This window comes from Streptomyces sp. NPDC036984, from assembly GCF_055607665.1.
Genome location: NZ_JBVJRL010000002.1, coordinates 562,669 through 618,283, shown reverse-complemented (window position 1 = coordinate 618,283; position 55,615 = coordinate 562,669). Strand labels below are relative to the sequence as shown.

At 72.2% G+C, this 55,615-nt stretch carries 53 protein-coding genes (2 of these 53 running past the window's edge); 24 read left to right on the top strand and 29 right to left on the bottom strand.

Annotation, left to right across the window (positions count from 1 at the left end):
• Window positions 1-726, top strand: the 3' portion of a protein-coding gene (locus ACZ7DL_RS06810; protein ID WP_470771937.1) for a coenzyme F420-0:L-glutamate ligase. 591 nt of this gene lie to the left of the window's left edge; 726 of the gene's 1,317 nt are visible here — the last part of the coding sequence; its start codon lies beyond the left edge, outside the window; it ends in the stop codon at window positions 724-726.
• Between the two features lie 62 nt (window positions 727-788).
• A complete protein-coding gene (locus ACZ7DL_RS06805; protein ID WP_470771936.1) occupies window positions 789-1,811 on the top strand; it encodes a DNA-3-methyladenine glycosylase family protein in 1,023 nt (340 codons plus the stop codon).
• 199 nt (window positions 1,812-2,010) lie between these two features.
• Here ACZ7DL_RS06805 and manB read toward each other — a convergent pair whose 3' ends face one another.
• Together manB and ACZ7DL_RS06795 are read right to left on the bottom strand one after the other, a co-directional pair.
• Entirely contained in the window at window positions 2,011-3,093 is a 1,083-nt protein-coding gene (gene manB / locus ACZ7DL_RS06800) for a mannose-1-phosphate guanylyltransferase (protein ID WP_470771935.1), read from the bottom strand.
• A 224-nt stretch (window positions 3,094-3,317) separates the two neighbouring features.
• A complete protein-coding gene (locus ACZ7DL_RS06795) occupies window positions 3,318-5,012 on the bottom strand; it encodes a peptidoglycan recognition protein family protein (protein ID WP_470771934.1) in 1,695 nt (564 codons plus the stop codon).
• Window positions 5,013-5,141: 129 nt separating this feature from the next.
• Between ACZ7DL_RS06795 and ACZ7DL_RS06790 the strand changes: the two genes are divergently transcribed.
• From ACZ7DL_RS06790 to ACZ7DL_RS06775, 4 genes are all read left to right on the top strand, one after another.
• Window positions 5,142-5,897 (top strand): TIGR03089 family protein, encoded by a 756-nt coding sequence (locus tag ACZ7DL_RS06790; RefSeq protein WP_470771933.1) that lies wholly within the window; start codon window positions 5,142-5,144, stop codon window positions 5,895-5,897.
• A gap of 172 nt (window positions 5,898-6,069) precedes the next feature.
• Complete coding sequence (locus tag ACZ7DL_RS06785; protein WP_470771932.1) at window positions 6,070-7,251, top strand: LCP family protein; 1,182 nt, start codon at window positions 6,070-6,072, stop codon at window positions 7,249-7,251.
• 231 nt (window positions 7,252-7,482) lie between these two features.
• The gene (locus ACZ7DL_RS06780) at window positions 7,483-9,240 is read left to right on the top strand and encodes an LCP family protein (protein WP_470771930.1); all 1,758 of its coding nucleotides are present in this window, start codon (window positions 7,483-7,485) and stop codon (window positions 9,238-9,240) included.
• A gap of 128 nt (window positions 9,241-9,368) precedes the next feature.
• Window positions 9,369-10,973 carry an LCP family protein gene (locus ACZ7DL_RS06775; protein ID WP_470772005.1) on the top strand — a complete coding sequence of 535 codons (1,605 nt, stop codon included), beginning with the start codon at window positions 9,369-9,371 and terminating at the stop codon, window positions 10,971-10,973.
• Window positions 10,974-11,032: 59 nt separating this feature from the next.
• Here ACZ7DL_RS06775 and ACZ7DL_RS06770 read toward each other — a convergent pair whose 3' ends face one another.
• The gene (locus ACZ7DL_RS06770) at window positions 11,033-12,061 is read right to left on the bottom strand and encodes a glycosyltransferase family 2 protein (RefSeq protein WP_470771928.1); all 1,029 of its coding nucleotides are present in this window, start codon (window positions 12,059-12,061) and stop codon (window positions 11,033-11,035) included.
• A 128-nt stretch (window positions 12,062-12,189) separates the two neighbouring features.
• Between ACZ7DL_RS06770 and ACZ7DL_RS06765 the strand changes: the two genes are divergently transcribed.
• Entirely contained in the window at window positions 12,190-13,698 is a 1,509-nt protein-coding gene (locus ACZ7DL_RS06765) for an LCP family protein (RefSeq protein WP_470771926.1), read from the top strand.
• Between the two features lie 177 nt (window positions 13,699-13,875).
• Here ACZ7DL_RS06765 and ACZ7DL_RS06760 read toward each other — a convergent pair whose 3' ends face one another.
• Window positions 13,876-14,451 (bottom strand): acyl-CoA thioesterase, encoded by a 576-nt coding sequence (locus ACZ7DL_RS06760; protein WP_470771924.1) that lies wholly within the window; start codon window positions 14,449-14,451, stop codon window positions 13,876-13,878.
• A gap of 93 nt (window positions 14,452-14,544) precedes the next feature.
• Here ACZ7DL_RS06760 and ACZ7DL_RS06755 point away from each other — a divergent pair, with 93 nt between their 5' ends.
• A complete protein-coding gene (locus tag ACZ7DL_RS06755; protein ID WP_470771923.1) occupies window positions 14,545-15,861 on the top strand; it encodes an LCP family protein in 1,317 nt (438 codons plus the stop codon).
• Between the two features lie 67 nt (window positions 15,862-15,928).
• Here the strand turns inward: ACZ7DL_RS06755 and ACZ7DL_RS06750 are convergent, their stop codons facing one another.
• Window positions 15,929-16,291 (bottom strand): four-helix bundle copper-binding protein, encoded by a 363-nt coding sequence (locus ACZ7DL_RS06750; RefSeq protein ID WP_470771922.1) that lies wholly within the window; start codon window positions 16,289-16,291, stop codon window positions 15,929-15,931.
• A gap of 158 nt (window positions 16,292-16,449) precedes the next feature.
• Complete coding sequence (locus tag ACZ7DL_RS06745) at window positions 16,450-17,607, bottom strand: acyl-CoA dehydrogenase (protein WP_470771920.1); 1,158 nt, start codon at window positions 17,605-17,607, stop codon at window positions 16,450-16,452.
• A gap of 192 nt (window positions 17,608-17,799) precedes the next feature.
• Between ACZ7DL_RS06745 and ACZ7DL_RS06740 the strand changes: the two genes are divergently transcribed.
• The gene (locus tag ACZ7DL_RS06740) at window positions 17,800-19,143 is read left to right on the top strand and encodes a UDP-glucose dehydrogenase family protein (protein WP_470771918.1); all 1,344 of its coding nucleotides are present in this window, start codon (window positions 17,800-17,802) and stop codon (window positions 19,141-19,143) included.
• A gap of 181 nt (window positions 19,144-19,324) precedes the next feature.
• Here the strand turns inward: ACZ7DL_RS06740 and ACZ7DL_RS06735 are convergent, their stop codons facing one another.
• A complete protein-coding gene (locus tag ACZ7DL_RS06735; protein ID WP_470771917.1) occupies window positions 19,325-19,831 on the bottom strand; it encodes a CGNR zinc finger domain-containing protein in 507 nt (168 codons plus the stop codon).
• A gap of 83 nt (window positions 19,832-19,914) precedes the next feature.
• Here ACZ7DL_RS06735 and ACZ7DL_RS06730 point away from each other — a divergent pair, with 83 nt between their 5' ends.
• Window positions 19,915-20,280: a VOC family protein gene (locus tag ACZ7DL_RS06730; RefSeq protein ID WP_470771916.1), complete on the top strand. Its 366-nt coding sequence runs from the start codon at window positions 19,915-19,917 to the stop codon at window positions 20,278-20,280.
• A 47-nt stretch (window positions 20,281-20,327) separates the two neighbouring features.
• Complete coding sequence (locus ACZ7DL_RS06725; RefSeq protein WP_470771915.1) at window positions 20,328-20,720, top strand: VOC family protein; 393 nt, start codon at window positions 20,328-20,330, stop codon at window positions 20,718-20,720.
• A gap of 12 nt (window positions 20,721-20,732) precedes the next feature.
• Here the strand turns inward: ACZ7DL_RS06725 and ACZ7DL_RS06720 are convergent, their stop codons facing one another.
• The 4 genes from ACZ7DL_RS06720 to ACZ7DL_RS06705 all read right to left on the bottom strand — a co-directional run bounded on the left by ACZ7DL_RS06720 (window position 20,733) and on the right by ACZ7DL_RS06705 (window position 24,876).
• Entirely contained in the window at window positions 20,733-21,869 is a 1,137-nt protein-coding gene (locus ACZ7DL_RS06720) for a dipeptidase (protein ID WP_470771914.1), read from the bottom strand.
• A gap of 156 nt (window positions 21,870-22,025) precedes the next feature.
• Window positions 22,026-23,213, bottom strand: a complete 1,188-nt coding sequence (locus ACZ7DL_RS06715) for a dipeptidase (protein WP_470772002.1) — start codon at window positions 23,211-23,213, stop codon at window positions 22,026-22,028.
• Window positions 23,214-23,218: 5 nt separating this feature from the next.
• The gene (purE, locus tag ACZ7DL_RS06710) at window positions 23,219-23,740 is read right to left on the bottom strand and encodes a 5-(carboxyamino)imidazole ribonucleotide mutase (RefSeq protein WP_470771913.1); all 522 of its coding nucleotides are present in this window, start codon (window positions 23,738-23,740) and stop codon (window positions 23,219-23,221) included.
• Window positions 23,737-24,876, bottom strand: a complete 1,140-nt coding sequence (locus ACZ7DL_RS06705) for a 5-(carboxyamino)imidazole ribonucleotide synthase (RefSeq protein ID WP_470771911.1) — start codon at window positions 24,874-24,876, stop codon at window positions 23,737-23,739. Before ACZ7DL_RS06705 ends, purE begins: the two co-directional genes overlap by 4 nt.
• Window positions 24,877-25,058: 182 nt before the next feature.
• On the opposite strand from ACZ7DL_RS06705, the gene ACZ7DL_RS06700 reads away from it, so the two are divergent.
• The gene (locus ACZ7DL_RS06700; RefSeq protein WP_470771910.1) at window positions 25,059-25,562 is read left to right on the top strand and encodes a GtrA family protein; all 504 of its coding nucleotides are present in this window, start codon (window positions 25,059-25,061) and stop codon (window positions 25,560-25,562) included.
• Window positions 25,563-25,584: 22 nt separating this feature from the next.
• Here ACZ7DL_RS06700 and ACZ7DL_RS06695 read toward each other — a convergent pair whose 3' ends face one another.
• Together ACZ7DL_RS06695 and ACZ7DL_RS06690 are read right to left on the bottom strand one after the other, a co-directional pair.
• Window positions 25,585-26,856, bottom strand: coding sequence for an ATP-binding protein (locus ACZ7DL_RS06695; RefSeq protein WP_470771909.1), 1,272 nt, complete (start codon window positions 26,854-26,856; stop codon window positions 25,585-25,587).
• Window positions 26,857-26,889: 33 nt separating this feature from the next.
• Window positions 26,890-27,567 carry a response regulator transcription factor gene (locus ACZ7DL_RS06690; protein WP_030653180.1) on the bottom strand — a complete coding sequence of 226 codons (678 nt, stop codon included), beginning with the start codon at window positions 27,565-27,567 and terminating at the stop codon, window positions 26,890-26,892.
• 525 nt (window positions 27,568-28,092) lie between these two features.
• Between ACZ7DL_RS06690 and ACZ7DL_RS06685 the strand changes: the two genes are divergently transcribed.
• A complete protein-coding gene (locus tag ACZ7DL_RS06685; RefSeq protein WP_470771907.1) occupies window positions 28,093-29,598 on the top strand; it encodes a peptide MFS transporter in 1,506 nt (501 codons plus the stop codon).
• Window positions 29,599-29,702: 104 nt separating this feature from the next.
• Here the strand turns inward: ACZ7DL_RS06685 and ACZ7DL_RS06680 are convergent, their stop codons facing one another.
• The 6 genes from ACZ7DL_RS06680 to ACZ7DL_RS06655 all read right to left on the bottom strand — a co-directional run bounded on the left by ACZ7DL_RS06680 (window position 29,703) and on the right by ACZ7DL_RS06655 (window position 35,555).
• Window positions 29,703-31,004, bottom strand: coding sequence for a hypothetical protein (locus tag ACZ7DL_RS06680; RefSeq protein WP_470771906.1), 1,302 nt, complete (start codon window positions 31,002-31,004; stop codon window positions 29,703-29,705).
• Between the two features lie 2 nt (window positions 31,005-31,006).
• Window positions 31,007-32,107: a hypothetical protein gene (locus ACZ7DL_RS06675; RefSeq protein WP_470771904.1), complete on the bottom strand. Its 1,101-nt coding sequence runs from the start codon at window positions 32,105-32,107 to the stop codon at window positions 31,007-31,009.
• Window positions 32,104-33,168: a COG1470 family protein gene (locus ACZ7DL_RS06670; protein WP_470771902.1), complete on the bottom strand. Its 1,065-nt coding sequence runs from the start codon at window positions 33,166-33,168 to the stop codon at window positions 32,104-32,106. The genes ACZ7DL_RS06675 and ACZ7DL_RS06670 overlap by 4 nt, the downstream gene beginning before the upstream one ends.
• Window positions 33,169-33,301: 133 nt before the next feature.
• Window positions 33,302-34,021, bottom strand: coding sequence for an LPXTG cell wall anchor domain-containing protein (locus ACZ7DL_RS06665; RefSeq protein ID WP_470771900.1), 720 nt, complete (start codon window positions 34,019-34,021; stop codon window positions 33,302-33,304).
• A 191-nt stretch (window positions 34,022-34,212) separates the two neighbouring features.
• Window positions 34,213-34,782: an ATP-binding protein gene (locus tag ACZ7DL_RS06660; RefSeq protein ID WP_470771898.1), complete on the bottom strand. Its 570-nt coding sequence runs from the start codon at window positions 34,780-34,782 to the stop codon at window positions 34,213-34,215.
• Between the two features lie 395 nt (window positions 34,783-35,177).
• Window positions 35,178-35,555: an STAS domain-containing protein gene (locus ACZ7DL_RS06655; protein ID WP_059251093.1), complete on the bottom strand. Its 378-nt coding sequence runs from the start codon at window positions 35,553-35,555 to the stop codon at window positions 35,178-35,180.
• 248 nt (window positions 35,556-35,803) lie between these two features.
• Between ACZ7DL_RS06655 and ACZ7DL_RS06650 the strand changes: the two genes are divergently transcribed.
• Complete coding sequence (locus ACZ7DL_RS06650) at window positions 35,804-36,700, top strand: RNA polymerase sigma factor SigF (RefSeq protein ID WP_470771897.1); 897 nt, start codon at window positions 35,804-35,806, stop codon at window positions 36,698-36,700.
• Between the two features lie 195 nt (window positions 36,701-36,895).
• Here ACZ7DL_RS06650 and hutI read toward each other — a convergent pair whose 3' ends face one another.
• Genes hutI through hutU form a run of 4 tightly spaced genes read right to left on the bottom strand, consistent with a single transcriptional unit; the run spans window position 36,896 to window position 42,352 of the window.
• Window positions 36,896-38,071 carry an imidazolonepropionase gene (gene hutI, locus ACZ7DL_RS06645; protein ID WP_470771896.1) on the bottom strand — a complete coding sequence of 392 codons (1,176 nt, stop codon included), beginning with the start codon at window positions 38,069-38,071 and terminating at the stop codon, window positions 36,896-36,898.
• A gap of 29 nt (window positions 38,072-38,100) precedes the next feature.
• Complete coding sequence (locus tag ACZ7DL_RS06640; RefSeq protein ID WP_470772000.1) at window positions 38,101-39,483, bottom strand: formimidoylglutamate deiminase; 1,383 nt, start codon at window positions 39,481-39,483, stop codon at window positions 38,101-38,103.
• Complete coding sequence (locus ACZ7DL_RS06635; protein WP_470771999.1) at window positions 39,474-40,676, bottom strand: allantoate amidohydrolase; 1,203 nt, start codon at window positions 40,674-40,676, stop codon at window positions 39,474-39,476. The genes ACZ7DL_RS06640 and ACZ7DL_RS06635 overlap by 10 nt, the downstream gene beginning before the upstream one ends.
• A gap of 11 nt (window positions 40,677-40,687) precedes the next feature.
• On the bottom strand, window positions 40,688-42,352 hold the full coding sequence (hutU, locus tag ACZ7DL_RS06630) for a urocanate hydratase (RefSeq protein WP_470771895.1): 1,665 nt from the start codon (window positions 42,350-42,352) through the stop codon (window positions 40,688-40,690).
• Between the two features lie 139 nt (window positions 42,353-42,491).
• Between hutU and ACZ7DL_RS06625 the strand changes: the two genes are divergently transcribed.
• The 5 genes from ACZ7DL_RS06625 to ACZ7DL_RS06605 all read left to right on the top strand — a co-directional run bounded on the left by ACZ7DL_RS06625 (window position 42,492) and on the right by ACZ7DL_RS06605 (window position 46,169).
• Complete coding sequence (locus tag ACZ7DL_RS06625; protein ID WP_470771894.1) at window positions 42,492-43,865, top strand: type III PLP-dependent enzyme domain-containing protein; 1,374 nt, start codon at window positions 42,492-42,494, stop codon at window positions 43,863-43,865.
• Between the two features lie 179 nt (window positions 43,866-44,044).
• Window positions 44,045-44,428 carry a hypothetical protein gene (locus ACZ7DL_RS06620; RefSeq protein ID WP_470771893.1) on the top strand — a complete coding sequence of 128 codons (384 nt, stop codon included), beginning with the start codon at window positions 44,045-44,047 and terminating at the stop codon, window positions 44,426-44,428.
• A complete protein-coding gene (locus tag ACZ7DL_RS06615; protein WP_470771891.1) occupies window positions 44,425-45,249 on the top strand; it encodes a transcriptional regulator in 825 nt (274 codons plus the stop codon). Before ACZ7DL_RS06620 ends, ACZ7DL_RS06615 begins: the two co-directional genes overlap by 4 nt.
• 31 nt (window positions 45,250-45,280) lie before the next feature.
• Window positions 45,281-45,784 carry a roadblock/LC7 domain-containing protein gene (locus ACZ7DL_RS06610; protein WP_470771890.1) on the top strand — a complete coding sequence of 168 codons (504 nt, stop codon included), beginning with the start codon at window positions 45,281-45,283 and terminating at the stop codon, window positions 45,782-45,784.
• 10 nt (window positions 45,785-45,794) lie between these two features.
• Window positions 45,795-46,169, top strand: a complete 375-nt coding sequence (locus tag ACZ7DL_RS06605) for a roadblock/LC7 domain-containing protein (protein ID WP_030341435.1) — start codon at window positions 45,795-45,797, stop codon at window positions 46,167-46,169.
• A gap of 7 nt (window positions 46,170-46,176) precedes the next feature.
• Here ACZ7DL_RS06605 and ACZ7DL_RS06600 read toward each other — a convergent pair whose 3' ends face one another.
• Both ACZ7DL_RS06600 and ACZ7DL_RS06595 read right to left on the bottom strand, forming a co-directional pair.
• Entirely contained in the window at window positions 46,177-46,761 is a 585-nt protein-coding gene (locus tag ACZ7DL_RS06600; protein ID WP_470771889.1) for a hypothetical protein, read from the bottom strand.
• Between the two features lie 96 nt (window positions 46,762-46,857).
• Complete coding sequence (locus tag ACZ7DL_RS06595) at window positions 46,858-47,700, bottom strand: MurR/RpiR family transcriptional regulator (protein ID WP_470771888.1); 843 nt, start codon at window positions 47,698-47,700, stop codon at window positions 46,858-46,860.
• 203 nt (window positions 47,701-47,903) lie between these two features.
• Between ACZ7DL_RS06595 and ACZ7DL_RS06590 the strand changes: the two genes are divergently transcribed.
• The gene (locus ACZ7DL_RS06590) at window positions 47,904-48,335 is read left to right on the top strand and encodes a hypothetical protein (RefSeq protein ID WP_470771887.1); all 432 of its coding nucleotides are present in this window, start codon (window positions 47,904-47,906) and stop codon (window positions 48,333-48,335) included.
• A gap of 415 nt (window positions 48,336-48,750) precedes the next feature.
• On the opposite strand, the gene ACZ7DL_RS06585 is transcribed toward ACZ7DL_RS06590, so the two are convergent.
• On the bottom strand, window positions 48,751-50,142 hold the full coding sequence (locus ACZ7DL_RS06585; protein WP_470771886.1) for a cystathionine beta-synthase: 1,392 nt from the start codon (window positions 50,140-50,142) through the stop codon (window positions 48,751-48,753).
• Window positions 50,143-50,301: 159 nt separating this feature from the next.
• On the opposite strand from ACZ7DL_RS06585, the gene ACZ7DL_RS06580 reads away from it, so the two are divergent.
• The 3 genes from ACZ7DL_RS06580 (at window position 50,302) to ACZ7DL_RS06570 (ending at window position 53,801) form a co-directional block, all read left to right on the top strand.
• Complete coding sequence (locus ACZ7DL_RS06580; protein WP_470771885.1) at window positions 50,302-51,321, top strand: SGNH/GDSL hydrolase family protein; 1,020 nt, start codon at window positions 50,302-50,304, stop codon at window positions 51,319-51,321.
• A 154-nt stretch (window positions 51,322-51,475) separates the two neighbouring features.
• Window positions 51,476-52,696 carry an acetyl-CoA C-acetyltransferase gene (locus ACZ7DL_RS06575; RefSeq protein WP_470771884.1) on the top strand — a complete coding sequence of 407 codons (1,221 nt, stop codon included), beginning with the start codon at window positions 51,476-51,478 and terminating at the stop codon, window positions 52,694-52,696.
• 292 nt (window positions 52,697-52,988) lie between these two features.
• Entirely contained in the window at window positions 52,989-53,801 is an 813-nt protein-coding gene (locus tag ACZ7DL_RS06570) for a LapA family protein (protein ID WP_470771998.1), read from the top strand.
• Between the two features lie 6 nt (window positions 53,802-53,807).
• On the opposite strand, the gene ACZ7DL_RS06565 is transcribed toward ACZ7DL_RS06570, so the two are convergent.
• Window positions 53,808-54,119, bottom strand: coding sequence for a hypothetical protein (locus tag ACZ7DL_RS06565; RefSeq protein WP_470771883.1), 312 nt, complete (start codon window positions 54,117-54,119; stop codon window positions 53,808-53,810).
• 99 nt (window positions 54,120-54,218) lie between these two features.
• Between ACZ7DL_RS06565 and ACZ7DL_RS06560 the strand changes: the two genes are divergently transcribed.
• On the top strand, window positions 54,219-54,449 hold the full coding sequence (locus ACZ7DL_RS06560; RefSeq protein ID WP_470771881.1) for a DUF4287 domain-containing protein: 231 nt from the start codon (window positions 54,219-54,221) through the stop codon (window positions 54,447-54,449).
• Window positions 54,450-54,506: 57 nt separating this feature from the next.
• Here the strand turns inward: ACZ7DL_RS06560 and ACZ7DL_RS06555 are convergent, their stop codons facing one another.
• Together ACZ7DL_RS06555 and ACZ7DL_RS06550 are read right to left on the bottom strand one after the other, a co-directional pair.
• Window positions 54,507-55,367, bottom strand: a complete 861-nt coding sequence (locus ACZ7DL_RS06555) for a Bax inhibitor-1/YccA family protein (protein WP_470771880.1) — start codon at window positions 55,365-55,367, stop codon at window positions 54,507-54,509.
• Window positions 55,368-55,508: 141 nt separating this feature from the next.
• Window positions 55,509-55,615 carry the 3' portion of a 4-hydroxybenzoate 3-monooxygenase gene (locus ACZ7DL_RS06550; protein WP_470771879.1) on the bottom strand. The gene runs 1,093 nt beyond the window's last position, so only the last 107 of its 1,200 coding nucleotides appear in the window; its start codon lies off the right edge, out of view; its stop codon occupies window positions 55,509-55,511.

Here is a 55,615-nt window from a genome sequence, read left to right as displayed (position 1 = left end):
GCGGGCCGGCCGGTCGCCGTCGTACGGGGACTCCCGCACGTGGTGGAGGCCGATGCCGGCGCGGACGGCGAGGGCGCGCGGGCGCTGGTGCGCATCGGGCAGGACGACATGTTCCGGCTCGGCACCTCCGAGGCGGTCCGGGAGGCGATGACCCAGCGCCGCACCGTGCGGGCCTTCACCGACGAACCCGTGGACCCCGGCGCGGTCCGCCGCGCGGTGGCGGCGGCTCTCACCGCACCCGCCCCGCACCACACCACGCCCTGGCGGTTCGTGCTGCTGGAGTCGGCGGAGTCGCGGGTACGGCTGCTGGATGCCATGCGGGACGCCTGGATCGCCGACCTGCGCCGGGACGGCAGGAGCGAGGAGTCCGTCGCGAAGCGGATCCGGCGCGGTGACGTCCTGCGCAACGCGCCCTATCTGGTCGTACCGTGCCTGGTCATGGACGGCTCGCACACCTACGGGGACGCCCGGCGCGACGGTGCCGAGCGGGAGATGTTCGTGGTCGCGATGGGCGCGGGTGTGCAGAACCTGCTGGTCGCGCTGGCCGGAGAGCGGCTGGGCTCGGCGTGGGTGTCGTCCACGATGTTCTGCCGGGACGTGGTGCGCGAGGTGCTGGAGCTGCCGGCCGACTGGGATCCGATGGGCGCGGTGGCGGTCGGCCGCCCGGCGGAGGACCCGGGACCGCGGCCGGAGCGGGACGCGGGGGCGTTCGTGGAGGTGCGGTGAGTCCCTCAACGCCTAGGCTCGTAGGACGGCACCCGCACCCCTGACATCCCCGGGACCCATTCGTGGCAGGACGTTTCCCCCAGCGGCCCACGCGTACGACCGTGCGCGGCGGGCATGTCGCCGTACCCGCGGGGGCCGCGGCCGGGATACCGCGGCAGGCGACCGCTCCCGCGCGGGTACGGCGATGGGTACCGGAGGGGCCGCTGGACCTGGGGCTGACGCTCGGGCCGCTCCGGCGCGGGCCCGCCGACCCGACGTTCCGGGCCACGGCGGACGGGTCCGTGTGGCGGACCAGCCGTACTCCTGCCGGGCCGGGCACGCTGCGGGTGCGCGCGTACGGCGGTGAGGTGCTCGGCGAGGCGTGGGGGCCCGGCGCGGAGTGGCTGCTGGACCGGCTGCCCGAGCTGCTCGGCGCGGCCGACGATCCGGACGCGTTCGTGCCCCGGCACCGGGTGGTGGCGCTGGCGCGGCACCGGCGGCCGGGGCTCAGGCTGACCCGGACCGGGCTGGTGCTGGAGTCGCTGATCCCGTCCGTGCTGGAACAGAAGGTCACCACCGACGAGGCGTACCGGGCGTGGCGGCTGCTCGTACAGAGGTTCGGGGAGCCGGCGCCGGGCCCCGCCGGGGTGGGCGAACGGCCGATGTGGGTGGTGCCGGCGCCGCGGAGCTGGGCGCTGATTCCCTCCTGGGAGTGGCACCGGGCCGGGGTCGACGACAAGCGGGCCTCGACGATTCTGCGGGCCGTGCGGGTCGCTGCGCGGCTGGAGCAGGCGGTGGGGATGCCGGCCGTGGAGGCTCGGGCGCGGTTGGAAGTGGTGCCGGGGATCGGGCCGTGGACGTCGGCGGAAGTGGTGCAGCGCAGTCATGGGGCGGCGGATGCGGTGACCGTGGGGGATCTGCATCTGCCGGGGATCGTGGGGTGGGCGTTGGCGGGGGAGCGGGACGCCGATGACGCGGAGATGCTGCGCTTGCTGGAGCCGTATGCCGGGCAGCGGCATCGGGCGGCTCGGTTGATTCTGCTGAGCGGGTGCGTGCCGGCGCGGCGGGTGCCGAAGATGCCTCGGGTGGATATCGGGTTGTTGTGAGGGGGGCGTCCACCTGCCGGCGCCGGCGGGTGCGAGGCGCTGCCGCCGGACCGCGCCGGGGACACTCACCGGCGCCGGCCGGGTGCCGCTGCGCCCACCCGTGCCGCCCCAAGCGGCACGACTGCCCGCAGCTAGGACAGGGCGGGCCGAACGCGCAGCGGTGGGGCTGGCCGTCGTGCCAGGGCGGGACGGCCGTCGGCTACTGGTCCGAGGAGAAGCGGACCGCGCCTGCCGGGATGCGGGCGTCGCACCATACGCGGGCTCCCTCGCGGAGCTCGTTGTCGGGGCCCACGATGGCGCCGTCGCCGACGACCGTGCCGGTGAGGACGGAGCGTTCGCCGACGCGGGCCCGGGTGCCGATGAGGGAGTCGGTGATGACGGCTCCGGGTTCGATGACGGCGCCGGGGAGGATGGCCGAGCCGAAGACCTGCGCGCCCTCGGCGACGAACGCGCCCTCGCCGACCACCGTGCCGCCGGTCACCTTGGCGTCCGGCGCCACCCTGGCCGTGGGAAGGACGAGCCGGTCGCCGCAGCGGCCGGGAACCGCAGGAGAGGGCGCGCGGCCGAGGACCAGGTCGGCCGAGCCGCGCACGAAGGCGGCCGGGGTGCCGAGGTCCAGCCAGTACGTGGAGTCGACCATGCCCTGGAGATGGGCGCCGGCGGCCAGGAGGCCGGGGAAGGTCTCCCGTTCGACCGACACCGGGCGGCCCCCCGGGATCGTGTCGATGACCGAGCGGCGGAAGACGTACGCCCCCGCGTTGATCTGGTCGGTGACGATCTCCTCCGGCGTCTGCGGCTTCTCCAGGAAGGCCAGGACGCGGCCGGTCTCGTCGGTCGGCACGAGACCGTAGGCGCGCGGGTCCGTCACCTTCGTCAGGTGGAGCGAGACGTCCGCGCCGGTCGACTCGTGGGTGTCGACCAGGGCCCTGATGTCCAGGCCCGTCAGGATGTCGCCGTTGAAGATCAGCACCGGGTCGTCCGGGCCGGAGTGCAGGCGGGAGGCGACGTTGCGGATGGCGCCACCCGTGCCCAGGGGCTCCTCCTCGGTCACGTACTCGAGGTGCAGGCCCAGCGCGGAGCCGTCGCCGAAGTACGGCTCGAAGACCTCGGCCAGATAGCTGGTGGCCAGGACGATGTGCTCCACGCCCGCCGCTCGCGCCCGGGCCAGCTGATGGGTGAGGAACGGCACCCCGGCGGCCGGGACCATGGGCTTGGGCGTGTGCACCGTGAGCGGGCGCAGCCGGGTGCCTTTGCCGCCGACCAGAAGGATCGCTTCTGTCACCTGTCGTCTCTGCTTCCTGCCGGGACCGGCCGAACGTACTCGTCACACTCGTTTCGGCCGGTCAGTGTATGCAGACCGGGCGACGGCGCCCTCGCTGGCCGCACGGTGTCCCGCGAGATCGGCGTGCGGTTTCCCCCGACTGCCTCGGGCCGGCCCCCGTACGGCCCCGCCCGGCCCCCGCCGCCCCACCCGTCCCCCGACGGGGGTGAACGCGGGCCCCGGCCTCAGCGCCCTTGGTAGCGCGCCGCGTTGGAGCGGGCCGTGCCGAGCTTGGCGTAGAGCCGCTTGCCGGGGCACTCGGTGGCGAAACCGTCCCGATGGCCGGAGATCACGTTCAGTCGTACGTTCCTCCCCTTGGGGTAGAGATTGCCACCACCCGACGTGAGATATGTCTTTCCGCGCGGATCGGCCCCGAAGAGCCCGAGCTTCCACGCGGTCAGCTTGGCGATGGCCGTCACCGCCGCGCCCGACGGCTTGCTCGCGCTGTACGTGCCGATCACGGCGATGCCCATGCTGTTGGTGTTGAACCCGAGGGTGTGCGCGCCCTGCACCGCCTTGGCCACGCCCCCGGCCCGGCCCTCGTAAAGGGTTCCGCACTTGTCGACGAGGAAGTTGTAGCCGATGTCCCGCCAGCCCATGCTCTTGACGTGGTAGCGGTAGATACTGCGGATGACGGACGGGGCCTGGGCGCAGGTGTACGTGTTGCCCGAGGCCGTGTGGTGCACGAAGGCCGCCTTGACCTTCTTCGTGTAGACGAAGCCGTGTTCGCGCAGTGACTCGTCCGCGCCCCAGCCCCGGCGCGTGACGATCCGGGGGCGCGGTCCGATGTACGGCTTCGCCCGCGGTGTGCCGAGGAGGCGGTTCAGCTCCTCTTCGGTGGCCCACCGGTCCAGTGCCGGGATCGCGGTGGCGCCGTAGTCGGTGATGTCGGCGTTGGCGGCCGACGCGGCCATCGCGGCCTCCGTGTCCAGTTCGGTGTGGGGCTCGTCGGCCGGCAGGTGCTCGGGGAGTGCCTCCCCGGGCGCCGCAGCCCCTCCGGCCTCCCGGGCTTCGCCGGCCGATCCGGCCGTCCCCTCCTTCCCCTCCTCCCCCGCCCCTCCCGCGCCCTCCGTGTCCTCCCCGGGGTCCACCAGCTCCAGGCGCAGCCCGGAGGGCAACGGCGCCCGCACCCCACTTGCACGCCTGCCCCCGCCACCAGCGCTCCCCGCGGCACCCGCACTGTCCGCCCGCTCCGCACCCCCCGCTCCCCCGGCGCCCTTCGTGCCGTCCGCGCCATCCGCCCGCTCCGCCCGCACCCGCACGTCCACGCCGTCCGAGTCGCCCACCCACAGCGGCGCGGTCGCCCCGCGCACCTGCCGCGAGGAGCCTTCCGCCGCGCCCGGGTCGGCGCCGTGGTCGGCGTTGTGCGTCTCGATGTCCTGCCACCCGGACCACTCCCCCGTCACGGCGGACCGGGTGCGCACCTGCACCCGGCCGTGCAGCTCGGTGCCCGGGTCGTCCCAGACGACGCCGACCAGCGCGAACCGGTCGAGGTCGGCGCGATACAGCCCTTGCTCCGGGGCCGCGCCGAGAACGCGCTCGCGGGAGAGGGGGACGAGCGGCAGTGACCGGGTACTGCCCGGGACCCCGGCCTCACCCGACCGCCCGACACCCGGACGCGCGGCCGCACCCAGCCAACCTGGCCGCTGTGCCCCGCCCTTGCCCACCCGGCCGTCCCCCTGAGCCCCGGCGGACCGTTCCGTCGCCCCCGGTGCAACCGCCGCCGCCGTCGCGGTGGTCGCTGCGGCCGCCGCGTTCACCGCCGTCGCCGCCGTCGCGGGCAGAACCGGTGTGAGGGCGACGACCGTGGCGCAGGTGATGCCGATCGAGCGGGCGGCGAGCGGGGTGATACCGGAAGAGGAAGTGAGGAATCCACGCATGTGCATGATCTTGGACATAGCCATACAAATCTGTCCATAGGACAACTGACGGACCGTCGGGAAGCGTTCCGCCGAACCGGTGGCTCCGCCGCCCCGTGCGCGCGCTCGCCCGCGCGTACCCTGTCCCGGGTGAACGCCACCGATCGCACCCTCGCCGACCTGCTCACTTCCGCGCTCGCCGCGGACCCCGGCCGTCCGCTGGTGACCTTCTACGACGACGCCACGGGTGAACGCGTCGAACTCTCCGTGGCCACCTTCGCCAATTGGGTGGCCAAGACCGCCAACCTCCTCCAGGGCGACCTCTCCGCCGGCCCCGGCGACCGGGTCGCCCTGCTGCTGCCCGCGCACTGGCAGACGGCGGTGTGGCTGCTGGCCTGTTCCGCGGTGGGCGCGGTCGCGGACGTCGCCGGGGATCCGGCGGCCGCCGACGTCGTCGTCAGCGGGCCGGACTCGCTGGAGGCCGCGCGCGCCTGCACCGGTGAGCGGGTGGCTCTGGCGCTGCGGCCGCTCGGCGGACGCTTCCCGCAGCCACCGGCCGGGTTCCTCGACTACGCGGTGGAGGTGCCGGGCCAGGGCGACCGGTTCGCCCCGTTCGCTCCGGTGGATCCGGAGGAGCCGGCGCTCATCGTCGCCGGCCGGGAGTTCAGCGGAGCGGAGGTGGTGGAGCGGGCCGTCGCGGAGGCGCCGTCGCTGGAGCTGACCGGACCCGGGTCCCGCATGCTGTCCGCGCTGCCGTACGACACCTGGGAAGGGCTGTGCGCCGGGTTGCTCTCGCCGCTGGCCGTCGGCGGGTCCGTGGTGCTGTGCCGGCATCTGGAGGAGCTGGCCGAGGAGGGTCTCGCCAAGCGGATCGAGAGCGAGCGGGTGACGGCCGTTCGGCGGTAGGGCCGTACCGGCCTGCCCGTCGCGGCCGAGCCGCGTGCCGGCCCGGCCCCGCGCCCGTGGGCCGGCGCCGTTCCCCCGATCGGAGTAGCAAAGGGCGCTGTCGCTCCCCCGCCCCGCCATCGTCGTAAGAGCAGGACGTGACGCTCGTACGCCATGGAGGGGTGGACCTGACGTGAGCGACGCCGCAGGCAACTCCCTCGGTCCCGGTGCCGGCTCCTCGGCCACCGGGGAAGGGCTCGTACGGCGGCGGCGTCGGCGGTGGGTCACAGGTACGGCGCTCTCGGTGGCCGTACTCCTCGTGGCGGCCGGCGGTACCGGCTGGGCCGTCTACGCCAAGCTCAGCGCCAACATCACCGCCGACGACGCGGCCGCCGCCGAACTCGCCCGGTACGAGAGGGAGCGGCCCACCGCGCTGGTGCGGGGCGCGCAGAACATCCTGCTGATCGGGTCCGACACACGGGCCGGGGACGGCAACGGCAAGTACGGCAAGGACCTGGGCAGCGAGCGGTCGGACACGACGATCCTGCTGCACCTGGACGCCGGGCGGGACAGCGCCACCGCCGTCTCGCTGCCCCGGGACCTGATGGTGGACATCCCCGGCTGCCGGCAGGAGGACGGCCGGCGCAGCGACCCGGTGTTCACGATGTTCAACCACGCCTTCCAGGTGGGCGGTTCGGCGTGCACGATCCGGACCGTGGAGAAGCTGACCGGCATCCGGATCGATCACCACGTGGTCGTGGACTTCAGCGGCTTCAAGGAGATCGTGGACGCCGTCGACGGGGTCGAGGTGTGCCTGAAGGAACCCGTCGACGACAAGGCGGCGAAGCTGCGGCTGCCCGCGGGGAAGGTCACCCTCGACGGGGAGCAGGCGCTCGGCTACGTGCGTGCCCGCAAGTCGCTCGGGAACGGCAGCGACACCGCACGGATGGAACGGCAGCAGCGGTTCCTCGGCGCGCTCGTCACCAAGGTGCAGAGCAACGACGTCCTGCTGAACCCGGTGAAGCTGTATCCGGTGCTGGACGCGGCGACCTCCGCGCTGACCACCGATCCGGAACTGGCAAGTCTGAGGGGCTTGTACCAGTTGGTGCGGGGGCTGCGCGACATCCCCACCGAACGTGTGCAGTTCCTGACCGTGCCACGGGAGTCGTACGTCTACGACGCCAACCGTGACCAACTCGTGGAGCCGGCGGCCGAGAGGCTCTTCGGGCGGCTGCGGGCCGACCAGCCGGTGGCGGTGACCCGGGAGAATGCACAGGATGCCCCCGGCGAGGACACAGAACCGGACGGTGCGGACGACCCCTCGGCCGCCCCGACGTTCCGCGGGAACACGGCCGCCGAACAGGTCTGCGCGTAAGGGGACGGCAAGAACGACGAACTTCCGTTCAGAAAATGAGGGGGATTGCCCGGTTGTAGGAAGGTCGAATTTGTCACCGGCGTCGCTCGACGCTGAACTGGGCGGATAGTGTGAGCGATCCGGTGCACCTGGCCGCGAGGTCCGTCCTGGGGTCGTGCACTGATTCACCGAGACCCGAGCGCCTTGGAGGGGGAAGGCGCCGCGTGGCCCCGACGGAGGATTCGGACAACCGTGGACGCGCAAGGCCGTGGGCGGGCGGAGAACATCGACCCCGCAGACCAGTGGGTACTCAATCCGAACACCGGCGAATACGAACTGCGACTGAGCCCTTCCACAGCGCAGTCGCCGGTGCCCGGACCGCGCAGACCGTCCTCCCGGGACGGCGGTGGCGCGGCGGGCGGCCGTGCGCGGCAGCCGGCGGGACAGACCCGGCAGACGCCCCGGGCGCGAGGCACCGTGCCGCCGCCGCGCTCGGCCCGGCGCCGGGGCGGCGAACCGGAGGCTCCGCCGCCGGGACGGCGCGCGTCCCGGCGGCCGGTGAAGAAGAAGTCGACGGCGAAGAAGATACTGCTGTGGACCGGCGGGTCCATGGCCTTCGTGCTGGTCGCCGTGGCGGCCGCCGGCTACCTCTACATCAAGCACCTGAACGACAACATCACGTCCGTGTCCGACGACGGCGCCGGCACCGGCGGCTTCCGCAAGGACGAGGCGATCAACATCCTGCTGATCGGCACCGACAAGCGCACCGGCAAGGGCAACGAGGGCTACGGCGACTCGGGCAGCGTCGGCCACGCCGACACCACGATCCTGCTGCACGTCTCCAAGGACCGCTCCAACGCCACCGCGCTGAGCATCCCGCGTGACCTGATCGTGGACATCCCGGACTGCCCGACGCAGCAGGAGGACGGCAGCCAGAAGGTCATCGCGGGCTCCGACAAGGCGCGTTTCAACACGAGCCTCGGGCAGGACGACCGTACGCCCAGCTGCACCATGCGGACGGTGACCGGGCTGACCGGGATCAAGCCGGACGACTTCATGGTCGCCGACTTCAACGCGGTCAAGACGCTGACCGAGGCGGTCGGCGGGGTCGAGGTCTGCCTGGCCAAGAACATCGACGACCCGGACTCGCATCTGAAGCTGTCCGAGGGCACGCACAACATCTCCGGTGAGCAGGCGCTGGCGTTCGTCCGCACCCGGCACTCCGTGGGCTTCGGCGGCGACCTGAGCCGGATCGGGCTCCAGCAGCAGTTCCTGAGCGCGCTGATGCGCAAGCTGAAGGGCAACTCCACGCTGAGCAGCCCGACGAAGATGGTGAAGCTGGCGGAGGCCGGCACCAAGGCGCTGACCGTGGACGACAAGCTCGACAGCATCGGCAAGCTCAAGGACCTGGGGCTGGAGCTGGGCAAGCTCAACCCGAAGAACCTGACCTTCACGACGGTGCCGGTCAAGGACAACCCGGCGGAGAAGGTCAAGGCCACCGTGGTGCTGGACGAGGCCAAGGCGCCCGCGGTCTTCGACGCCATCCGGAACGACGTCTCCTTCACCGAGGTGAAGAAGAAGCAGAAGGCGGCGAAGGACGCCCAGGCCGCCCGGCTCAAGGGCGCCAAGGCGCCCGCCTCCGAAGTGCGGGTGCGCATCCTCAACGGCGGGGCCGCGGCCGGCAGCGCCCAGGCGGAGCTGAACTGGCTCCAGAACAACCAGGGCGTGACCAAGTCGGAGAACGCCGGCAACGCGCCCGCCGCGTTGAGCAAGACGACGCTGGAGTACGCGCCCGACCAGGCGGCCCAGGCGCGCCGGCTGGCCGCGATCATGGGCCTGTCCGGATCGGCGCTGAAACCCGGCAAGAGCGTGACCAACTCCCAGGGGCTGCCGGCGATGACGCTGACCCTGGGCAAGGACTTCGAGGGAGCGGGGGTCTCCCTCACGACGCCGTCGAAGGCGCCGGACGTCGACAAGTCCACGGCAGACAAGGTGAAGTGCGCCTCGTAGGTAACCCAAGGGGCCCGTCGTGCGTCTAACCCGACGCGGGACGGGCCCGTTGCTTGGCGCAAGGGTGGGAGGGCAGGGAGTTGGCGCAGAGCGAGGTACACGGGGAGGCTCCGGCGGTCGAGGACACGATGTCGCTCACGCCGCAGACCTCGAACGCGCCGGCGCGTTCCGGCCGCCGCGGCGGCGGGCGGCGGGCAGGCGGTCCGAAGACCGACCGGCGACGGCGCAGACGGCGCACGTTGCGCTGGTCCGCGACCGTCCTGGCGGTGGTGATACTCGGCACCGCGGGCGCCGGGTATCTGTACTACCAGCATCTCAACGGCAACATCCAGAAGGGCGCACGCGCCAACGGCGACGATTCCAAGGCGCACCGGACCGAGCCGAACGCGGCCGGCCAGACCCCGCTGAACATCCTGCTCATCGGCTCCGACAGCCGGAACTCCAAGGAGAACCTGAAACTCGGCGGCAGCAGGGACCACGTCGGCGACCCCCCGCTCGCGGACGTGCAGATGCTCATCCACCTCTCGGCGGACCGCAAGAGCGCCGCCATGGTCAGCATCCCGCGGGACACCCGGGTGGACATCCCCAAGTGCACGGACCCCGAGACCGGCAAGGTCTACCCGGCGACCAACGACATCATCAACGTCACCCTGGCCCGCGGCGGGGCCGGCTGCACGCTGCTCACCTGGGAGAACCTCACCGGGGTCTACATCGACCACTGGATGACGATCGACTTCGCGGGCGTGGTGAACATGGCGGACGCCATCGGCGGTGTCGAGGTCTGCGTGAACCAGAACGTCTGGGACCGCTCGACGGCCCGTCAGCGCGGCGGTTCCGGGCTGAAGCTGAAGGCCGGACGGCAGAAGGTCTACGGCGAGGATGCCCTGAAGTGGCTGCGCACCCGGCACGCCTGGGGCAGTGACCTGATGCGGGCCCGCGCCCAGCACATGTACCTGAACTCGATGATCCGCACGCTGAAGCGGCAGAACGTGTTCACCGACACCGGCCGGCTGATGGATCTGGCCGAGGCGGCCACCAAGTCCCTGAAGGTCTCGGAGGAGATCGCCTCGGTCAAGAAGCTGTACGGGCTGGGCATGGAGATGAAGTCGGTGCCGACGGACCGCGTCACGAGCGTCACGATGCCCAACGTCCCCGACCCGAGCGACCCGGACAACCACGTGGTACCGGACAAGTCCAAGGCCACCAAGATGTGGCAGATGCTCCAGGACGACGTGCCGTTCGACAAGAACGGCGAGAAGACGGACGCCAAGCAGGGCGCGGACAAGGACGAGGCGACCAAGAAGCCCTCGGTCGACGCGAGCGGGCTCGGGGTGCTGGTGCAGAACGCCACCCGGACCTCCACCGAGGCCGCGGTGCGGCAGCGGGCGTCCGCGATCAGCCAGGAGCTGGTGGGCAAGGGCTACGCCCGGGCGACGGCCGACACCTCGGGGAGCCTCGCCGAGGACAAGACGGTCGTGCGGTATCCGAGCGCCGACCTGGAGGGCGACGCCCAGGCCGTGGCCAAGGCGCTGGGCATCCCGATGAGCCAGGTGCGGAAGTCGACCGATGTGTCGGGGGTCACGCTCGTGGTGGGCGCCGACTGGCGCACGGGCACCGCCTATCCCAAGCAGTCCGCCCCGAAGGCCGGAGACCTGCCCGAGGGCGCCGACGCCGTCAACGGCTCGGACAAGTCGAAGTGCATGGACGTGTACAAGCCCTACCAGTGGCACTGACGGCCCGGCGGACGTGAAAGGGGCCCCTCCTGCGGCAGGAGGGGCCCCTCGCGTGTCCGTCAGACGGCGTCGAGGACCGCAGGCCGGCGGGAGGCGATGACCTTCTTCGCCAGGGACCTGGGGCTGGTCAAAAAGCCCCAGCCCCACGACATGTGCATGGTGGCCAGGGCCACCGGGATCCGGAGCCGGGCCTTGAGGGGCAGTCCCCGGCCGGCCGGGAGGGAGCCCGCGACGATCGCGGCGAGGTAGCCGCCGGGAATCACGAAGGCCCACGGGGTCAGCGCCGCGCCGGCGACGAGGCCCGCCGCGATGGCGCACACCGCGGTCGGCGGGGCGAGGTAGCGCAGGTTGATGGAGCCGGAGTGGTAGCGGGCGACGACGTGCCGCCAGCGGCCGTAGTCCTTGTACTGCTTGGCGAGGGCCCGCACCGAAGGACGCGGCCGGTACGACACCTTCAGCTCGGGCGAGAACCAGATCAGCCCGCCCGCCTCGCGGATACGGAAGTTCAGCTCCCAGTCCTGGGCGCGGATGAACTCCTCGTTGTAGCCGCCCTGCTGTTCGAGGGCCTCGCGGCGGAAGACGCCGAGGTAGACCGTCTCTGCGGGGCCGGCCTGGCCGCCGGTGTGGAAGGCCGCGTTGCCGACACCGATCTTGGAGGTCATGGCGGCGGCGACCGCGTGCTCCCAGTCGTTCTCGCCCTCGGCGTGCATGATGCCGCCGACGTTCTGCGCGCCGGTCTCCTCCAGGAGCCGGACGGCGGTCGCTATGTAGTTCGGCGAGAGCATGCCGTGGCCGTCGACGCGGACCACGATCGGGTGCCGGGACGCCTTGATCGCCGCGTTCAGCGCGGCCGGGGTGCGGCCGGTCGGGTTGGGCACGGTGTGCACGCGCGGGTCTTCACGGACCAGCTCGGCGGCGATCTCGTCCGTGCGGTCCGTGGACGGACCGAGGGCGATCACGACCTCCATCTCGCCGGCGTACTCCTGCGCGAGGATCGCTTGGACGGCCCCGCGCAGATGCCGCTCCTCGTTGAGGACGGGCATGATCACGGACACAGCGGGGAGCCGCACGTCGGGCTTGGCGTTCATAGGGGCCTCACGTTACCGCGAACGGGGGACACGGGTGCGCGCCGCCGGGCGTGCGGCGCGGGCTGGAGATCGTATCGGCCTACTGTGCTCACGGATTCCACGCACGGCCTCGTCCGGAGGTGTCCTCCTTGCCCAGCCCGCCTCGGTCCCCCGCGCGTCCGCAGCGCCGCCCGCAGCCGCCTCGCCGCCTGCCGCGCCCGCCCGAGCGGCCCGTACGGTCCGTCCGGCCGCCCAGGCGGCCCCGCTGGGCCATGCGGGCGGTGAGCACGCTGTCGGTCGTGGTGCTCGCCTCCGCGGGGATCGGGCACGCGGTCGTCAGCAGCCTGGACGCGGGCATCGCCAGGATCGACGCCTTCAAGGACATGAAGAACCGACCCCAGGCCGGCCACGGCATGAACGTCCTGCTGGTCGGCACCGACGGCCGCGACAAGGTCAGCGAACGGGACCGGCGGACGTTCCGGCTGGGCGGGCGGCCCTGCCACTGCACCGACACGATGATGATCGTGCACATCTCGGAGGACCGGGAGCGGGCCACCGTGGTGAGCCTGCCGCGCGACTCCTACGCCGAGATGCCCGCGCACGTCGACCAGAACTCCGGGCGGCGGCACGGCCCGCACCCGGTCAAGCTCAACGCGGCCTACGCCGAGGGCGGCCCCCAGCTGACCATCCGCACGGTCGAGAACATGACCCATGTGAAGATCGACCACTATCTGGAGGTCGACTTCACCAGCTTCATGAAGACGGTGGACGTGCTCGGCGGGGTGAAGGTCTGCACGCCGACGCCGCTGAAGGACAGGTACACCGGGCTCGACCTGGCGCCGGGCACGCACACCCTGCTGGGCGGACAGGCGCTCCAGTACGTGCGGGCCCGGCACCTCGACGGGGCCAGCGACCTGGGCCGGATGAAGCGGCAGCAGCGGTTCCTGGCTGCGCTGCTCGAGAAGGCGACCTCGTCCGGGGTGCTGCTGAACCCGATGCGGTTCCGGGACGTGACCCGGGCGGTGCTCGGCTCGGTCCGCGCCGACGAGGGCTTCGGCACCGACGAGCTGCTCGACCTCGGCCGCGCGATGCGCAGCTTCTCGCCGTCCTCGTCCGAGTTCACCACCGTCCCCATCGGACAGCTGAACTTCCAGGTCAAGGGCATCGGCTCGACCCTGAAGTGGGACCAGGTCAAGGCCGGCCGGCTGTTCAGCTCGCTGCGCGACGACAAGCCGCTCACCACGGACCGCCCGCGCCGTGCCCCGGCACAGGCTCCGGTGCCGGTGCCGGTGGAGGTGGCCCCGGACCGGATCCGGGTCCAGGTGGCGAACGGCACCGGCACGATCGGGCTGGGCAAGCGGGTCGACGCGGCGCTCGCGGCGACCGGCTTCGCCACCACCCGCCGGCCGGTGACCGCCCCCGCCCATGTACCGCGCACGGTGATCCTTCACGACCCCCGCTGGGACCTCTCCGCCCGCTCCCTGGCCGCCGCCCTGCCGGGCAGCGAGCTGCGCGCGGTACCGGGTCAGGGACCGCTGCTGAAGGTGACGGTCGGCGCCGATTTCAAGAGCGTGCACAAGGTGCGCTTCGAGGACCCGGGACAGCCGGAGCAGACCGTGCTGCGGGGCGACGAGGCGGTGTGCCCCGAGAACGCCTAGGGGCCTCCTGGGCCTAGGGGGTTTCGTTTGGATCAGGTCGGATCACGCCGCGGCGCATGGTGCGGTGCATCGCAAGGCGGAGGATCACCCGCGTACTGGGCGTACTCGGGTGGTCCGACAACGCGGCGAGGTGCCGTGCCGGGCGTCGCGGACCCGGGCTGATCCAAACGAAGCCCCCTAGTCCTGGAACCCCTCCGCCGCCCGCTGCTCGCGCAGTTCGCGGATGGCCCGGCGGCGGGCCAGGCGGTGGGTTCGGCGGATCTGGGCCTCCTGGTAGCGGCGGCGGTCGCGGTCGGTCTCCGGGAGCACCGGCGGCACCCGGCGCGGCTTGCCGTCGGCGTCCACGCCCGCGAAGACCAGGTAGGCCGAGCCGACCTGGGTGGGCGGGGCGGACTCGTTCCAGCGCTCGGCGAGGACCCGGACGCCGATCTCCATGGAGGTCCGGCCGGTCCAGTTCACCTGTGCCTTCACATGGACCAGGTCACCGACGCGGACCGGCTCCAGGAACGCCATCTCGTCCATGGAGGCGGTGACGGCGGGACCGCCGGAGTGCCGGCCGGCCACCGCGCCCGCCGCGTCGTCGACCAGCTTCATGATCACTCCGCCGTGCACCGTCCCCAGGAGGTTGGTGTCGTTGTGGGTCATGATGTGGCTGAGGGTGGTGCGCGAGGCGGACGTGGGCTTGCCCGGGATGTCCGGTTCCCTGTCCGTGGCCTGGTCTGTCATGGCCTCCACCTTATGCCGAGGCCGCATTCGCGGACTTTTGTGTCGGCTTCGCAACAGCGCCGCCCTGATTTTCCGACAGCCCTTGTGAAGGACACGGCGCCGCCCTGCACACTGGGGCCCATGAATGACTGGCCCGAGGGATGGTCCGACGACAACCGCGGCTCGCGCTACGGACGCGGCAGTGCCGGCGCGCAGCCGGAGGGGGCCCGCGTGATGCGTCAGGTGCGGCGCGGCCCGGCGGTACCGCCCGGACCGCGCTCGGCGTACGACGACGGCGGCGCCGCGGCGCCGCCGTACGCGGCCGGTGTGCCGCAGCAGCCGTCGTACGTCGACGGCCAGGGGCACGAGGACGGCGCCGACTACGACAGCGGCTACAACACGGGCCAGGTCTACGGCGCCCCGGGCGGCCGCGGGCCGGGCGGTCCGGCGGGTGCGCCCACCCGCGCCCCGCGGCCCGCGCCGAACTGGCGGCGCCGGATCAAGTGGACCGCGCTCACGCTGGCGACTGTGGTGCTCGTCACGTCGGTGGCGACCTACTTCTGGGCCGATTCCAAGCTGCGCCGCGAGGTCGACCTGTCGACGGTCATCGACCGGCCGGAGACGGGCGAGGGCACGAACTACCTGATCGTCGGCTCGGACAGCCGTGAGGGCATGTCCAAGGAGGACAAGAAGAACCTGCACACCGGCGGCGCACCTGGCAAACGCACCGACTCGATGATGATCCTGCACGTCGGCGACAACGGCGACACGCTGATCTCGCTGCCGCGCGACTCGGACGTGGTGGTCCCGTCGTACAAGGGCTCGACGTCCGGGAAGCTCTACCCGGCGCAGGGCCGGCACGCGAAGCTGAACGCCACCTACGCCGAAGACGGGCCGACGCTGCTGGTCCGCGCGATCGAGGCCAACACCGGGCTGCACATCGACCACTACGTGGAGATCGGCTTCCAGGGCTTCGCCAGCATCGTGGACGCGGTGGGCGGCGTCGAGATCGACATCGACAAGGGCTTCAAGGACAAGTGGTCCGGCGCCGACTTCGAGGCCGGCAAGCAGACCCTGAACGGCCAGCAGGCGCTCGCCTTCGTCCGCACCCGGCACGCGTTCGCCGCGTCGGACCTGCAGCGCACCAAGAACCAGCAGAAGTTCCTGGCCGCCCTGGCCCACCAGGTGGCCACCCCGTCGACGATTCTCAACCCGTTCAAGTTCTACCCGACCATGGGCGCGGGCCTGGACTCCCTGATCGTCGACAAGGACATGTCCCTGTGGGACCTGGCCTCGATGTTCTGGGCGATGAAGGGCGTCAGCGGCGGCGACGGCACGTCGATGAACATGCCGATCTCCGGCTCCTCCGGCGGCAACCTCGTCTGGGACAAGGCGAAGGTGAAGACGCTGGTGGACGAGTTGAACAACGACGAGAAGGTCACGGTCTCCGGCAACTAGCCGGCCGCCGCGGCAGGACCGAGGGCACCCGCGCGGGTGCCCTCGACCGCTGTCGGCCGGGAAAAGCTCACATGCCGGCGCCCGCCGACGCCCGGCAGGTGTCCGCGCAGCGGCGACACGCCTCGGCGCAGCGCATCATCTGCTGGTCGTCCGGCATGGACATACACGCCTCGGCGCACATGTCGCACACCTTGGCGCAGAGCGTGCACAGATCGGGGGACATGGGCGAGCGCCGCATCATCATGTCGGCGCACATGCGGGTCATCTCGGAGCAGTCCATCAGCGCGCGCATGATCTGCATCTGCTGCTGGCCGCCCTTCTGCATGCAGGAGGTCATGGTCTCCTCGCACATGCTGTGGCAGCTCATGCAGGCCTCGATGCAGTCCTGCATCTGCTGGGTGAGGGCGGGCATCATCTGCGACTGGGTCATGGCTCCTCCTCGGAGGCGGGGGACCCGGGGCGGGCCCCGTGTGCTTCCGTCCTACGTCCCCGTGGTCCGCCGCGCATGTGACCGACCGGTCGGGAGGTCCCCCCACACAGCACAAAGGCGCCCCGGAGGGCGCCTTTCCCGAACCGTCCGGGTGCTTCTTACGGCAGGTTGCGGGCCATCACGATGCGCTGGACCTGGTTGGTGCCTTCGTAGATCTGGGTGATCTTGGCGTCGCGCATCATGCGCTCCACCGGGTAGTCGCGGGTGTAGCCGTAGCCACCGAGGAGCTGGACGGCGTCGGTGGTGACCTCCATGGCGACGTCCGAGGCGAAGCACTTGGCGGCGGCGCCCAGGTAGGTGAGGTCGGCGTCACCGCGCTCGGAGGCGGCGGCGGCCTGGTAGGTGAGGGCACGGGCCGCCGAGATCTTCATGGACATGTCGGCGAGCATGAACTGGATGCCCTGGAAGTCGGCGATCGGCTTGCCGAACTGCTTGCGCTCCTGGACATAGCCCTTGGCGTAGTCGAGGGCGCCCTGGGCGACACCGAGGGCCTGGGCGGCGATGGTGATGCGGGTGTGGTCCAGGGTCTTCATGGCCGTCATGAAGCCGGTGCCCTCCTCGCCGATCATGCGGTCGGCGGGGATGCGGACGTTGTCGAAGTAGACCTCGCGGGTCGGGGAGCCCTTGATGCCCAGCTTCTTCTCCGGGGCGCCGAAGGAGACGCCCTCGTCGGACTTCTCGACGACGAAGGCGGAGATGCCCTTGGAGCGCTTCGCGGGGTCGGTGACCGCCATGACCGTGTAGTACTCGGAGACGCCCGCGTTGGTGATCCAGCGCTTCACGCCGTTGAGGATCCAGTGGTCGCCGTCGCGGACGGCCTTGGTCTTCATGCCGGCCGCGTCCGAGCCCGCCTCCGGCTCGGAGAGGCAGTACGAGAACATCGCGTCGCCCTTGGCCAGGGGCGAGAGGTACTTCTTCTTCAGGTCCTCGGAGCCGGAGATGATCACGGGGAGGGAGCCGAGCTTGTTCACGGCCGGGATGAGGGAGGAGGAGACACAGGCGCGGGCCACCTCCTCGATCACGATGACCGTGGCGAGCGCGTCGGCGCCGGCGCCGCCGTACTCCTCGGGGACGTGCACGGCGTGCAGGTCGTTGGCTACGAGGGCGTCGAGGGCCTCCTGCGGGAAGCGGGCCTCCTCGTCCACCGCCGCGGCGTACGGCGCGATCTTCGCCTCGACCAGGGAACGGACGGCGTCCCGGAGCATGTCGTGCTCCTCGGACGGGCGGTACAGGTCGAAGTCAGCCGATCCGGCCACGGTCTCTCACGCTCCAAAGACGCAGTGATAATGACGCTAATTACCGTTAAGTAACTGAAATTTTAGAGGGCTTGTTCTCGGACGCCTACGTGAGCTTGGCGACAGCTGGAAAGTTGCCCGGTGAAGGGCCCGACTATGCTCGGGCACCGCATGACCTGGCAGCACCGACGGACCCGAGCTGGAGCGCACCCCATGAGCCTGAAGATCACCGTGATCGGCACCGGCTATCTCGGCGCCACGCACGCCGCGGCCATGGCCGAGCTGGGCTTCGAGGTGCTCGGCCTGGATGTCGTCCCCGAGAAGATCGCCATGCTGGAGCGCGGCGAGACCCCGATGTACGAGCCGGGTCTGGAAGAGCTGCTGCGCAAGCACGTGGCCGGGATCGAGGGGTCCACCGGGCGGCTGCGGTTCACCACGGACTGGGCCGACATCGGCGCGTTCGGCGATGTGCACTTCGTGTGCGTGAACACTCCGCAGAAGCACGGCGAGTACGCCTGCGACATGTCGTACGTCGACGCCGCCATCGCCTCCCTCGCCCCGCATCTGCACGGTCCGGCCCTGGTCGTCGGCAAGTCGACCGTGCCGGTGGGCTCCGCCGACCGGCTGGCCGCCTATCTCGCCGAGCACGCCCCGGCGGGCGGCGACGCCGAGCTGGCCTGGAACCCGGAGTTCCTGCGCGAGGGCTTCGCCGTCCAGGACACCCTGCACCCGGACCGGATCGTGGCCGGGGTGCGCAGCGAGCGCGCCGAGAAGCTGCTGCGCGAGGTGTACGCCGGCCCGATCGGCGAGGGCACGCCGTTCGTGGTCACCGACTTCCCGACCGCGGAGCTGGTGAAGACGGCCGCCAACTCCTTCCTCGCCACCAAGATCTCCTTCATCAACGCGATGGCGGAGGTGTGCGAGGCCGGCGGCGGTGACGTGGCGAAGCTCGCGGAGGCCATCGGGCACGACGACCGGATCGGCCGCAAGTTCCTGCGCGCCGGGATCGGCTTCGGCGGCGGCTGTCTGCCCAAGGACATCCGGGCGTTCATGGCCCGCGCGGGCGAGCTGGGCGCCGACCAGGCGCTGACCTTCCTGCGCGAGATCGACTCCATCAACATGCGCCGGCGCGGCGCGATGGTCGAGATGACCCGGGAGGCGCTCGGCGGTGGCTCCTTCCTGGGCAAGCGGGTCGCGGTGCTCGGCGCCACCTTCAAGCCGGACTCGGACGACGTCCGCGACTCGCCCGCGCTGAACGTGGCCGGCCAGATCCACCTCCAGGGCGGCCAGGTGACCGTGTACGACCCGAAGGGCATGGAGAACGCCCGGAAGGTCTTCCCGACCCTGGGCTACGCCGACTCCGCGCCGGCGGCCGTCCGGGGCGCGGATGTCGTGCTGCATCTGACCGAGTGGCGGGAGTTCCGCGAGCTGGACCCGGCGGCGCTGGGCGAGGTGGCCGCGGCCCGGGTGATCCTGGACGGCCGCAACGCCCTCGACCCGGAGCTGTGGCGGCGGGCCGGGTGGACGTACCGCGCGATGGGCCGGCCGACGGCGTAGCCGGCCGCACGCGGACGGACACGCGCGGACGGACACGCGCGGAAGAGCGGACGGACACGCGCGGAAGAGAAGACACGCGCGGAAAGAGAAGACCGCGCGGAAAGACAGGTGACGCCGGTTCGGCCGAGGCTCAGTCGGCCGAACCGGCGTCTGTCCGCATTCTGCACCACACCGCCGCGGATCACGGCTCCTTCGCCCGGTAACGGCGCATCTTGGCGCGGGCCCCGCACACCTGCATCGAACACCAGCGCCCGCGGCCGGCCGGGCTGCGGTCGTAGTACGCCCAGTGGCAGGTCGCGGCCTCGCACGCCTTCAGCCGGGTCCAGGTGCCCGCGATCAGTGCCTCGGCGACGCCGGCGGCCACCCGGGAGAGCAGCGGGGCCGCGTCGGCCGGGGCGAGGCGGGCCGAGCCGTCGTGGTCGTCGACGGCGACGTAGAGCGGGGCTCGCGCCAGCAGGGTGCCGAGGGGGGTCACCGCGCGGTGCGGCGGATGGCCGGCGTGGGCGAGCAGCGCGGCCCGCAGCGCCTCGCGCAGTTCCCGGGCGTCGGCCAGACCGGCCTCGGTGATCCCGAAACGGCCGCGGCCCTCCGCCGTGTCCAGCGAGTCGGCGCCCGTCTCGATGTCCAGGGTGTTCACCAGGGACTCGACCAGGGCCAGGCCGCCGGGGGCGGCCGATCTCTCGCTCATGCTTGCGACGTTACCTCTTCTGCGGGAGCATGCAGTAACCGTTACCGGTTACCCGGATCTATGGGTAACCCAAGGAGGTAGTCATGGCTCTTGCCAAGCTCGGTGTCGTGGTCCTGGACTGTCCCGACCCCCGTGCGCTGGCCGGTTTCTACGCCGGTGTGCTGGGCGGCACGGTGGAGGGGGACCCCGAGGACAGCTCGTGGGTCGACCTGAAGGTGCCCGGCGGGCCGGCGCTGGCCTTCCAGCAGGCGCCCGGATTCGTGCCGCCCGAGTGGCCCGCGCCGGACCACTCGCAGCAGTTCCACCTGGACCTGCTCGTGGAGGACCTGGACACGGCCGAGAAGGGGGTGCTGGAGCTGGGCGCGAAGCCGCTGGACACCGACCGCTCGCGCACGTTCCGTGTCTACGCGGACCCCGCGGGGCACCCGTTCTGTCTGTGCGCCTGCTGAACCGGGGCGCGCGCTGAACCGCCTGCCGAACCGAAGGAGGACACACCATGGCGTCGGTGGCCCGTCTCCGTAACGTCGTGCTCGACTGTCCCGATCCGCACGCGCTGGCCGCCTTCTACGCGGCGGTGGCCGGAGGCACCCCGCGGCCGGAGGACGACGACTGGGTCGTCCTCCAGGTCCCTGACGGGCCCCGGCTGGCCTTCCAGCGGGCCGAGGGGCACACCCCGCCGGAGTGGCCGCGCGCCGACCACAACGGCCAGCAGTGCCACCTGGACTTCGACGCGGGCCCGACCTGGGCGGACGTCGACGCGGCGCACGAGCGGGTGCTCGCGCTCGGCGCCCGCCCGCTGGACCTGGAGGACCGGGAGAAGAAGGACTTCCAGGTGTACGCCGACCCGGCCGGGCATCCGTTCTGCCTGTGCCGGATCGAGCAGCCGTGAGGGCCGGGCGCCCTAGGGGCTGTCCAGGTCGGTGATCCGCGCCGTCGAGGCCTCCCGGCGCTGCTGCGCGGCCCGGGCCATGGAGTCCGCGCTGCGCAGCACCCGCTGCACGTTTCCCCAGGTCAGCAGGGCCAGCTCGGCCTCGGACCAGCCGCGTCTGAGCAGCTCGGCGACCAGGTGGGGATAACGGGAGGCGTCGGCGAGGCCGCGGGGGTGGACGGCCCCGGAGTCGTAGGTGCCGGACAGGCCGACGCACTCGGGGCCGGCCACGTCGCGGACGTGGTCGAGGTGGTCCGCGACGTCCGGGACGGTCGGGCCGGTCTGCTCGGCGGTCAGCGGCACCATACACAGGCCCTTGGCCGCGCCCAGGGCGGCGAGCAGGTCGTCCGGCAGGTTGGCAGGGTGCGGGCGCAGGGCGCGGGCGGCCGAGCGGCTGCACAGCACCGGCGTCCTGGACAGGGCGACGGTCCGCTCGGCGGTGGCCTGTGAGGCGCCGGAGACGTCGGCGAGCACCCCGAGCCGGTTCATCTCGCGAACGACCTCCTCGCCGAACCGGGTCAGCCCCGACTCGCCCGCCCAGGCGGTTCCCGCGAGGGTGAGCACGCGCAGCCCGAGGCCGTGCAGGATGCGCAGGATGCCGAGGGAGTCGTCCAGCGCGGCGCCGTGCGCGGGGCCCAGCACCACGGCGACCCGGCCGCAGTTGTGGGCGTCGATGATCTGCCCGGCGGTGCGCACCAGCCGCAGCCCCTCCGGGTGGGCCTCGATGACGGTGCGGACCTGGTCCAGCTGCTCCAGGGTGGCCGCGGCGGCTCGCTCGCCGACCGGCCCCTCGGGCAGGTGCAGCGACCAGAACAGCGCGCCGACATGCCCCTCGCGCATCCGGGGCACGTCCGTGTCGATGGCCGCCTCGCCCAGCTCCAGGTCGTACCAGGGCAGATGGCGCAGGGCCCAGGGCAGACCGCTGTAGCCGTCGGCCACGGGGTGGACGGCGAGCAGGGCGTGCGCCCGCGCCAGCAGCTCGCCCGCGGGCTGATCGGGACGGGGGCAGCCCGGGCCGAGCGAAGCCGGGACGGCGGGAGGGCCGTCTCGCAGGCCGTCGTCCTCGCCCACCTCGGTCGTGGTGGGCATGTCGTCCTGGAGGTCGGCCATGACGGGCTCCGTACGTCGTCTGGGCTACGTCGGTCGTGAGCTACGGCGTGCTGTGGCTGGCGTACCGACACGGTCGCACGGAGCGGAGGGGAGCTTCCTGGTGAGTGGGGCGTTCGGGGTATTCCGGCCCCGCCTTGGCCGGAACACCCCGAACGGTCAGCCGTTCGTGCCGTCCAGCGACTCGATGGTGGCGAGGGACGGGGCGCGCGTGGCCTGGAGGTCCCGGGCCACGTCCTCCGCCGCGCCCAGCACCCGGACCGCGTTCTGCCAGGTCAGCTTGGCCAGGTCGGCCTTGGACCAGCCGCGGTCCAGCAGCTCGGCGAGCAGGTTCGGGTAGCCGGAGACGTCGTTCAGGCCGTCCGGGGTGAACGCGGTGCCGTCGTAGTCGCCGCCGATGCCCAGGTGGTCGATGCCGGCCACCTCGCGCATGTGGTCCAGGTGGTCCGCGACCGTCGAGACCGTGGCGACCGGGCGCGGGGTGCGCTCCTCGAAGGCCCGGTGGATCCTCATCGCCTCCGGGCTGGTGTCCAGGTGGTGCAGGCCGTGGGCGCGCATGTTCTCGTCCGCCGCGGCCGTCCACTCCACCGCCGCCTGGAGCACGAACTTCGGCACGAACGTCACCATCGCCACACCGCCGTTCGCGGGCAGGCGCTCCAGGACGTCGTCGGGGATGTTGCGGGGGTGGTCGCACACCGCCCGCGCGGAGGAGTGGGAGAAGATCACCGGCGCGGAGGTGGCGTCCAGCGCGTCGCGCATGGTCGTGGCCGCTACGTGCGAGAGGTCGACGAGCATGCCGAGGCGGTTCATCTCCGCCACGACCTCGCGGCCGAAGGCGGACAGGCCGCCCACGTTCGGCTCGTCGGTCGCGGAGTCCGCCCAGTCCACGTTGTCGTTGTGGGTGAGGGTCATGTAGCGCACGCCGAGCCCGTACAGGCCGCGCAGCGTGCCGAGGGAGTTGGCTATGGAGTGGCCGCCCTCGGCGCCCATCAGGGAGGCGATACGGCCGTCCCGGCGCGCCGCCTCCATGTCCGCGGCGGTCAGCGCGGGCGCCAGCTCGGCCGGGTAGCGGGCCAGCAGCTGCCGGACGCAGTCGATCTGCTCCAGCGTCGCCGCGACCGGCTCCGGCTGCTCGCAGGGCACGTACACCGACCAGTACTGGGCGCCGACCCCGCCCTCGCGCAGCCGCGGCAGGTCGGTGTGCAGGTGCTCGTGCTGGTCGCCGGCGATGTCCAGGGCGTCCAGGTCGTAGCCGGCCTGCTTGCGCAGCGCCCAGGGCAGGTCGTTGTGCCCGTCGACCACCGGGAACTCGCGCAGCAGCGCGCGTGCTTCGTCGAGGGCGGCCACGGCGGTCACTTCCCGAAGCCGAAGCCGCTCGCGCCCTCGACCTTGGCGCGCAGCCGCTTGCCCTTCTCGGTGGCCTGGTCGTTGAGGTCCTGCTGGAAGTCGCGCATCTTGTGCAGCAGCTCCTCGTCGTGCGCGGCGAGCATGCGGACCGCGAGCAGACCGGCGTTGCGGGCGCCGGCGACGGAGACCGTGGCGACCGGGACACCGGCCGGCATCTGCACGATGGACATCAGGGAGTCCATGCCGTCCAGGTACTTCAGCGGCACCGGCACGCCGATGACCGGCAGCGGGGTGACGGAGGCGAGCATGCCGGGCAGGTGGGCGGCGCCGCCCGCACCGGCGATGATCGCCTTCAGGCCGCGGTCGGCGGCCTGCTCGCCGTACGCGATCATCTCGCGGGGCATGCGGTGCGCGGAGACGACGTCGACCTCGTAGGCGATCTCGAACTCGTCCAGGGCCTTGGCGGCGGCCTCCATGACGGGCCAGTCGCTGTCCGACCCCATGACGATGCCAACAACGGGGCTCATTCGGTGATGGTGCCTCTCAGGTAGCCGGCTGCGTGACGGGCGCGCTCCAGCACGTCGTCCAGGTCGTCGCCGTAGGTGTTGACGTGTCCGACCTTGCGGCCGGGCTTCACGTCCTTGCCATACATATGGATCTTGAGCTTGGGGTCACGGGCCATGCAGTGCAAGTACGCGGAGTACATGTCCGGGTAGTCACCACCCAGGACGTTGACCATGACCGTCCACGTGGCACGCGGGCGCGGGTCGCCGAGCGGCAGGTCCAGGACCGCGCGGACGTGGTTGGCGAACTGCGAGGTGATCGCGCCGTCCTGGGTCCAGTGGCCGGAGTTGTGCGGGCGCATCGCCAGCTCGTTGACGAGGACGCGGCCGTCGCGGGTCTGGAACAGCTCGACGGCGAGATGCCCGACGACGCCCAGTTCCTTGGCGATGGTCAGCGCCATCCGCTCGGCGTGCAGGGCCAGGTCCTCGGGCAGGTCCGGGGCCGGGGCTATCACGGTGTCGCAGACGCCGTTGACCTGCCGGGACTCGACCACTGGGTAGGCGACGGCCTGGCCGTGCGGAGAGCGGACGACGTTGGCCGCGAGCTCACGGACGTAGTCGACCTTCTCCTCGGCGAGGACCGGCACGCCCGCCTTGAACGGCTCGGCGGCCTCCTCGACGGAGTCGACGACCCACACGCCCTTGCCGTCGTAGCCACCGCGGACGGTCTTGAGGACCACCGGGAACCCGTCGCCCTCCGCCGCGAAGGCGGCGACGTCGGCCGGATCGCTCACGATCCGGTGCCGTGGGCACGGGATGCCGATCGCGTCGAGCCTCGCGCGCATCACGCCCTTGTCCTGGGCGTGCACCAGCGCATCGGGCCCTGGGCGGACGGGGATGCCGTCCGCCTCCAGGGCCCTGAGGTGCTCGGTGGGTACATGTTCGTGATCAAAAGTGATCACATCGCACCCGCGCGCGAAGTCACGCAGCGTGTCGAGGTCGCGATAATCGCCGATGACGACATCGCTCACGACCTGCGCCGCGGAATCCTGAGGGGTGTCACTGAGAAGCTTGAACCTGATGCCCAACGGGATGCCCGCCTCGTGTGTCATACGAGCGAGCTGGCCCCCGCCGACCATGCCGACTACCGGGAACGTCACACCCCTAGGGTATCGGCCACGCCGGGGCGGCCGGATCGCATCCCTCTGCCGGCTTCTTACCCAGCGCTTTCCCTGCTCTTTCCGACCCGTTTCCGAGCCATGGCCTGGTCCACGGGCGTCCGCCGGTCCCCGCGGCTAGCATGGCGGGGTTGACGAAACCTACCGACGGGAGCTGCACCGCCATGGAACCTCGTTCCTCGGGGCTGCAACGGCTCGTACGCGAGGTGGTCAAGTTCGGCGCCGTCGGCGGCGCCGGTGTCCTGGTCAATCTCGGCGTGTTCAACCTGGTCCGGCATGTCTCCGACCTGCCGGTGGTGCGCGCCAGCATCATCGCGACCATCGTGGCGATCGCCTTCAACTACGTCGGCTTCCGGTACTGGACGTACCGGGACCGCGACAAGAGCGGGCGGACCAAGGAACTCACGCTGTTCCTGCTGTTCAGCGCGGTCGGCCTGGTGATCGAGAACGGCGTGCTGTACCTGGCGACGTACGGCTTCGGCTGGGACAGCCCGCTCCAGAGCAACATCTTCAAGTTCGTCGGCATCGGCGTCGCGACCCTGTTCCGGTTCTGGTCGTACCGCACCTGGGTGTTTCAGGCGCTGCCGGCCCGGAAGACCGTGGCGAGCGCGGAATCGATTCTGAAGCAGGAGTCGCAGCGGCCCTCGCCGACTCAGCGCGTCCCGTAGCCCCGCGGGGCGCTCTTCCCCGCTAGCGGACCGTCGGCCGTTCCTCGTCCGGCTTGCGCCCCGGGGGCGTGCGCGAGAGGAACAGGCCGAAGACCGGGGGCTGCGCCTGGAGCAGCTCCAGCCGGCCGCCGTCGGCCTCCGCGAGGTCCCGGGCGACAGCCAGGCCGATCCCCGTGGAGTTCCGTCCGCTGATCGTGCGCTCGAAGATCCGCGCCCCGAGATCGGCGGGCACGCCCGGCCCCTCGTCGGTGACCTCGATCACGGCCTGGTTGCCGGTGACCCGGGTGCGCAGGGCGACCGTGCCGCCGCCGTGCATGAGCGAGTTCTCGATCAGCGCGGCCAGCACCTGGGCGACCGCGCCCGGCGTGCCCACCGCCGTCAGATGCCGCTTGCCGGAGCTGACCACGGCCCGGCCGGCGCTGCGGTAGGCGGGCCGCCACTCGGCGAGCTGCTGCTGGATGACCTCGTCCAGGTCGAAGGTGACGGCGGAGCCGGTCCGCGGGTCGCGCGAGTTGGTCAGCAGCCGCTGGACCACGTCCGTCAGCCGCTCGACCTGCGTCAGCGCGATCGTCGCCTCCTCCTTCACCGTGTCCGGGTCGTCGGTGAGGGTGATCTCCTCCAGCCGCATGGACAGCGCGGTCAGCGGCGTGCGCAGTTGGTGGGAGGCATCGGCCGCGAGGCGCCGCTCGGCGGTCAGCATGCGCCCGATCCGCTCGGCGGAGGCGTCCAGCACATCGGCGACCCGGTCCAGCTCGGGGACGCCGTACCGCTTGTGCCGCGGGCGCGGGTCGCCGGAGCCGAGGCGCTCGGCGGTCTCGGCGAGGTCGGTCAGCGGGGAGGCGAGCCGGTTGGCCTGCCGTACGGCGAGCAGCACGGCCGCGATCACCGCGAGCAGCGCGACCAGGCCGATGATCAGCAGGGTCCGGCCGACCTCGCGGGTCACCGCGGAGCGGGGCTCCTGCACGGTGACCGTCTCGCCCTCCTCGCCCCGCTGCGTGGAGTGGATGGTGTCGCCCTCGGGCTTGCTGCCGATCTCGATGGGTGCCCGGCCGGGCATCCGGATGACCGCGTACTGGTCCTTGCTGACCGGGTTGCGCAGCACGTCCGCGTTGACGTTCTCCGCGGCGAGGATCCGGCTGTCCACGATGCTGGCCAGCCGGACCGCCTCCGACTCCACCCGCTCCTGGGCGCTGTTGCTGATCGTCCGCGTCTCGACGATCACGAGGGAGACGCCGAAGACGGCGATCACCACGAGGACGACGGCGAGGGTGGACTGGATGAGACGTCGGCGCATGGTCGGTTACCTGTGCTGATCGCTGGGCCGGGGTCAGCTCTTCTCGAACCGGAAGCCCACGCCGCGTACCGTCGCGATGTACCTCGGGTTCGCCGCGTCGTCGCCGAGCTTCTTGCGCAGCCAGGAGATGTGCATGTCGAGGGTCTTGGTGGACGACCACCAGGTGGTGTCCCAGACCTCGCGCATCAGCTGGTCCCGCGTCACCACGCGTCCGGCGTCCCGCACCAGCACCCGCAGCAGGTCGAACTCCTTGGCGGTGAGCTGGAGTTCCTCGTCGCCCATCCAGGCGCGGTGCGACTCGACGTCGATCCGCACGCCGTGCGTGGCCGGCGGCTGCTGCGGCTCGGCGGCGCCGCGCCGGAGCAGGGCCCGCACCCGGGCGAGCAGTTCGGCGAGCCGGAAGGGCTTGGTGACGTAGTCGTCGGCGCCCGCGTCCAGGCCGACGACGGTGTCCACCTCGTCGGCCCGTGCGGTCAGGATGAGGATCGGCACGGTGTGACCGTCGGCACGCAGCCGGCGGGCGACCTCCAGGCCGTCCATGCCGGGCAGGCCCAGGTCGAGCACGACCAGATCGACGCCGCCCTGCATTCCGGCGTCGAGTGCGGCGGGTCCGTCCTCGCGCACCTCGACCTCGTAACCTTCCCGGCGCAGGGCGCGGGCCAGCGGCTCCGAGATGGACGCGTCGTCCTCGGCGAGCAGTACACGGGTCATGAGGTGATGGTAGACCGCCCGGGCGAGGTGCCGGGGTGTGATCGGTTTCCCCTCTTCTTACCTTCGCACCGCATTGGTACGAACCATTGACCTGGGGATGCGATCGTAGGAGAGACCTTCGAATCAGCTCGCGCGGTTCCCGCGACACCTGTGATCCCCGTCTCAAGTCCTTCCATATCCGGCAGTGTCCTGCCGTATGGTGACCTGAACGCCGCAGTACACCGGGGACCTTTGGCGGGCAGTAGACGCTGAAGGTCTCTTTTGTGTACGGGCTGACCAAGATCAGCCTTCAAAGGAAAGACCTCCGGCCGGGCTCCGGACGCAGTGACGCGTCGTGGGGCGTGGATCCCGGTGGTCGCCGTCCGCCGCTCCGTGATCCGGAACGGACTCCCCCTGGGCGTGGGGGTGGACGACCGACTGCCGGTGCCGGCCGCACCCCCACGGGCGCGCACTCCCCCAAGCTCTCGGCTTCGCTCGAGCAGGGAGGGGCCCCCAGGCGCACGCCCCGACCAGCAAGGAACGACCATGGCGTCCAGCCTGACGAAGGACTCGGTCCGCCCGGGCACCCCCGGTTCCGAGAAGACCTTCTTCGGCCACCCCCGCGGACTGGCCACTCTCTTCATGACCGAGATGTGGGAGCGTTTCTCCTACTACGGCATGAGGGCCCTGCTCCCGCTGTACCTGGTGGCCCCGGGTGGCCTGCACCTGAGTGCGGGCACGGCAAGCGCGATCTACGCGGTGTACCTGTCGCTCGTGTACCTGCTCGCCCTGCCCGGCGGCTGGTTCGCCGATCGCATGCTCGGCCCCCGCAAGACGGTCGCCGTCGCCGGCATGATCATCATGCTCGGCCACCTCTGCCTGGCGCTGCCCGCCGCCGCGAGCTTCTACGTCGGCCTGGTTCTCGTCGCCATCGGTTCGGGTCTGCTGAAGGCCAACATCTCCACGATGGTCGGCCACCTCTACAACGGCCCGGAGGACCCGCGCCGGGACGGTGGCTTCACGCTCTTCTACATCGGCATCAACCTCGGTGCCTTCGTCGCGCCGCTGGTCATCGGCACCGTCGGTGAGAACGTCAACTGGCACCTGGGCTTCGCGCTGGCCGCGCTCGGCATGGCGCTGGGTCTGGTCCAGTTCCTGCTGGGCGGCCGCCACCTGAACCCGAAGAGCAGCCAGGTCCCGACCCCGCTGACGCCGGTCGAGAAGGCGGCCACCCTGCGCAAGGGCCTGATCTGGCTGGCCATCGCCGTGGTCTTCTACGGCATCGTCGGCGGCACCGGCCACTTCACCCTGAACTGGGCGCTGATCCCGCTCACCCTCATCGGCCTGATCGTGCCGATCCTGGTCATCTCCCGCATCCTGCGGGACAAGGACCTGGACACGGCCGAGCGCTCCAAGGTGTCGGCGTACATCTGGTTCTTCGTCGCCGCGGCCGTCTTCTGGATGATCTACGACCAGGGTGGTTCGACCCTGTCGCTGTTCGCCGAGAAGAAGGCCGAGAACTCGGTCCTCGGCTGGCAGTTCCCGGTCTCCTGGTACCAGTCGGTCAACCCGGTCATGATCATGGCGCTGGCGCCGGTCTTCGCCTGGCTGTGGCTGTGGCTGAACCGGCGCGGCAAGGAGCCGAGCACGATCGTGAAGTTCGCCTCCGGCCTGGTGCTGGTCGGTGCGTCCTTCCTCGTCTTCCTCGCCCCGCTGTCGATCGCCGAGGGCGGCCACAAGGCCGCGGCGATGTGGCTGGTCGCGATCTACTTCGTGCAGACCATCGGTGAGCTGACGCTGTCTCCGGTCGGCCTGTCCGTGACCACGAAGATGGCGCCGAAGAAGTACGCCTCGCAGATGATGGGCGTCTGGTTCCTCGCGGTGACCGCGGGTGACTCCGTCACCGCCCTGCTGTCGAACCCGGCCATCGGTGGCGTCAACCTCGACAGGATGGGCTTCGTCGCCCTGGAGGCCGCGCTCGCCGTGGTCGCCGGTGTCGCGGTGTGGATGTACCGCAAGAAGGTCAACACGCTCATGGGCGACGTCCACTGACGAAGTCCCTGAAGCACTGAGGAGGGCCACCGCATCCCCGGGACGCGGTGGCCCTCTTCCGTTCCCTGCGGGATCTCCGCACGAAGTCTCCGCGGGGAGTCGGATCAGCGGGTCCTGCGGCCCGGCAGGAACGTGAACACCGCGGCGCCCAGCAGGATCGCCGTGCCCGCCACCAGGCCCAGGGCCTTCAGCGCGCCGTGGTCGCTCGCGCCGGTCTCGGCGAGGCCGCCGTCATCGCCGGTGGTGCCGGAGGAGGTCCCCGACGAGGAGGAGCCGCCGGAGGTCGACGTGCCGCCCGCGGCGCCGCCGGGCTGCTCCGTGGTGTCCAGGGTGAGCGAGACCTCGGTCTTCGTCGGCGTGCACGTCGTGGTCGTACCGAGCGCCTTGACCGTCAGCACGCCCGGCGACAGCGTCGAGGTGCCGCTCGCGCCCGGCTTGTAGGTGCCGGTGAGGTCGGGGATCTCGATCGGGTCGCCGGACTTGACGGGATTGGCGTTCGTCGGCCCCTCCACATGTACGGTGCCCTTGTCGGCGCCGCCCAGCACCACCTCCATCGACGGCTTCACGGAGTCCTTCGGGATCTCGGCGGGGCTGTTCATCACCGACTTCTTGAACTGCACGGTGAGGGCGTAACTCCCGCCGTCCTTCCTCGCGTTGATCTGCACCGGCGAGGTCGCGCTCTTGTCACCGATCGGGGTCCTGCACGCGTACGGGATCTGCACCTCCTTGCCGGTGAAGTCGGTCTGCCCGGTGCCGCCGGTCGCCGTCGGGGTGGCCGTGTGCGTGGGCGGCGCGGACGTGGTCGGCGGCCCGGACCGGGTGGGGGTCGAACTGGACGTGCCGCCGCCGTCCGCCGTCACCTGGATCGTCGCCGCCTTCTGCACGGCCTCCTTCGGCGTGCACTTGGTGTCGGTCGACATCGCGTTGACCGTGTACGCGTCCGGCGTCAGCGTCACCTCGCCGGCCGCCGTCAGCTTCAGGCTGCCCTTCATGTCCGACAGCACCATGGCCCCGCCCTTGGGGATCGCGGGGTTCTGCCGCGGGCCCCGCATGGCGAGGTCGGCGGTCTGCGCCCCGGCCGCCTTCAGCACGCCGGACGGCTGCACCGAGTTCGCGGGCAGGTCGATGATGTCCGGGTTCTTGGACGCGGCCTGGACGAACTTCCACACGATGTCCACCGTGTCGCCCACCTTCGCCGTGGCCGGCGCGGTGATCTCGACCTTCGTGGTGCCGTCGACGGGATCGATGCCCGCGGGCGGCACACAGTGGGTGGCGTACGACACCTCGGCCGCCTGCGCGGGTGCCGCGGCGAGCCCCAGCAGGACACCCGCACCGCCGAGCGCCAGCGCGGCGCCCGCCGCCGCCGCCGGACTGCGTCCCCCGGCCGCTGTGCCTCTCCTTCGCATGCTCACGTGGGTCCCTTCGTGGTGGGAGTCGTAGGACTCGTCGGGCTGTCGTCGTGCGGTGCGGAGGTCCGGCCGGCCGGGCCGCCCGGAGCGGAGTCCGGGGTGAACCACGGCAGGGCCGGAGTCGTTTCGGCCTGGTCGGCCGTGGCGGCCGGGGAACCGGCGGTACGGGAGGAGCGCGGGAGGCGCAGGGCCGGCGACGCGGGCCGGGGCAGGCGCCGCCGATGGCTCGCGCCGCCCGGGCGGCGCGGCCGGACCCGGTCCACCACGGCCATGCCGGCGCGGAACAGCGCGGCCGGGACGACCAGGCAGAGCAGGATCCAGAACAGGGTCACGCCCCACGGCCGGCCCACGCCCCACGGCTGCTCGGCGAGCACCCGGCCGGCGTACCTCAGCGTCACGGTGTAGTCGCCGTGCGCCCCCGCCGACAGCTCGACCGGCAGCTTGATCTGCGCCTTCTTTCCGGGCGCCAGGGTGCCGTGCCACTGCCGCTCGTCCCACTCGGGCGCGAACACGCCGTGCGCGGTGCCGACCTGGAACACCGGGTTCTCGATCGGGCCGGTGCCGGTGTTGCCGACGGTGAACACCAGGGTGCGGCTCGGCGGCGCCCCGAACCAGGTGAGCAGACCGCTCGACCCGGTCAGCCGGGTGTCGGAGACCACCGCCAGCCGGCCGGCGGAGCGTTCGGCGGGCAGCGGGGCCACGGGATGCCCGGCGACCTCCAGGACGGCGTCCGCCTCGGCCCGGGCGCCGGTGACGGCGGCCACGTGCACCACGCACGGGCAGGGCACGGGCGGTTCGGCGACCGGCAGCTTCCGGCGGAAGGCGCCGTCGGCGCCGGTGGTCACGGCCCGCCCGTCGCCGTTGGCGCAGGAGTTGGTGCCGCCGATGACGCCCCGGGCCGGCGTGGCCCGCCCGCAGACCAGCAGCATCAGCAGCGTGCGGGGCCGCCAGCCGGTGCCGCCGACGGTGACCGAGCCGCCGGTGCCGGCCTGGGACGCGGACAGCCGCACGGCCGGGCCGTCCGCCGCCCGGACCGGGCCGGCCGGACCGGCGAGGGCCAGCAGCAGGGCGGCGACCACCGGGACGACGATCCGCCTCACGACACCGCTCCCGTCGGCTCGGCCCCGGCGGGCCGGGAAACGGGCCGCGCCCGGCGCCCGCACCGCCGCCGGAGAAGGACGGCCGTGCCCGCGGCCACCGCTGCCGAGCCCCCGGCCACCGCACCCCACGGCACGAACGCGGCCGACGCGTCCGCCGTGGCGCGCGCCCCGCCCGCCGCCGTCACCGTCAGCCGGACCCGCACCTCGTCCAGCATCGGCGGGTCGGGCCACGGCTCGCTGAGCGTGCGCCGGGCGCCCGGGGGCAGCCGGACCGGCAGGGTGCGCGGGGCGCGGTCCAGGACCCGGCCGAAGACACCGTCGGCACGCACCGCGAGCTTCGGCACCAGAACGGTCGTACCGCGGTTTACCAGCTCGTAGGTGAGCCGGTCGGCGTGTACGGCGAGGTGCTCGACGGTCAGCGCGGCGAGCGGCGGGCCGTCGACGCGCAGCCGGACCGGCACGGTGGCGGTACGGCCCCGCGTGTCGCCGGCGATGATCGCGCCGGTGCGGTCGCCGGGTGCGGCGCCCCGCGGCACGGTCACCGTGAAGGGCACCTCGGCGCGGGTACGGGCGGGGATCCGGAGCCCGCCGCGGGGGAACACCGCCGGCACGCCGGTGCCGCGCAGCCGGATCGTGACCGGTGTCCGGCCGTGGTTGGTCACGGACACCGTGTCCCGCAGCACCGCTCCGGGCGCGCCCTCGGCGTAGATCGCGGGGCGCGCGCCGCCCAGGGGCGCGAGCGACCAGCCACCGGACTGCGCGCCGGCCCGCGGGGCGGCGGTCAGCAGCGCGAGCGGGAGGAGCAGGGCGAGGAGCGCGAGCCGGGTGCGGGGGGTGCGTGGGGTGATGTCGGTGCGCCGGTGGCTCGCGGTGCCCGTGGTACTGCTTGCGGTGCGTCGGGTGCTCAGGGTGTGTGAGGTGCTTGCAGTGCTCGGGGTGCTGGCGGTGCTGGCGGTGCTTGGGTTCCGCGCGGTGCGTGGGGTGCTGGCGGTGCGTCGCCTCCGGGTGGTCGGGGTGCTCGGGATGTGTGGCGGGCCGAGGAGGCGTGCGGCGAGCGGCATGGGCGGCTCCAGCGGTGGTGGCCGGACGGTTCAGCGGGCGGCGCCAGGCGGCGTGGTTCGGACCGGCGTACCCGGTCGCCGGGGTCCGGTCGGGGCGTACCCGGTCGGCGGGCTGCGGTCGGGGCGTACCCGGTCAGCGGCGGGCGGCCTGGCCTCGTCGGGTCAGCCACAGGGCGCCCGCCGCGCCGGCGAGGAGGACCGTGCCGCCGAGCGTGCCGAGGGCGAGGGCGGAGTCCTCGGGGCCGGTCTGCGGAAGCTGCCCGCCGGAGGAACTGCCGCCCGAGGAGGACGACGCGCTGCCGCCCGAGGAGGACGAGGAACTGCCGCCGGAGGAGGAACCGCCGGCCGCTGTCACGTCCAGGGTCAGGGACGGCTTGGGGCTGTTGGTGGGCGTGCAGGTCGTCGTCGTACCGAGTGCCTTGATGGTGAGCGTGCCCGCCGTGAAGGTGACCTTGCCGCTCTTCTTCGGCGTGTAGGTACCGCTCAAGTCGCTGATCTTGATGGGGGTGTTGGCCGGGATGGCGGCGGCGTTGGCGGGGCCGCTGACCGCGAGCGTGCCGCTGTCGGCGCCGCCCAGCCCGATGGTGGCGCTCGGGCTCATCGCCCCCTTGCCCAGCTCGACCGGGCTGGAGGAGACGCCTTTCTGCCAGGACATGGTGATCTTGTAGCCGCTGCCGCTCTTGACGCTCTTGACGTCGATGGGCGAGACCGCGCTCTTGACGCCGATCGGCGTCTGGCAGCGGTAGTTGACGTCGACGACGTCGGCGTGGGCCGCCGGCGCGGCCAGCAGCACCGCCGAGCCGGCCAGGACCGCGGCGGACGCGAGCGCGGCGGTTCGTTTCGGGTACGACACGTCGGTCCACCCCAATCCTTCACGACCCCACTTGAGGGGCAAGCTTCCTGACGACACATCAGATTCGGCCGTCAAGGTACGCCGGGGGTCGTGAGGAAGGAAGACGCGGCACACGCCGGAGTTGTGGCGATCCGGCGTGTGGGACAGGGTGTCGGAGTGGAGGCGGGGGATCGGGTGCCTTCCGGCGACGGTCAGGCGGGCGCGCCCAGTTCGGCCCACACCGTCTTGCCCGGCGCGTCGGGAGCACGGACGACGCCCCAGTCCAGGCACAGCCGCTGCACGATGAACATGCCGTGGCCGCCGGGGCGGCCGGCGCGGTGCGGGGTGCGCGGGGCGGGCTGGCCGGTGCCGCGGTCGGAGACCTCGAGCCGGATCACCTTGTTGTCGCAGGCGAGGCGCAGTTCGTCGGGGCCCTCGGCGTGCAGGCAGGCGTTGGTGACCAGTTCGGAGACGACGAGCAGCACGTCCTCGGCCGCGGCCCGCTGGTCGGCGCCGGCGGCGGGCAGCCAGCCCCAGGCGTACAGCGCCTGGCGGGTGAAGTCGCGGGCGAGCGGGACGACCCCGCTCTCGCCCTCCAGGCGCAGTCTGCGGACCTGCCGGCCCTGTACCCGGGGCGCACCGTCGGTCGGCACGGCCGGCACGGACGGCGCGACTGCCCCCGTGGCTGCGCCGACGGCCGGCGCCTCCCCCTCGGAGACCCCGGAAGCGCCGCTGGGCTCCGGGCCGCGGTCGCCCGGCGAGTAAGGCCGGGTGGTGCTCATCAGCGCTTCACCTCACCGATTCACCAGTTCACAATTCGAAAGTCCGGTCAAAGGTCCGAACGCCGTGCGGCGCCGGCCGGTCCGTACGCCGTCCGACCGACCGGTCACCGGCCGCCCGCCGCCCGGGCGGGGTCCCGTGACCGCCCGTCCGCCGGGCGCGCGCTGCGTCCCGACCGTACGGACGTGCGTACGTCCCGTGTGGTTCATGGGTCCCGTCCGGGTCGGTCGCCGGTCCCGGGAGGGCCGGCGGCCGGCGGCCGACGGGACGCCTCCTGCGTATCTTCTGCCCTCTCCTGCCCGACCGATCCGACGGAACACCCCCGTATTGGACGTGACGGGTGCAACGCCCGCGGGGGCCGGCGCGCCGGCCGGACCGGAGAGGAGGGGGCGGCGGGTCAGTCGGCACCGTCGGCCAGGGCCGCCTCCACGGAATCGTGGACGGTGAAGACCGCCTCGGCCCCGGTGATCTCGAAGACGCGGGCGACCACCGGCAGCATCCCGGCCAGGTGGACCCCGCCTCCGGCGGCCTCCGCCTTCAACCGGGCGCCGAGCAGGACGTTCAGCCCCGTGGAGTCGCAGAACTCCAGGCGTGAGCAGTCCACCACCAGTCGCGAGAAGCCCTTGGCCAGAAGGTCGTCGAGGGGCTCACGCAAAAGATCGGCGGTGTGGTGATCGAGCTCACCCGCCGGTGTCACAACGGCGCTGGAGCCCTCTTCCCGCACCTCCACCAGAAGCCGGCCCGACTGTGCGCTGCCGACCGTCCCGTGGTCCATGCCGTCTCTCTCTCCCGAGGTCGTGGCTGCTGATGCCCTCGAACATTACGCCTTCCATGCGCACTCCGACACCCGAACATCCGCGCACAATCGGACATACCAGAACAGAACGCACTTGCGACCCACTCGGTCAAGCGGGTAGGGCTAGTACGGACACACATCCCTACACGCCGGCTTCGGAGGCGCCGCACACCGCAGTGCACGTACTGGCTTCGGCAGCCATATGCCGAGAACGATGGAGGACACCCATGTCACCCCGGCTCGACGCATCGCATACCCCGATCGCGACGTCGACACCCCCACCGGAACAACTGGATCATCCCATCGGCACCCTCGACCTCTTCGAGGGACTCCCGGAGATCCCCCCGTACGACGAGATCGGCCCGGTCGACGCGCGGGCCCTGTCCAAGACTCTCTTCGAGCGCCTCGAGTCGCTGGAGGAAGGGACGCACGAGTACTCGTACGTCCGTAACACCCTCGTCGAGCTCAACCTCGCACTCGTCAAGTTCGCCGCCTCCCGCTTCCGCTCCCGCAGCGAGCCGATGGAGGACATCATCCAGGTCGGCACCATCGGCCTGATCAAGGCGATCGACCGCTTCGAACTCGCCCGCGGTGTGGAGTTCCCCACTTTCGCGATGCCGACCATCATCGGCGAGATCAAGCGGTTCTTCCGTGACACCTCGTGGTCCGTGCGCGTCCCGCGCCGGCTCCAGGAGCTGCGGCTCGACCTGGCCAAGGCCGGGGACGAGCTGGCGCAGAAGCTGGACCGCGCCCCCACGGTCGCGGAACTCGCCGAGCGCCTCGGCCTCTCCAACGAGGAGGTCGTGGAAGGCATGGCCGCGTCCAACGCGTACACCGCCTCCTCGCTGGACGCCCAGCCCGAGGAGGACGAGTCCGAGGGCGCGCTCGCGAACCGCATCGGATACGAGGACCACGGGCTCGAGGGCATCGAGTACATCGAGTCGCTCAAGCCCCTGATCGCCGAACTCCCGCCGCGCGATCGGAAGATCCTCTCCCTGCGCTTCGTGGCGAACATGACCCAGTCCGAGATCGGCGAGGAACTCGGCATCTCCCAGATGCACGTGTCCCGGCTGCTGTCGCGGACGCTGGGACGGCTGCGCAAGGGGCTGACGCTGGAGGAGTGACCTCCGTCCGGGCCACGCGAACGGCCCGCGGGAAGCGGCTCGGCCGACGGCGCCGGGCCGCTTCGCCGTCCCCGGGGCCCAGCTCGCCGACTGGGGGGTACCCGGCGCCCCGACCGTCATGCGGTCATCCCGGGAACCTCTTTCGGCTTACCACGGCCGACGCCGCCCACCACCGGGGGGCGCTGGCGCCGGGGGTCAGACCACGCGCACTCCGCGCCGCCACACGCCCGTCACGAGCGGCACTCCCGGCCGGTAGGCCAGGTGGACGTGGCTGGGGGCGTCCAGGAGGGTCAGGTCGGCGTAGCTGCCCGGGGTGAGACGGCCGATGTCGGTGCGGCGGAGGGCCGCGGCACCGCCCGCCGTGGCCGACCAGACCGCCTCGTCCGGGGTCATCCGCATGTCACGGACGGCCAGGGCGATGCAGAAGGGCACGGAGGAGGTGAAGGACGAGCCCGGGTTGCAGTCGGTGGAGAGGGCGACCGTCACACCCGCGTCCAGCAGGCGGCGGGCGTCCGGCCACTCGGCGCGGGTGGAGAACTCCGCGCCGGGCAGGAGCGTGGCGACCGTACGGCCGCCCGCGAGGGCGTCGACGTCCTCGTCCGTCAGATGGGTGCAGTGGTCGGCGCTGGCCGCGTCCAGTTCGACGGCCAGCTGGACACCCGGGCCGTAGGAGAGCTGGTTGGCGTGGACGCGCGGGTGCAGGCCCTTCGCCTTGCCCGCCGTGAGGATCGCGCGGGCCTGGTCGCCGTCGAAGGCGCCCTTCTCGCAGAAGACGTCGATCCAGCGGGCGTGCGGCGCGCAGGCGTCCAGCATCGCGCCGGTGACCAGGGCGACATAGGCCGCGGGGTCGTCGGCGTAGTCCGGCGAGACGATGTGCGCGCCGAGGTACGTCACCTCGTCGGTGTGCTTCGCCGCGAGGCGCAGGGCCCGGGACTCGTCCTCGACGGTCAGGCCGTAGCCCGACTTCGTCTCGAACGTGGTCGTGCCCTGGCGCAGGGCCTCGTCCAGGTAACGGGTGAGGTTCGCCTCCAGTTCCGCGTCGCTCGCGGCCCGGGTGGCCGCGACCGTGGTGCGGATGCCGCCCGCCGTGTAGGAGCGGCCGGACATACGGGCGTTGAACTCCTGCGTCCGGTCGCCCGCGAAGACCAGGTGGGAGTGGGAGTCCACGAAGCCCGGCAGCACCGCCCGGCCGCCGGCGTCGACGCGATTGTCAGTGGCGGGTGCTTTGCTGGATTCACCGGCCCACGCGATGCGGTCGCCGTCGATGACGACGGCCGCGTCCTGGATCAGGCCCAGGGGGGAGTTGTCGCCGAGGGAGGGGTCGTTGGTGACCAGCGTGGCGATGTTGGTGATGACGGTGCTGCTGCTCATGGTGTCGTCCTTGTGGGGGTCGGCGGTCCTCAGCCGCGCAGGGCTTCGACGGCGGCGGCCAGCGCCCGCGGCACATCGGGCACGAGGGTGTGCACGCCGTCGCGTACGACGTGCCGCCCGCCCACGACCGTGTGCCGTACGTCCGCCGCGCTCGCCGCGAATACGGCCGTCTCGGCGCCGAGCCCGGGCAGCGGCCCGGCCGTCCTGACCGAGTCCAGGGCGATCGTCGTCAGGTCGGCGAGCGCGCCGGGCCGGATCGCGCCGGCCTCGTCCCAGCCGAGGGCGGCGTGGCCGTCGGCGGTGGCGGCCCGCAGCAGCGCCGCGGCCGTCCAGTGGCCCCGGGTGCGGGTGCGCAGCCGCTCGTTGAGCTCCATCGCACGCGCCTCTTCGAGCAGGTCGATGACGGCGTGGCTGTCGGAGCCGAGGGAGAGCGGGGAGCCGGCCCGCTCCAGGGCGACGGCCGGGCCGATGCCGTCGGCCAGGTCCCGCTCGGTGGTGGGGCACATGCAGGTGCCGGTGCCCGAGCCGCCGAGCAGCTCGATGTCCTCGTCGGTGAGATGGGTGTTGTGCACACCGGTGGTGCGTGGCCCGAGGACGCCGTGGTCGGCGAGCAGCCGGGTGGGCGTGCGGCCGTGGGCGGCCAGGCAGGCGTCGTTCTCGGCGGTCTGCTCCGACAGGTGCACGTGCAGCGGGGCCAGCCGCTCCTGCGCCCACCCCGCCACGGTCGCCAGCTGCCCGGCCGGCACGGCCCGTACGGAGTGAATCGCCGCACCGATCCGCGCGTGATCCCGCTCCTTGAGAACTGCACAGCGTTCGGCCCAGGCCTCCGCGCTGCCGTCGGAGAACCGCAGCTGGTGGGTGTTGGGCGGCTCACCGAAGCCGGCGGCGAGGTAGCAGGTGTCGAGCAGGGTGATACGGATCCCGGCCTCGGCGGCGGCCGCGATCAGCGCCTCGCCCATGGCGTTGGGGTCGGCGTAGGGGGTGCCGCCGGGGGCGTGGTGCACGTAGTGGAACTCCCCGACACAGGTGATGCCGGCGAGCGCCATCTCCGCGTACACCGCGCGGGCCAGCGCGTGGTAGGTCTCCGGGGTGAGGTGGTCGGCGACGGAGTACATCACCTCGCGCCAGGTCCAGAAGGTGCCGCTGCCGACCTGGACGGTGCCGCGCAGGGCGCGGTGGAAGGCGTGGGAGTGGGCGTTCGCGAGCCCCGGCAGCGTGAGCCCGCGCAGCACCTCCGCGCCGGGCGGCGGGGTGGGCACGTCGGTACGGACGGCGGTGATCCGGCCGCCTTCCGTGTCGAGGGCCACGCCCGGCTCGACGGGGGTCCCCCCTGCTCGAGCGGAGCCGAGAGCTCGGGGGAGCGTGCCGAGCCAGGCGTGCTCCAGCCAGTAGGTCGCCTTGGTCACTCGCAGGCCAGCCCTTCCAGTACGTCGGCGAGCGCGAGCACCCCGGCCACGCAGTCGTCCTCGGCCGCGAACTCGGCCGGGGAGTGCGAGACACCGGTGGGGTTGCGCACGAACAGCATGGCGGTCGGAATGCTCCCGGAGAGGATTCCGGCGTCGTGTCCGGCACCGGTTCCCAGGACGGGCACCTGCATGCCGGTGTCCTTGCCCAGGATGCGGCCGAGCTCGTCCCGCAGGGCGTGGTCGAACTCCACGACCGGGGTGAAGGACTCCCGGACGACGTCGAGATCGACGCCCTGGGCGTCCGCGTACTCCCGGGCGGCCTTCTCGATGGCGCCGACCACGGTGTCCAGGGTGCTCTGGTCGGCGGCGCGGGAGTCCAGCCAGCCGCGCACCAGTGAGGGGATGGCGTTGACCCCGTTCGGCTCCACCGCGATCTTCCCGAAGGTGGCGACGGCACCGGCGAGTTCGGCCTCCCGGCGGGCGGCGAGCACGGTCTCGGCGTACGACGGCATCGGGTCGCGCCGGTCGGCCAGCCGGGTGGTGCCGGCGTGGTTGGCCTCGCCCCGGAAGTCGAACCTCCAGCGCCCGTGCGGCCAGATGGCGCTGGCGATGCCGACCTGGTCGCCGGACAGGTCCAGCGCCCGCCCCTGCTCGACGTGCAGCTCCACGAAGGCACCGATCCGGGCCAGCCGCTCGGGATCGGCCCCGATGCCCTCGGGGTCGTAGCCGGCGGCCTCCATGGCCCGGGGCAGGCTGATGCCGTCCCCGTCGGTGAGCCGGTGGGCCTGCTCGACGGTCAGCTGCCCGGCGGTGAGCCGGGAACCGACACAGGCGAGCCCGAACCGGGCGCCCTCCTCGTCGCCGAAGTTGACGAGGGCGAGGGGCTTGGTGAACCGCGCGTTCCTGGCCCGCAGCTCGTCGAGAGCGGCGAAGGAGGACACGACCCCGAGGGGCCCGTCGAAGGCCCCGCCGTCCGGCACGGAGTCCAGATGCGACCCGGTGACGACGGCGTCCCCGGCACCCGGGTCCCCCAGCCAGGCCCACTGGTTCCCGTTCCGGTCCACCTCGTACGCCAGCCCGCGCGCCTCGGCCTGCTCCTTGAACCAGGCCCGGCACTCGGCGTCGGCGCCGGTCCAGGCGAAGCGGCGGTAGCCGCCGGAGGCGGAGCTGCGGCCGATCGGCAGCAGCTCCGCCCACATGCTGTGGAAGGTCACGCCTGGTCACCCTCGCGCATCGGCACCCGGACCCCGCGCTCCTGGGCAACGGACTCCGCGATGTCGTACCCCGCGTCCACGTGCCGGATGACACCCATACCGGGGTCGTTGGTCAGCACCCGGCGGATCTTCTCGCCGCCCAGCTTCGTACCGTCGGCCACCGTCACCTGCCCGGCGTGGATGGACCGCCCCATGCCCACGCCACCGCCGTGGTGGATGGACACCCAGGACGCACCGGAAGCGACGTTGACCATCGCGTTCAGCAGCGGCCAGTCGGCGATCGCGTCGGAACCGTCGAGCATGGCCTCGGTCTCGCGGTACGGGGAGGCGACGGAACCGCAGTCGAGGTGGTCGCGGCCGATGGCCAGCGGGGCGGACAGTTCGCCGCTCGCCACCATGTCGTTGAAGCGCTCGCCGGCCTTGTCGCGCTCGCCGTAGCCGAGCCAGCAGATACGCGCGGGCAGGCCCTGGAAGTGGACCCGCTCACCGGCCATCTTGATCCAGCGGGCCAGGGACTCGTTCTCGGGGAACAGCTCCAGGAGCGCCTTGTCGGTCTTGGCGATGTCGGCGGGGTCGCCGGACAGGGCCGCCCAGCGGAACGGGCCCTTGCCCTCGCAGAAGAGGGGGCGGATGTAGGCCGGGACGAAGCCGGGGAAGGCGAACGCCCGGTCGTATCCGGCCAGCTGAGCCTCGCCGCGGATGGAGTTGCCGTAGTCGAAGACCTCGGCGCCGGCGTCCATGAAGCCGACCATGGCCTCGACGTGCTTCGCCATCGACTCCCGGGCCCGGGTGGTGAAGCCGGCCGGGTCCTTCGCCGCCTCGTCCGCCATGTCCTCGAAGGCCACACCCGCCGGCAGGTAGGACAGCGGGTCGTGGGCGGAGGTCTGGTCCGTGACGATGTCGATGGGGGCGTTCATCGCGAGGAGCTGCGGGACCAGCTCGGCCGCGTTGCCGAGGACGCCGATGGACAGCGGGCGGCGGGCGTCGCGGGCCTCGACGGCCAGCCGGAGCGCGTGGTCCAGGCTGTCGGCCCTGACGTCGAGGTAGCGGTGCTCGATGCGGCGCTCGATGGCGCGCGGGTCGCAGTCGATGCAGATGGCGACGCCGTCGTTCATGGTCACGGCGAGTGGCTGGGCGCCGCCCATGCCGCCGAGGCCGGCGGTGAGGGTGATCGTGCCGGCGAGGGTGCCGTCGAACTTCTTCGCGGCGACGGCGGCGAAGGTCTCGTAGGTGCCCTGGAGGATGCCCTGGGTGCCGATGTAGATCCAGGAGCCGGCGGTCATCTGGCCGTACATGGTCAGGCCGAGGGCCTCCAGCCGGCGGAACTCCTCCCAGTTGGCCCAGTCGCCGACCAGGTTGGAGTTGGCGATGAGGACGCGCGGGGCCCACTCGTGGGTCTGCATCACGCCGACCGGGCGGCCGGACTGGACCAGCATGGTCTCGTCCTGCTTGAGCGTCTTCAGGGTGCGGACCATGGCGTCGAAGGAGCGCCAGTCACGGGCGGCCTTGCCGGTGCCGCCGTAGACGACGAGCTTGTCGGGGTGCTCGGCGACCTCGGGGTCGAGGTTGTTCTGGAGCATGCGCAGGGCGGCTTCCTGTTGCCATCCCAGCGTGCTCAGTTCCGTGCCGCGCGGTGCTCGTACGGGGCGGGGTCCCGACATCGTCTGCCTCCTCCTGTGCCTACGTCTATTCACATCCTGTCCTCCTGAATAGAACTAGTCAATACGTCGGGAGGGCCGCGTCGGCGCGCCGCGGGTGTTTGGCTGGAAGCACCGGTGGCCGACACAGGACGGGGAAGCCGTGGAGCACGACATCGAGAGCGACGCACGGGAGCGCGCGGCCCGCCGCGACCGGGCGGTGCGGGCGGCGGTCGAGCAGGGGCTGCTGGGGCCGGACGCGGCCGTGGTGGGGCTGCTGGACGTCACCGGCATCAGGGAGTCGGCGGCGGCGCTGCGGGCGGCCTTCGACGCGGTCACACCCCCCGGCACGCCGGTGCTGCACGCCTTCGCGGTGAAGGCGACCCCGCTGGTGCCGGTGCTGCGGCTGCTGCATGAGGAGGGGGTCGGGGCGGAGGTGGCGAGCCCCGGCGAGCTGGCACTGGCCCGGGCGGCCGACGTACCGGCCGCCCGGACGGTGCTGGACTCGCCGGCGAAGACCCCGGCGGAGCTGCGCGAGGCGCTGGCCCTGGGCATCGCGGTGAACGCGGACAACCCGCAGGAGCTGGCGCGGCTCGACGCCCTGACGCGGTCCGCGCCCAGCCGGTCCCCCCTCGGCCTCCGGGTCAACCCGCAGCTCGGCGCCGGCTCGATCGGGGCGACCTCGACGGCGACGCGGACCTCGAAGTTCGGGGTGGCGCTGCGGGACGAGGGGGCGCGGGCATGGGTCGTCCAGGCGTACGCGGACCGGCCGTGGCTGACCCGGCTGCACGCGCACACCGGCTCGCAGGGCATCCCGCCGGCGCTGCTGACGCGGGGCGTGGCGGAGGCGTACGGGCTCGCGGAGGAGATCAACGCGACCGTCGGGCGGCACCAGGTCGACACGATCGACATCGGCGGCGGACTGCCGGTGAACTTCGCGTCGGAGGAGGCGACACCGTCGTACGCGCAGTACGCACGGCTGCTGGCCGAAGAGGTGCCGGGGCTGTTCGACGGGCGGTACGGGCTGGTGACCGAGTTCGGGCGGTCGCTGCTGGCCAAGCACGGGACGGTGGTGGCCCGGGTGGAGTACGCCAAGAGCGCGGGCGGGCGGCGGATCGCGGTGACGCACGCGGGCGTGCAGGTGGCGACGCGGACGGTGTACGCGCCGGAGGCGTGGCCGCTCAGGATCGCCGCGTACGACGCCGGGGGGCGGCCGAAGACCGGGCCGGAGGTGGTGCAGGACGTGGCCGGGCCGGCCTGCTTCTCGGGCGACCTGCTGGCCGAGGGGCGCACCCTGCCACCGCTGGAGCAGGGCGACTACGCGGCCGCGCTGGACACGGGCGCGTACTACTTCGCCCACCACTACGCCTACAACTCCCTCGCCCGGCCGGGCATCCACGGCTACGCGCCGGACGGCGCGGGAGGCGTCGCCTTCGCGGCCGTACGAGAGCCGCAGACCATCGCCGAGGTGGTGGCCGAGTCCGGTGGGGCGCACGCGTCCGCGCTCACCACCCTTCGTGCGCCCGCGAGCCGTTGACGCGCCCCGGCCGCCCCTCGAACAAATGGATCAACGGCCGTGAAACACACGCCAGTTGAGCAACACTAGTACGCCGGACGCACGTTCCACCGGAAAATGCCAAAGGCCTCACCTCCCGCGCACACGTTGCGTAGTGTCGGCGTCACTCAGCCGGAGTCCCAGGCGGGAGGGGAGCCACGGTGCCCGGAATCGACGAGTGCCTATTGGAAGCGATGCGGCTGCCCGGTGCCCGGGGAGCCGCCCTCGTGGACTGGACGAGCGGACTGGCCCTCGGCACGGTCGGGGAGGCGCCCGGCGGCGACCACGAGACGACCGCCGCCGAGGCCGCCGAACTGGCCCGGATGGCCGCCGAGCACGGCACCTTCGCCGCCCGCGGTGACGAGCCGGCACCGGTGGAGGACGTGATCATCAGCAACGGGGACAGCTACCACCTGCTGCGGTTCGTCGACACGTCCTTCGACAGCAGCGTGTTCCTGCATCTGTGGCTCGGCCGCGAGGAGGGCAACCTCGCGCTCGCCCGGATCCGGCTCGGCGAGATGGCCGCCCGGCTGGTGCTGGGATGACCGCCGTCAGGACCCCTCCGCCGGCCCTGCCGGTCCGGGACAAGGGGGCCACACGCGCGCTGTCACCGATGCTGACCCGGCTCGCCGAGGAGCGGGCCACCGGTGTCCTGGTCCGCGAACACGGCGTCCTGCACCTCGCCGAGGGCCGGGTGGTGCACGCCGAGAGCCCCCTCGCCCCCGGCCTCGACGTGCTCCTCACGGCCCACGGCACCCTCGCGGGCACCGCCTGGCAGCAGGCCGCGGCCCAGACCCCGGGACCGCTGCACGCGGCCGAACTCCTGCTGCGCTCCGGGGTCCTGCCCACCGGCGCGCTGGAGCTGTGCCACCTGGACGCGCTGTACGACGCCGGGTACTTCGCGCTGGCGCCGAGCAGCACCCCGGGATGGTTCCGGTACGACCACGCGCCCCGGCTCGGCCCGCTGCCCTCGGTCCCGGTCGTCGCGCTGGAACGGGAGACGCTCCGCCGCCGCCTGCTGCTGCACCGGCTGTGGCCCGACCCGGCCGCCGACAGCGCTGCGCTGATCCGCGCGGACCCGGCCCGGCGCGCCCCGGCGGCGCCGGTCACGCCCCGGCAGCGGGCCGTCCTGGACCGCGTGGACGGCGTCCGCACGGCCGCCGACATCGCGCGGAACCTGGGCCGGCAGGCGTTCCACACGCTGGTCGACGTGCGCCGGCTCGCGGCGGCCGGGCATGTCACGCCGGTGCCACCGGTGCCGCCGGCACCCCCGGCACCGGCCCCGCCGCCCCCGCCCCACCAGGTCACCACCGACCCCGACATCGCGCTGCTGAAGAGGCTCAGGGATGCGCTGGAGGCGCTTTGAACGGCACCGCCCCGCCGAGAGGAGACACCTGATGGTGGCCGAAGAGGACCTGGAGACCGTCCTGGCCGAGCTGCGCCGGCTGCGCACCCGGGTACCGCAGCTGACCGGTGCCCTCGCGGCCGGCGTCGACGGCCTCGTCGTGGCCCACGACACCCCTGGTGTCGACCCGGACGGCCTGGCCGCGCTCACCGCGGCCGCGCTCGGCGTGGCCGTACGGGTCACCGACGCCACCGGACACGGCGGCTTCCGGGAGCTGCTGGTGCGCGGCGAGCGCGGCTACATCGCCACCTACGCGGCCGGCCGTACCGCCGTACTGACGCTGCTCGCCCAGGACCGGGTCAACGTCGGCCGGCTGCACCTGGAGGGCCGCCGGGCCGGCGCCCGCATCGGGGAGCTGCTGGATGCCGCCGAGGCCGCCGCCCGGGCCGCCCGGCCGGGCGCACGACCCCTGGGAGCCGTCAGTGCGGCACCCCCGATCCGTACCCGCGCGCCTCGCACGACGAGTGCCGAAGCGCGCACCGCAACCGACAGTTGAGAGGACCACCATGGCCAACACCGAGACCGCGCTGAAGGAAGCTCTCACCTCCATCGAGGGCGCCACCGGCGTCGCGCTCGTCGACTACACCAGCGGGATGGCGCTGGGCACGATGGGCGGCAGCAAGAGCTTCGACCTGAACGTGGCCGCCGCCGGCAACACGGACGTGATCCGCGCCAAGATGCGCACGATGGAGATGCTGGGGCTCAAGGCCGGTATCGAGGACATCCTGATCACCCTGTCCGACCAGTACCACCTGATCCGCCTGCTCAGCAGCCGCGGCGGCAACGGCCTGTTCCTCTACCTGGTCCTCGATTCCAGCCGGGCCAACCTGGCGATGGCCCGGCACCAGCTGAAGCGGATCGAGGAGGAGCTGGAGGTCTGACGGAAGCTCAGACGAGCGCCGCGGTGCGGCGGCGGGCCCCGCCCGGGGCCGCGTCGCCGGCCGCGATGCCCGTACCGCGCACGCCCCCCACGGCCTTGCCCGCCGGGCGTCCGCCGCACCCGTCGAGCCAGTCGACGCGCACCCACAGCAGCGTCTGGGCGGCCCGCTCCAGCCGTCCGAGCCACGCGGCCTTCAGCCGCAGCCCGGTGCCGAGCCCGGCCAGCAGCAGGCCGCCGGCCGCGGGTACCGCGAAGGCGGAGCCGAGCGCGACCGCCCAGCCCAGCAGCAGCCACCAGCGGTGTCCCCGGCGCCAGTTGCGTACGGTCACCGCCCGGTCCTGGAGGACGTCGTACTTGCCGGCGCGGGCGGCGCCGCGGGCCAGGGCCGCGTACCGGCCCCGGCGGAACAGCGCCACGACGGCCGCGCCGAGCAGGAACAGCACCGCCCCGGCCAGTACTCCGATCCGGCGTCCCGTCAGTCCCTCCGGCACGACACCGATCCCCGCGGCGGCCACCCCGAGCCACCACAGCGGTGCGGCCCCCGCCCGTACGACGACGGCCACCCGAGCCAGTCCCTGTCCTCCGCGCGCCACGTCAGCCTCCCGTGTCACGTGTCCCCACGGTCTCTACGTCTCGTAGGGAAGCTAGTAGCACAACGTGAGACGAATCTGAGAGACCCCGGACGGGCGTCACTCCACGAACAGCCCCCGGGTCGCCGCCCTCGTGTCGAACTCCTCCAGGCGGGCCTGGGCGTCCGGCAGGTCGTCGCAGAGCGCCTCCAGCAGCACCCGGCCGAGCAGCATCGGCGCGCACGCGGTGTCGAAGGCGAGCCCGGTGCCGACGGCGGCGGGCAGCAGAAGGTCGGAGTACTTGGCGACCGGCGCGAACGCCGAGTCGGCGACCGTGACGACGGTCAGGCCCGCGTCCTTGGCGTAGGCGAGGGTGTCCACGACCTCGCGCGGATGCCGGGGCAGGGCGAAGCACAGCAGGGCGGTGGCGCCCGCGCGGACCGCGGCGTCGACGCGGTCGTGGATCATCGTGCCGCCCTCGTGCAGCAGCCGGACGTCCGGGTGGACCTTGGCGGCGAAGTAGGCGAAGCCGTACGCCTGGGAGGCGGCGGCGCGCAGCCCGAGCACCGGCAGCGGGCGGGATGCGGCGAGGATCCGGCCGGCCTGCTGCACCGGGCGCGGGTCGGCGAGCAGCTCGGCGAGGTGCTTCAGGTTCTCGATCTCGGCCTCGACGGCCTGCTGGTACTCGTTGTAGGCGCCGGCCTCGGCGGCCGGCTCGGCCGGGACGACCTCGCGCAGGTGCCTGCGCAGGGCGGGGTAGCCGTCGAAGCCGAGGGCGACCGCGAAGCGGGTCACCGAGGGCTGGCTGACCCCGGCCAGTTCGGCCAGCTCCACGCTGGACAGGAAGGGCACGTCGGCCGCCCGGCGCACCATGCTGTGCGCGATGCGGCGCTGGGTCGGCGTGAGCCGGTGGCCCTCGAAGAGCGCCTGCAAGCGGTTCGCAGGGCTGTCGGTCGCGCTCATGACGTACTCCCCCTCCAGATCTCCTCGACGCCCCGGGAGAGTACAGCGCCGAGGCTCGGTCGGACACGGGCCACTTATTCAGGCAACATGTCGCTGCATACAGTTATACAGCGCAGGGGGGTGCGGCGCAGCTGTCGTCCGCTCCCCGGACCGGGGGGTTAGCCCCAGTGCGGCGGAGCCGGCCGCTTTCTAGGGTGGCCGGTATGGACACACTCGATCCGCGCGACGTCGACCTCAGGAAGGACCTCGACGCCACGGTGCGGGCCCGCAGGGAACTGGGCGAGGACTACGACTCCGCTCTCGTGGACTCCTTCCTGGAGAAGGTGGAGCAGCGGATCGACGACGCGGTGGACCGCCGGGTGCGGCGGCAGCTGGCCGAGCGGCAGATGACGGCGGCGCGCGAGACCCGGCGGCCGAAGCCGGCCGACTCCTGGGCCGAGCGCTACGGCTTCGCCCTGATCACGCTGGTCCTGGCGATCCCGCTGTCCGCGATCTCCGGCGCTCTCGCCGGCCTGTACGGGATCACGGCCACCTGGATCGGCGTCATCGGCGTCAACGCGGTGCAGGCGGTCCGGCTGCACCCGGAGCTGCTCGCGGGCCGGCGCGACCGGGACCGGCGGGCCGACGAGGTCTGAGCGGTTCCCGGAGCCTCACCCTTGCGGGGAGGACTCGCGCAGCTCCTGACGTGCCCGCGGTGCCGGGCGGTGGGGAGTCGAGTGCCGCCCGCCGGAAAAGAGTTGCGCGGGGACCGCCGCACCCCCGAAAACCGGGGGGCGGGACGACGGCGGTCCCCGCGAGGGACGCGGGCCGGGTCAGGGCCGGGCTTGCGCGTCCGTGGCGTCCATGGAGGTCCGGGAGCCGCTCCGGAGGTCCTTGGCGCCGTTCGGCGCCGGCCTGGGCGGGGAGCCGCTCCCACCCCTGCCGACACCCACCACTGTGCCGTACCCGTGTTAAGCGGGTGCTGCGCGGACGTGACACGCTCGTACCACTTCCGCGAACCCCGCCTCCCGCCAAGTCCCCCTCGGCCACGGGCCGTTCACCGGGCGTTCGCTACTTGTTTCCGCCCTCGGCGAGGAACGCCAGCAGGTCCTGCCGGCTGACCACCCCGGTCGGCTTGCCCTCGACCAGGACGATCGCCGCGTCCGCCGAACCCAGCACCTGCATCAGGTCGCCGACCGGCTCACCGGAGCCGACCTGGGGCAGCGGGGCGCACATGTGCTTCTCCAGCGGGTCCTCGAGAGACGCGCGCTTGCTGAACAGGGCGTCCAGCAGCTCCCGTTCCACGACCGAGCCGACGACCTCGGCGGCCATCACGTCCGGGTGACCGGCACCCGGCTTGACGACCGGCATCTGTGAGACGCCGTACTCGCGCAGCACCTCGATGGCCTGGCCGACGGTCTCCTCGGGGTGCATGTGCACCAGGGACGGGATGGAGCCGCCCGCCTTGTGGTTCAGGACGTCGCCGACGCGGGCGCTCGGGCCCTCGTCCTCCAGGAAGCCGTAGTCGGCCATCCACTCGTCGTTGAAGATCTTGCTGAGGTAGCCGCGGCCGCTGTCCGGCAGCAGCACGACCACGACGTCGTCCGGGCCGAGCCGCTCGGCGACCTTCAGCGCGGCCACGACGGCCATGCCGCAGGAGCCGCCCACCAGCAGGCCCTCCTCCTTGGCCAGCCGGCGGGTCATCTGGAAGGAGTCCTTGTCGGAGACGGCGACGATCTCGTCCGCGACGGTGCGGTCGTAGGCGGTCGGCCAGAAGTCCTCACCGACGCCCTCGACCAGGTACGGCCGCCCGGAGCCGCCGGAGTAAACGGAGCCCTCCGGGTCGGCGCCGATGACCTTGACCTGCCCCTGGCTGGCCTCCTTCAGGTAGCGACCGGTGCCGGAGATGGTGCCGCCGGTGCCGACGCCCGCCACGAAGTGGGTGATCCTGCCCTCGGTCTGCTCCCACAGCTCGGGACCGGTCGAGTGATAGTGGGAGAGCGGGTTGTTGGGGTTGGAGTACTGGTCGGGCTTCCAGGCGCCCGGCGTCTCACGGACGAGGCGGTCGGAGACGTTGTAGTACGAGTCCGGGTGCTCCGGCGCCACGGCCGTCGGGCACACGACCACCTCGGCCCCGTACGCCCGCAGCACATTGATCTTGTCGGTGCTCACCTTGTCGGGGCACACGAAGATGCACTTGTAGCCCTTCTGCTGGGCCACGATGGCCAGACCCACACCGGTGTTTCCACTGGTCGGCTCGACGATCGTGCCACCCGGCTTCAGCTCGCCGCTCTTCTCGGCGGCCTCGATCATGCGCAGGGCGATGCGGTCCTTCACGGAGCCGCCCGGGTTGAAGTACTCCACCTTGGCCAGGACTGTCGCCTGGATGCCCTTGGTCACGTTGTTGAGCCGCACCAGCGGGGTGTTGCCGACGAGGCTGATCATCGAGTCGTGGAATTGCACCGTTGTCTCCGGTCGCTGCAAAAGGTGTGTTCGTAGTGGTGTCGCCAGCCTAAGGCCAGCTGTGTGGCGGAGGCGGTCGTTCACTCCCTGTCGAGATTGGCGCACGGCCTGTACGGGGCAAGGAGTGGGTGTACGGCTACGAGGAGGTGGCGGCGACGTATGACGAGCATGTCGAGGGCGAGGGTGGCCCGGCGCATCGCGGCCGGAGCGGCGTACGGCGGCGGCGGGGCCGGGCTGGTCGGCGCCGCCGTCGTCGGTCTGGTGCTGGCGGAGGTCCGGCTGGCGCGGCGCCATGTGGGCAACGGCAGCGGCGGCCGGGTGCCGCCGACCGACGGCGTGTACGGCCACACGTACGACATCCCCGGCGAACCGCCCCTCCGGCTGGCCATGCTCGGTGACTCCACGGCGGCCGGACAGGGCGTCCACCGGGCGGGCCAGACGCCGGGCGCGCTGCTGGCGTCGGGCCTCGCGGCGGTGGCGGAGCGCCCGGTGGAGCTGCGGAACGTGGCGCTGCCCGGCGCCCAGTCCGACGACCTGGACCGCCAGGTGGCCCTGGTGCTGTCGTCCCCCTCCCCCGTCCCCGACATCTGCGTGATCATGATCGGCGCGAACGACGTGACCCACCGGATGCCGCCGACCCGCTCGGTACGGCATCTGTCGGCGGCGGTGCGGCGGCTGCGCACGGCCGGGGCCGAGGTGGTGGTCGGCACCTGTCCCGACCTCGGCACGATCGAGCCGGTGCAGCAGCCGCTGCGGTGGCTGGCCCGGCGCGCGTCCCGGCAGCTGGCGGCGGCCCAGACCATCGGGGTGGTGGAGCAGGGCGGGCGCACGGTGTCGCTGGGCGACCTGCTCGGCCCCGAGTTCGAGGCGAACCCGCGGGAGTTGTTCGGGCCGGACAACTACCACCCCTCGGCGGAGGGTTACGCCACGGCGGCGATGGCCGTGCTGCCCACGGTGTGCGCGGCGCTGGGGCTGTGGCCGGCCGAGGAGGAGCGGCCGGACGTGTCGCGTCGCGAGGGCTTCCTGCCGGTGGCGCGGGCGGCCGCCGAGGCCGCGTCCGAGGCGGGCACCGAGGTCACGGCGGCCATGCCCACGGGGCCGCGGGGGCCGTGGGCACTGCTCAAGCGGCGGCGGAGGCGTCGGGTGCCGGAGGCCGAGCCGGCGACTCCGTCGCTCTGACCGGCTCATGGCCGCCGCGCGCCGGCGGCCACCACCGGGGAAAGCAAGCGCTTAGAAACTGCGGCCAGTGTCACACCACGACACCGGTGACCCGGCTCATACGTACGGGTAACTTCCCAGAAGGCCCTGCCCACTCCCTTCCTCTGGAGCCGTGATGCCCGAAGCCGTCATCGTCTCGACCGCCCGCTCCCCCATCGGCCGCGCGAACAAGGGCTCCCTGAAGGACCTGCGCCCCGACGACCTGACCGCCACGATCATCCAGGCGGCGCTCGCCAAGATCCCCGAGCTGGACCCGCGCGAGATCGACGACCTGATGCTCGGCTGCGGCCTCCCCGGCGGCGAGCAGGGCCACAACCTCGGCCGGATCGTCGCCGTGCAGATGGGCATGGACTACCTGCCGGGCTGCACGATCACCCGCTACTGCTCCTCCTCCCTCCAGACCTCCCGCATGGCGCTGCACGCCATCAAGGCCGGCGAGGGCGACATCTTCATCTCGGCCGGTGTCGAGATGGTCTCCCGCTTCACCAAGGGCAGCTCCGACGAACTGCCGGGCACGCACAACCCGCTGTTCGCCGAGGCCGAGGCCCGCACCGCCGCCGTCGCCGCGGCCGGGGCCGAGAGCTGGCACGACCCGCGCGAGGACGGCGAGCTGCCGGACGCCTACATCGCGATGGGCCAGACCGCGGAGAACCTGGCCCGTCTGAAGGGCGTCACCCGCGAGGAGATGGACGAGTTCGGCGTCCGCTCGCAGAACCTCGCCGAGAAGGCCCTCGAGAACGGCTTCTGGGAGCGCGAGATCACCCCGGTGACCCTCCCGGACGGCACGGTGGTCAGCAAGGACGACGGCCCGCGCGCCGGCGTCAGCATAGACGGCGTGGCGGGCCTGAAGCCGGTCTTCCGCCCGGACGGGCGGGTCACCGCCGGCAACTGCTGCCCGCTGAACGACGGCGCCGCCGCCGTCGTCATCATGAGCGACACCAAGGCCCGCGAACTGGGCCTGACCCCGCTCGCCCGGATCGTCTCCACCGGTGTCTCCGGCCTCTCCCCGGAGATCATGGGCCTCGGCCCGGTCGACGCCAGCAGGCAGGCGCTCCAGCGGGCCGGCCTGACCATCGACGACATCGACCTGGTCGAGATCAACGAGGCGTTCGCGGCCCAGGTGATCCCCTCCTACCGGGACCTCGGCGTCGACATCGACAAGCTGAACGTCAACGGCGGCGCCATCGCCGTCGGCCACCCCTTCGGCATGACCGGCGCGCGCATCACCGGCACGCTCATCAACTCGCTCCAGTTCCACGACAAGCAGTTCGGCCTGGAGACGATGTGCGTCGGCGGCGGCCAGGGCATGGCGATGGTCATCGAGCGCCTGAGCTGACCCACCGTCCGTAGCGGAGCCCGCACGTTACGTCGCAGAAGGGCCCAGAACCGAGGAAACGACACGGTTCTGGGCCTTTCCGTGATCCAATCTCCCCCAGGATGTGACCTATCTCGCCCTCTGGGCGCATCTGTGCAGGTCAGCGCAGGTCGGCACGGCGTACAACAAAAGCGCGAGGACAAAGTCCTGTCCGTTTCGTGACGTTACGCACTGACAGCTGGTTAGTCCGCCCTTCAAGCTGATGTAGGAAGTCGGGGGTCGACTTTGAACCGGGAGTATGTCAGTGAGCGCCATGCCGATCGCCCTGCTGCTCACCACGGCTGCCACCGGCGCCGTGGGCGTCGCCGTCCTGCGCACTGTGCTGAAGCTGCGCCGGCAGCTGACGGAGCTCCAGCGGCAGCTCGCCGAGAACCAGGCCGCGACCACGCCCGCCCTGGTGCCCGGCGCCCGTACGAGCGCCGACGCCGACCAGATACGCGCGGCCGTGGCCGACGCGCTGGCCGAGGAGCGGGAGCGGGAACTGGCCGAGGCGCGCGCCTTCTGGGCCGCACAGGAAGCCCGTGACGCCTCCGACACACCCTCGCTGTACGGCCTGCCCGACCCCGAGCTGTTCCTGCCGCGCCAGGCGGACTTCCTGGGCCTGGAGCCGCTGGAGCCGGTGTCCGAGCCGACCGCCGACGCCGACGAGTTCTCCCCCAAGGACTTCGTCCAGGGGGGCACCCCCACGGAGTCCCCGGAGCTGGCCGCGGCCCGCCGCCGGCACCCCTCGCACCCCGACTTCGTCCCGATGCAGTCGCCTGCCGTGAGCGACCACGAGCGTACGGTGACGGTGCTGGAGGAGCTGGCCGCCGAGCGCATCGAACTCTCCGACGTCCGCCCGGGCCCGCTCGGCACGCTCGACGTCTACGTCTTCGCCGACGGCACCACCCTGTGCATGACGCCGGGCCACCGCGAGACGGCGGAGCGCCTGGCGACGGCCCTGGAGTCGGGCGAGTCCCCCTACCTCCTCGGCGGCTCGGGGATCTCCGGCGCGTACACCCTCACCTTCGCGTGCGGCGAGGAGATGGTCTACATCCTGGCCGACAGGGTCATCGCGTCCCTCTGACGGTCTTCAGACCCCCGCCCTCTGCCGTGCCTCCTCCACCAGCCGCACGGCTTCGGCGACCTGATCGTCACTGAGCAGCACCTCGGCCAAATCGTGCGCGGCCACCAGGATCTGGTCGGCCGCCGCGAACATCCCGGCATCGGGCATCTCCCGGGGCTCCGCCCCGGGCGACTCGACACGCTGGGCCCAGCCGGCCAACTCCCTGGCCAGCGCCAGCGCCTCGGCCGCTGCCCCCCGCTGGAGCCGACTCTGCGGCGCCGCGCGCAGCCGGTCGGCGAAATGATCCACTGCTTTGGTCAAGGGCGTCGTATCAACCACGCGCCGAGCGTAACGCGCCGCACTGTTGCCAATACGCGAACGCTCAGGCACGGTGACGGGAAGGACCGGCTTACATCCCCTTTGCGTTCGGAGGCGCCGATGTCCCACGTCTTCTCCGAGGAGACCCACCGCAATCTGCTCGCCCGCATCCCGCACTGCACCGGTCGTGAAATCGCCGACTGGCTGCGCACCGTCGAAGAAGGCCCGTCGCTGTTCCGCTTCGAGGAGAAGGTCAGCTGGCTCCGGCACGAGTACGACCTGGCGTACGGCCACGCCAAGGCGATCGTGCACGAGTACGACCTGAGGAGGGCGGCGCGCAAGCTGCTCTGAACGCGGAAGGGCCCCGGGCGCGTTGCCCGGGGCCCGTGCGTACGACCGGCGGTCGCGCTAGTCGTTGCTGCTGAAGATCGCCACCAGCCGCAGCATCTCCACGTAGATCCACACCAGGGTCATGGTGAGGCCGAACGCGGCGAGCCAGGACTCGTTGCGCGGCGCGCCGTAGGCGATGCCGTCCTCGATCTGCTTGAAGTCGAGGGTCAGGAAGAACGCGCCGAGCAGGATCGCGAAGATGCCGACGATCGCGCCGAGCGGACCGAAGCTGCGCAGTCCGCCGTCCTCGGCGACGCCGAAGGCGACCAGCAGCAGGTTGATCGCCATGACCACCATGAAGGCGATCGCGATGGTGATGCCGATGCGGGCGTAGCGGGCGGTGACGCGGATCCAGCCGGCCTTGTAGACCAGCAGGGTCGCACCCGAGACCGCCATGGTGCCGAGCACCGCCTGGAAGGGCGCGCCGCTCCAGCGGCTGTTGAACATCTCGCTGAAGACGCCGAGGAAGACGCCCTCGAAGGCCGCGTATCCGAGGATCAGCGCGGGCGACGGGGTGCGCTTGAAGCTCTGGACCATCGCCAGGACGAACGCGATGAGCGCGGAGCCGATGGCCAGGCCGTAGCTGGTACCGGAGACCGGCAGCAGCGCCCAGGCCAGGACGGCGCCGACGGCGACCGTGCCGAGCGTGAGCGCCGAGCGGACGACGACGTCGTCCATGGTCATCCGGTCGGTGGCGGCCGGGGCCTGCGGCGGGGCGCCGTACTGGACGTCCCCCTGCGCGTACGGGTTCTGGGCGTACGGGTTCTGCGCGTACGGGTTGCCCTGTGCGTACCCGGCCTGCGGTGCGGTGTTGAAGCCGGCGTGGCCGTTGTCGCGGCTGAACCCCCGTCGCGAGAAGACCGGGTTGCTGCTCCTCATTTCACTCCTCCATGGCTGCCGAGCGCAGCCTTGGCTCAAGAGTAATGGATTGGCAAAGGATCGACATGATACTTGAGGAGGATCTTCCCCCTGCCGTGCATGTTTCCCCTGTCGTGCTGCGCAACACGCTACGCGGACGACTCATTCCCGGCCATGGACGGTCGGCCGACCGAGCGGAAACCCCGTGTACGCCTCGGCCAGGTCGGTCTCGGCCGCGCGGCAGGAGGCGATCCGCTCCAGCCGGGCCA

Excerpts from the sequence above, each read along its gene's own strand:
- ACZ7DL_RS06795 (WP_470771934.1), bottom strand. The coding sequence starts at position 5,012 with ATGCGTGGATTCCTCACTTCCTCTTCCGGTATCACCCCGCTCGCCGCC.
- ACZ7DL_RS06775 (WP_470772005.1), top strand. The coding sequence starts at position 9,369 with ATGTCGCTCACGCCGCAGACCTCGAACGCGCCGGCGCGTTCCGGCCGC.
- ACZ7DL_RS06770 (WP_470771928.1), bottom strand. The coding sequence starts at position 12,061 with ATGAACGCCAAGCCCGACGTGCGGCTCCCCGCTGTGTCCGTGATCATG.
- ACZ7DL_RS06760 (WP_470771924.1), bottom strand. The coding sequence starts at position 14,451 with ATGCGGCCTCGGCATAAGGTGGAGGCCATGACAGACCAGGCCACGGAC.
- ACZ7DL_RS06755 (WP_470771923.1), top strand. The coding sequence starts at position 14,545 with ATGAATGACTGGCCCGAGGGATGGTCCGACGACAACCGCGGCTCGCGC.
- ACZ7DL_RS06750 (WP_470771922.1), bottom strand. The coding sequence starts at position 16,291 with ATGACCCAGTCGCAGATGATGCCCGCCCTCACCCAGCAGATGCAGGAC.
- ACZ7DL_RS06740 (WP_470771918.1), top strand. The coding sequence starts at position 17,800 with ATGAGCCTGAAGATCACCGTGATCGGCACCGGCTATCTCGGCGCCACG.
- ACZ7DL_RS06735 (WP_470771917.1), bottom strand. The coding sequence starts at position 19,831 with ATGAGCGAGAGATCGGCCGCCCCCGGCGGCCTGGCCCTGGTCGAGTCC.
- ACZ7DL_RS06730 (WP_470771916.1), top strand. The coding sequence starts at position 19,915 with ATGGCTCTTGCCAAGCTCGGTGTCGTGGTCCTGGACTGTCCCGACCCC.
- ACZ7DL_RS06725 (WP_470771915.1), top strand. The coding sequence starts at position 20,328 with ATGGCGTCGGTGGCCCGTCTCCGTAACGTCGTGCTCGACTGTCCCGAT.
- ACZ7DL_RS06720 (WP_470771914.1), bottom strand. The coding sequence starts at position 21,869 with ATGGCCGACCTCCAGGACGACATGCCCACCACGACCGAGGTGGGCGAG.
- purE (WP_470771913.1), bottom strand. The coding sequence starts at position 23,740 with ATGAGCCCCGTTGTTGGCATCGTCATGGGGTCGGACAGCGACTGGCCC.
- ACZ7DL_RS06700 (WP_470771910.1), top strand. The coding sequence starts at position 25,059 with ATGGAACCTCGTTCCTCGGGGCTGCAACGGCTCGTACGCGAGGTGGTC.
- ACZ7DL_RS06695 (WP_470771909.1), bottom strand. The coding sequence starts at position 26,856 with ATGCGCCGACGTCTCATCCAGTCCACCCTCGCCGTCGTCCTCGTGGTG.
- ACZ7DL_RS06690 (WP_030653180.1), bottom strand. The coding sequence starts at position 27,567 with ATGACCCGTGTACTGCTCGCCGAGGACGACGCGTCCATCTCGGAGCCG.
- ACZ7DL_RS06685 (WP_470771907.1), top strand. The coding sequence starts at position 28,093 with ATGGCGTCCAGCCTGACGAAGGACTCGGTCCGCCCGGGCACCCCCGGT.
- ACZ7DL_RS06680 (WP_470771906.1), bottom strand. The coding sequence starts at position 31,004 with ATGCGAAGGAGAGGCACAGCGGCCGGGGGACGCAGTCCGGCGGCGGCG.
- ACZ7DL_RS06670 (WP_470771902.1), bottom strand. The coding sequence starts at position 33,168 with ATGCCGCTCGCCGCACGCCTCCTCGGCCCGCCACACATCCCGAGCACC.
- ACZ7DL_RS06660 (WP_470771898.1), bottom strand. The coding sequence starts at position 34,782 with ATGAGCACCACCCGGCCTTACTCGCCGGGCGACCGCGGCCCGGAGCCC.
- ACZ7DL_RS06655 (WP_059251093.1), bottom strand. The coding sequence starts at position 35,555 with ATGGACCACGGGACGGTCGGCAGCGCACAGTCGGGCCGGCTTCTGGTG.
- ACZ7DL_RS06650 (WP_470771897.1), top strand. The coding sequence starts at position 35,804 with ATGTCACCCCGGCTCGACGCATCGCATACCCCGATCGCGACGTCGACA.
- hutI (WP_470771896.1), bottom strand. The coding sequence starts at position 38,071 with ATGAGCAGCAGCACCGTCATCACCAACATCGCCACGCTGGTCACCAAC.
- ACZ7DL_RS06635 (WP_470771999.1), bottom strand. The coding sequence starts at position 40,676 with ATGTGGGCGGAGCTGCTGCCGATCGGCCGCAGCTCCGCCTCCGGCGGC.
- hutU (WP_470771895.1), bottom strand. The coding sequence starts at position 42,352 with ATGTCGGGACCCCGCCCCGTACGAGCACCGCGCGGCACGGAACTGAGC.
- ACZ7DL_RS06615 (WP_470771891.1), top strand. The coding sequence starts at position 44,425 with ATGACCGCCGTCAGGACCCCTCCGCCGGCCCTGCCGGTCCGGGACAAG.
- ACZ7DL_RS06610 (WP_470771890.1), top strand. The coding sequence starts at position 45,281 with ATGGTGGCCGAAGAGGACCTGGAGACCGTCCTGGCCGAGCTGCGCCGG.
- ACZ7DL_RS06605 (WP_030341435.1), top strand. The coding sequence starts at position 45,795 with ATGGCCAACACCGAGACCGCGCTGAAGGAAGCTCTCACCTCCATCGAG.
- ACZ7DL_RS06595 (WP_470771888.1), bottom strand. The coding sequence starts at position 47,700 with ATGAGCGCGACCGACAGCCCTGCGAACCGCTTGCAGGCGCTCTTCGAG.
- ACZ7DL_RS06590 (WP_470771887.1), top strand. The coding sequence starts at position 47,904 with ATGGACACACTCGATCCGCGCGACGTCGACCTCAGGAAGGACCTCGAC.
- ACZ7DL_RS06580 (WP_470771885.1), top strand. The coding sequence starts at position 50,302 with ATGACGAGCATGTCGAGGGCGAGGGTGGCCCGGCGCATCGCGGCCGGA.
- ACZ7DL_RS06575 (WP_470771884.1), top strand. The coding sequence starts at position 51,476 with ATGCCCGAAGCCGTCATCGTCTCGACCGCCCGCTCCCCCATCGGCCGC.
- ACZ7DL_RS06570 (WP_470771998.1), top strand. The coding sequence starts at position 52,989 with ATGCCGATCGCCCTGCTGCTCACCACGGCTGCCACCGGCGCCGTGGGC.
- ACZ7DL_RS06560 (WP_470771881.1), top strand. The coding sequence starts at position 54,219 with ATGTCCCACGTCTTCTCCGAGGAGACCCACCGCAATCTGCTCGCCCGC.
- ACZ7DL_RS06555 (WP_470771880.1), bottom strand. The coding sequence starts at position 55,367 with ATGAGGAGCAGCAACCCGGTCTTCTCGCGACGGGGGTTCAGCCGCGAC.